This window comes from Riemerella anatipestifer, from assembly GCF_009663465.1.
GTDB classification, from domain to species: Bacteria; Bacteroidota; Bacteroidia; order Flavobacteriales; family Weeksellaceae; genus Riemerella; species Riemerella anatipestifer_C.
Genome location: NZ_QXHU01000001.1, coordinates 1 through 57,671, shown reverse-complemented (window position 1 = coordinate 57,671; position 57,671 = coordinate 1). Strand labels below are relative to the sequence as shown.

Genomic DNA, 57,671 nt, shown 5'->3' with positions numbered 1-57,671 from the left:
CTTTATTTCCCAATAGATACATTACTCCTAATGCAAAAGCAATGTCTGTTGCCATAGGAATTCCCCAACCGTGTGCAGCATCTGTACCATTATTAAAGAAGGTATAAATAAGAGCAGGAAAAATCATTCCTCCAATAGCTGCTATGATTGGGAGCATTGCTTTTTTAGGAGAAGCTAACTCTCCATTGGTAAGCTCTCGTTTAAGCTCCAACCCTACTACAAAGAAAAATATAGCCATAAGCCCATCATTTATCCAATGATGTAATGATAGATCTAAAGAATATTTTCCAAAACTAATAGCGATATGCTGATGCCAAAAATGTTCATATTCTTCACTCCATTCAGAATTAGCGAAAAATATCGCAATTAAAGCCGCAATAAATAATACAATACCCCCAGTGGTAGATTTACTAATAAACTTGTTTACTGGTTTTAAAATGTACTTATCTGCTGGAGTTAAATGAATTTTAGGTTGTTCCATAGAATGTTTTTATCTTTTTTATCAAATTAAACTCTTTTTACACTAGTTACCCCTTCTATTTTTCTAAGATGCTTAATGGTTTCTTCTAGTTGGTCTTTACTTTTAACTTCTAGGCTTATTTGCCCTGTAAAAATCCCATCGGTAGATTCTATGCTAAAGCTCCTCATGTCAATACTCATCGCATTGGTAATGATTTTGGTAATATCATTTATCATTCCCATTCTATCCAAGCCTTCTACCTGTACTTTAACACGATTACTAAAGCTCTCGGCATTTACCCATTTTGCAGTTAAAACACGATAATCATAGTTAGCTCGTAGATTTACAGCGTTGGGGCAGTTATCATTATGCACCTTGATACCATCAGAAATGGTTAAAAAACCAAATATCTTATCTCCAGGCACTACTGTACAACATTTAGCAAAAGTATGGTTGAGTTTTTCTTCGTCTTTACCAAAAACTATTAAATCGAGATTCTGATGAGAATTTTCCTCTCTTATATTTTGAGATTTGGTTGGGATTTTTCGGAATTTTTGAAGAAGTGATGAGAAGATACTTTTTCTTTCTGAATATCTTTTTAAATCGCCAATATCTAGGCTACCATCGTGAAATTTAAGAAATAATTCTTGTGAAGTCTTAAGTGCGAAATATTTTTGTAGATTATTAACTTCCTCCTCACTAAATGCAATTTTTGCACTTTTCAGTTTTCTTTGTAAAATTTCTTTTCCTTCTGCAACACGCTGATTTCTTTCTATATTTAGAGCATTCTTAATCTTTGATTTAGCTTTAGAAGTTACTACAAAATCTAGCCAATCTTGTTTCGGTCTTTGGTTATTGGAAGATAAAATTTCTATTTGATCTCCATTTTTTAACACATAGCTAATAGGAACTAATTTACCATTGATTTTAGCTCCTAAACATTTCATACCCAAATCTGTATGCACAGAAAATGCAAAGTCTAAAGCCGTAGCATTTTTAGGTAAAATAGTAACCTCCCCTTTTGGAGTGAAAACAAAAACTTCTTTAGAATAAAGATTGAGTTTAATATCGTCTAACAATTCAGAAGTACTCATTGTTTCTTGGTTTTCAAGCACTTCTCTTATTTGGGTTACCCATTGCTCAAAATTGGTATCATCACTATTTCGTTTGAAGCCTTCTTTGTATTTATAATGAGCAGCCACCCCTTTTTCGGCAATTTCGTCCATTCTTTCAGAACGAATTTGAACTTCTATCCATTTGTTATCAGGCCCTAATACCGTGAGGTGAAGACTTTCATACCCAGTGGAACGAGGAGCAGAAATCCAATCTCGCATTCTTTGAGGGTTACTCTTGTAAAGGTCCGTAACAATGGAATAGATTTTCCACGCCAAAAATTTCTCGTTTTTAAGGTCGGATTTGTATATGATTCTAATAGCATAATTGTCATAAACCTCCTCAAAGCCTACATTTTGCTTTAGCATTTTTCTATAAATGGAGCTAATAGCTTTGGTTCTTCCTTTTATTTTAAAGTTGAGACCTTCTTTGGATAAATATTCTGAAACCTCATGCTTAAACTCTTCTAAATAGCCTTCTCTTTGTTCTTTAGCTAAATCTAATTTACTTGTAATTTCTGTATAAACTTCAGGATTATTATACTTTAGGGACAAATCTTCTAACTCAGATTTAATATTATAAAGTCCTAGCCTGTGAGCCAATGGAGCATAGATATAAACCGTTTCGGAAGCTATTTTTTTCTGTTTGTCTGGACGCATACTATCTAACGTCCTCATATTGTGCAGACGGTCTGCTATTTTAACCAAAATAACCCTAAAATCTTCGGATAGTGTAAGCAATAGCTTTCGGTAATTTTCGGATTGTATAGAAATATTTTGGTTGTTCATCACCGAAATTTTCGTTAATCCATTAACGATACTTGCTATCTTTTCACCGAATATTTTTTTGATGTCTTCGTAGGTATAATCGCTACCTTCTATAACATCGTGCAATAAAGCACAAGCAATAGAAGTTGCTCCCAAACCTATCTCTTCGGCAACTATCTTAGCTACAGCAATTGGATGGTAAATATATGGCTCACCTGTTTTTCGCCTCTGATCTTTGTGTGCATCTAGTGCTATATCGAAGGCTTTACGAATGAGCTTATTTTGCTCCTCGTTGAGAGTTCTGTAAGTACTGGAAATTAAATCCTTATACCTTGCCAAAATCTCTTTATTTTCTTTTTCTAAATCGTAAACCATATATTTTTACTTTAAATATAAACATTTGTATATATACTTCTAGCCACCAAACAAATCTCCTATAATACCTTCTTCTGGTATATCGTCTGAATCATTTTGTTGCTCTCTTTCTTCTATTTCGAGTTCTTCCTCCTTCTCCTCTCTTTCTGGAATAGTAATATTGATAGCCTTTACTTTTTCCTTAATAAACTGATTACCCATTGCTTTAATCCCTTTAATAGCGATAAATTCATCTATATCAATAGTTTCAGGAGCTTTTTCTTTACCTGTCTTGTCTTTTCCAAAGATGATTTCTGCAGTACAACCGTCTTGAACTCCCACAAATTCAATAAAGGATTTTGGGTGTTCACTAGGCATAAACCCTTGAGGATTAAGTGTATTATCTAATAAAAATCTCTTAATGAAATAGATTTCCTTCTCGCCATCATAGTAGATGCAAGTGATAGGTTGGTCTGGTCTCCATTTTTCAAGCACTAGATACTCATCATCAAAACGATTCATCAAGTCAAAAGTCATTAGCTTAGCTTCACCTTTAGTATTGATGGTAAGTATCTTATCATCTCCTTTGAAACTACCTAATAATGTACCTCTTGCATCAGCATTAAGCCTTCTTACTGTTTCATCAAACCATATCTTCCTAGGTGCTAACGTAGAAACGCCTTCTTCTTTCAAATCTACCTTTTTTACAGCATATTTGGTAACCAGATTTCCTCTAGAATTTCTACCCTTAATCGCTAAATCTGAAAAATCTATCTCTATTTTATTTTTTCGTATTCTAGCATTAGGTTTTAAAAGAACCGTTACTACCTCTGCTTCGCCATTAGGATTGGCAGAAAAATAAAGCACTTCTGAACCTTTAGCTTCTGATGCTAAAGGATATTCGGTATTTCTTGTGATGGAGGTTACGGAAAACCTTTTCATATAATAAGGTCCCGTTTTGCCCTCTCGGTAAATCATATTATAAACAGTGCGTTTATCATTTTTCTTCCAAACGCCTGTGTGTATAATATCTTTGCCCACAAAAGTTTTGGGTTCTACCTTGGTTACCTGCATTACGCCGTCTTTTCTGAAGGTAATAATATCGTCTATATCGGAGCAATCAAACACATACTCGTCTTTTCGGAGTGATGTTCCTATAAAGCCCTCTGCCCTATTAACATAGAATTTTTCGTTAGCTACGGCTACTTTTGTGGCATCAATAGTATCAAAAACTCTAAGTTCTGTTCGGCGTTCTTTATCTTTACCAAACTTCTTTTTAATATTGAGGAAATAATTGATGGCATACTCTACCAAATGAGCTAAGTGATGCTTAACTTCCTCCATTTTACCTTCAAGAGCAGCAATGTTTTCTAATGCTTTATCTCTATCGTATCTAGAAATACGCATAAACGGCAGCTCTGTAAGACGAATAATATCCTCGGTAACCACCTCTCTCATTAAGTTTTTAATGAAAGGTTGAAGGGCTAAGTTAATGGCTTCGTAAACCGCTTCTTTAGAATCTTTACCTTTAATCTCTTGGTAAATTTCGTTTTCAATAAAGATTCTTTCTAGAGAGGCAAAATGCCACTTGTCTTCCAGCTCTCCAAGTTCTATTTCCAATTCTCTTTTTAGAAGAGAAACGGTGTGGTCGGTATTTCTTTTTAAAATCTCCGAAACACTTAAGAACATTGGCTTATCGCCTACAATAACACAAGCGTTGGGTGAAATGGAAATTTCACAATCTGTAAATGCATACAAGGCATCTATCATCTTATCAGGCGAAACATCATTATTAAGATGAATATTGATTTCTACCTGGTCAGAAGTATTATCTTCTATCTTTTTGATTTTAATTTTTCCTTTCTCGTTAGCTTTGATGATACTGTCAATCAAGTCGCTAGTTGTTTTGGAAAACGGAAGCTCAGTAATACATAAAGTGTGCTTATCTTTTTGAACGATTCTAGCTCTAGCCCGTAACCTTCCGCCTCTTTCGCCATCGTTATAGTTGCTAACATCTAGCATACCGCCCGTCATAAAGTCTGGATAAAGCTGGAATTTCTTTCCTTTAAGATACGCAATAGATGCTTCTATCAGTTCATTAAAGTTATGTGGCATTACTTTAGTAGAAAGCCCTACTCCAATACCCTCCACGCCTTGAGCAAGGAGTAATGGGAACTTAACAGGTAAATCTATTGGTTCATTATTTCTGCCGTCATAAGATTTTACCCAATGGGTGGTTTTTGGGTTGAATACAACCTCCAATGCAAATGGCGTTAATCTCGCTTCTATATACCTTGCAGCGGCAGCGGAGTCGCCAGTATAGACATTTCCCCAGTTACCTTGTGTGTCTATAAGAAGTTCTTTTTGACCAATCTGAACCATTGCATCTGTAATGGAAGCATCACCGTGAGGGTGATATTTCATCGTATTTCCCACGATGTTAGCAACTTTATTGTAACGACCGTCTTCTAACTCCTTCATAGAGTGCATAATCCTCCTCTGTACAGGTTTGAAACCATCAAAAATAGAAGGAATGGCACGGTCTAATATTACATAAGATGCGTAATCTAAAAACCAATCTTTATATAATCCTGAAACTTTTTTCAGTGTTTCTCCTTTCTGATATTGTTCTTCCATTACTATTTTATATCTCTATTGTTAGAGTTTTCTTGATTTAATTTTATGGTTCTGTTAAGCGATAGCTTTAAATCTTTTACTTCTCTGTTGCTAAGGTAAGATATGTCATATTTAAGTACCGTTAGGTTACCCTTCTTACTCTTTATTTTTACATATAATTTTCTAAATAAAAATGTATCAATTATGTCATAAGAAACCAATTTATACTTAGGAAACTCATCTCTAGCATCTTTGCCAAGAAAAGCAATGATATTTCTATTTTGAAAATTAAGAGTTTCGCCATCACTATCATATTCAAAAAATTGTCGCCCTTTGATATAAAATACAAAGTACAAAAAAAATGAAAAACCTATAATTCCAACAGCAGTAGATTTGGCGAAAATATATATACCTTTACTGTGTAACACAAAAATACCAACACCAATTACCAAAGCTATATTTGCTAAAGTAAACATAAACTGACTATAAGAAATTTTTTTCTTGCTACTTAATCTCATACCATAATAGTTCTTTAGCCTTCCATTACTTCTTCTACGACTAGATTTTCTAAAATAAACTGCTGTCTATCAGGTGTATTTTTACCCATATAAAATTCTAGAATTTGGTCTATAGTTTGGTCTTTACCTATTACCACAGGCTCAAGTCTAATGTCTTTACCTATAAAGTGTTTAAATTCCTCTGGAGAGATTTCTCCAAGACCTTTAAATCTAGTGATTTCAGGATTTTTACCAAGTTCATTTAGTGCTTTTATACGCTCTTCTTCTGTGTAGCAATAACGCGTTTCTTTCTTATTCCTTACCCTAAACAATGGCGTTTGTAAGATATATAAATGTCCATTTTTAATTAAATCAGGGAAAAACTGAAGAAAGAAAGTAATCATCAATAATCTAATGTGCATTCCGTCCACATCGGCATCAGTGGCAATAATGACTTGATTGTATCTTAAATCTTCTAAACTTTCCTCTATATTAAGTGCGGCTTGTAAAAGGTTGAACTCCTCGTTTTCGTACACTACTTTCTTGGTAAGTCCGTAGCAGTTAAGAGGTTTCCCTTTGAGAGAAAACACGGCTTGAGTTTCCACATCTCTAGACTTAGTGATAGACCCTGATGCAGAATCTCCCTCCGTTATAAAAATCTGAGTTTCTGATTTTCTATCGGCTTTTTGCTCATTGTAGTGTTGCCTACAATCTCTTAGCTTTTTATTGTGTAAGGATACCTTTTTTGCTCTTTCTCTAGCGAGTTTTTGTATTCCAGAAAGCTCTTTTCTTTCCCTTTCAGAAACCAAAATTTTCTTGTGAACCGCTTCGGCAACCTCTGGATTTTTATGTAGAAAATTATCTAGTTTGGTCTTAAGAAAATCTATTACAAAAGTTCTTACAGTTGGACCTTGTGGACCAATATCATTAGAACCTAACTTGGTTTTGGTTTGAGATTCAAAAACAGGCTCTTCTACATTTATAGAAATTGCTGCAATAATGGATTTTCTGATGTCCGAAGCATCAAAGTTTTTATTGAAAAATTCTCGTATTGTTTTTACATAGGCTTCTCTAAAGGCATTAAGGTGCGTTCCACCTTGTGTGGTATTTTGCCCATTAACAAATGAAAAATAAGTTTCTGTTTGGGACTTATCCGAGTGAGTAATGGCAACCTCTATATCATCACCCTTAAGGTGTACAATTGGGTAAAGTGTTTGGCTTTCCATTTCCTCTTCCAGCAAATCCTTCAGTCCATTTTCGGAGAAATAAGTTTCTCCATTAAAAATAATTTTAAGACCTGGGTTTAGATAGGCGTAATTTCTAAGCATACGCTCGATGTACTCTTTTCTGAATTTATAATTCAAAAATATTTCAGCATCCGGGATAAAGGTAATTTCAGTCCCATTTCTATCACTAGAGTCTTCTTCTGGAAAATTCTCCGTAATGTTACCTCTGCAAAATTCAGCCACTTTAGTCTTATTATCTCGTACCGATTTTACCCTGAAATATTCCGATAAAGCATTAACCGCTTTAGTACCTACTCCGTTAAGTCCTACCGATTTTTTAAACGCCTTACTGTCATACTTTCCTCCAGTATTCATTTTAGAAACAGCATCCACCACTTTCCCTAAAGGAATACCCCTTCCATAATCTCGGATTTGGACTTTTCTATCATCTAGCTTGATTTCTATCCTTTTACCAGCTTTCATTCTGAACTCGTCTATGGAGTTATCTAGAATTTCTTTTAATAAAATATAGATACCATCATCAGCCGACGAGCCATCTCCCAATTTCCCAATATACATACCTGGACGAAGCCTAATATGCTCCTGCCAATCGAGGGTTCTGATGTTGTCTTCAGAATAATTAACCTGTTGTAACGCTTCACTCATAAATAAGCCTCTATTTTTAATGTAAAAAACAATAACCTACAAATTTAAGCAAACCTATTTTAAAAGAAAAATTTTCAACAAAAGTATTTTCCACGATTCTTATAAAACTCAAACAATCAAAATATTAAAGGATTTAAAGCCTCAAGGTACATCAATACAAGTTTTGAGAAGGAATTAAAAAAGTAAAAAAATCCTTTAGTAGGCGAAGTTTTTTTTATACTTTTGTGTCAAGGTTAGAACACATCCTGAGGGTATGCTAAAAGAGATAGAAAATCATTTTTCAGAAGTTGAACGGAAGATAATCCATTTAAAAAATGATTATCAAAAACTTAAAGATGATTATTCGGTGCTTTTAGAAAATTACAATGAAACGAAAAGGAAGTTAGATGCAGAAAAAAAAGCTCATCAGGAATTGTTGGAAAAATATAAAGAAATAAAATTAGTTTCTGCAATATCGGGTAATCCCAACCATAATAGATTGATGAAAAACCATATCAATAGACTTATTAAGGAAATAGATGCTTGTATTGCACAACTTCAAAATAAAGGCTTGTAATGGAAGTGCGTAGAATCAATATCAATATAGCCGGTAGAAGATACCCACTTAATGTACCTGCCGACGAAGAAGAAACACTCCGTAAGGTAGGAAAGCAAATAGAAATGATGATTAAGGAGTTTGAAACTAATTTTAATGTTCAAGATAAACAAGATGTTTTGGCAATGTGTGCATTAAAGCTAGGTACTAATGCAGAAGTCGCCAAACAAAATGGAGAGAATAATATAGAAACTGTCCAAAAGAGATTAAGTTATCTTAATCAACTATTGGACGAATAAAAAACAATAATTTAGGATACGGAAATACTTTTCCTCATTATTGTGTGAAATTTTGCCTACAACTGTTCTAACACTAATTAAGGTAAACTCAACGCTAAACTAATACTGGGTAAATGCTTGCTAGATGGCGTGCCGTTTTATCACGGATTACAAATAGTAAGACTTAACCTGAATCGTGTTGATTAGGAGTTTACTCTTTTAATCTTACAAGAATGGTTGTAGGTTTTTTTATGGAAAAAAGTTAAAAATTAAATATATATAAAATGGAAACAGTAGTTTTAATCATCAGTATACTCGGCAGTCTTGTAGTGGGGACTGCTATAGGATTTGCTTTTGCTAAAAGCTCATTAAACTCTAAGGCAAAATTCATCGTGGAAGATGCCAAGAAAAACGCAGAGAATTTAATAGAAAAGGCTAAAGTAAAGGCTGAAAGTATAAAGCAAGAAAAAAACATACAAGCTAAAGAACGCTTTTTAGAGCTCAAAACAGAACATGATGCTCACATACAGCAGAGAGAAAAGAAAATGCAGGAGGTTGAAAAAAGAGTAAGAGATAAAGAGCAAAAACTAAATGACGAACTAAGCAAAGTAGGCAAATTAGAAAAAGATTTAGACAAGAAACTTAATGACCTTTCTAGAAAAGAAGAACAACTAGAAAAGAAGCAAGAAGAACTTAGTATTGCTATTACTAAAAAAGTAGAACTTTTAGAAAAAGTTTCGGGTTACTCTGCTGAAGAGGCTAAAGAAGAGCTAGTAGAAACCATGAAATCTGAAGCTAAGACCAAAGCTCAGTCTTATGTTCAGAACATTATGGAGGAAGCTCAACTTAATGCAAAGAACGAAGCTAAAAAAATAGTAATCCAAACTATCCAAAGAATAGGAACAGAACAAGCTATAGAAAATTCGGTATCTGTATTTAATATAGAATCCGATGATGTTAAAGGGAGAATTATTGGTAGAGAAGGGAGAAATATCCGTGCTTTAGAAGCAGCTACAGGTGTAGAAATTATAGTAGATGATACACCAGAGGCTATCCTTTTATCTTGTTTTGACCCTGTGAGAAGAGAAATTGCAAGACTATCTCTCCACAGATTAGTTACAGATGGCAGAATTCACCCTGCAAGAATTGAAGAAATTGTAGAAAAAACAAGAAAGCAAATAGAAGAAGAAATTATAGAAGTTGGTAAGAGAACTATTATAGATTTAGGAATACACGGTTTACACCCAGAGCTCGTAAAAATAGTGGGTAGAATGAAGTACCGTTCTTCTTATGGTCAGAATTTATTACAACACTCTCGCGAGGTTGCCAATATAGCAGCAACTATGGCGGCAGAGCTAGGTCTTAATGTGAAATTAGCTAAGAGAGCTGGTTTATTACACGATATAGGTAAAGTTCCAGAACAAGAGTCTGAGCTTCCTCACGCTTTATTAGGTATGCAATGGGCTGAAAAGTTTGGAGAAAATCCAGAAGTTGTAAATGCCATAGGTGCACACCACGACGAAATAGAAATGACCTCTCTCCTCTCTCCTATTATCCAAGTGGCAGACGGAATTTCAGGTGCAAGACCTGGAGCGAGAAGACAAGTGCTAGAGTCTTATATCCAAAGATTAAAAGATTTAGAAGCAGCAGCATTAAGTTTTGAAGGAGTGTCTAGTGCTTATGCTATCCAAGCAGGTAGAGAGCTTAGAGTGATGGTAGAAAGTGCTAAAGTAAATGATAGCGTAGCTGCTCAACTTTCTTATGATATTTCAGAGAAAATTCAAAATGAACTGACTTATCCAGGTCAAGTAAAAATCACTGTAATTAGAGAAACTAGAGCCGTTAATATCGCACGATAGACATTAACTGTTTTATATACAAAAATCCAAACTTAATAACTAGGTTTGGATTTTTTCTTTATGAAGAACTGCAAAAAATCACTTCCAAAATAGCATTAGAATTAAGAACAAATTACTACCTTTGAAACATGGATTTAAGAGACCAACTAAAGAACCTTTTTCCTGACCATATAGAGCAAGACTTTGAAATTGAAGAGGAGCCGGAAACTTCTATTCAAAAAGAGCCTCTCATCTGTAAATATGAAAAAAAAGGGAGAAATGGTAAGCCTGTAACTCTGATAGAAGGCTTTGAAGGTAATGATGATGAACTAAAACAAATTTCTAAAAAAATTAAAACAACTTTAGGAATAGGTGGCTCCGAAAAAGACGGCATTATCATTATACAAGGCGACAACAGGGATAAGATAATGGATATTCTTAAAGAAATGGGATACAAAACAAAACGAGTAGGAGGATAAAAATAAAAAATATATAATTATGCTTAATAAGTTAGCTGCATCAGAACTGGTGCTTAATGAAGACGGAAGTGTGTATCACCTTAATTTACTTCCAGAGGATATTGCAGAAAAAATAATTTTGGTAGGAGACCCAGACCGTGTTCCTAAGGTTTCTAAATATTTTGATAAAATAGAAATCAAAAAGAACAAAAGGGAATTCTATACACATACAGGAACGCTTAGAGGGGAAAGAATTACGGTGATGTCATCAGGTATCGGTACTGAGAATATAGACATCGTAATGAATGAGCTAGATGCCTTGGTAAATATTGATTTGAAAAATAAAGAATTCAAGTCAGAGCATACTGCGTTACAGTTGTTCCGTTTAGGAACTTGTGGTAGTGTAAACCCTGATATAGAGGTAGATAATATGCTGGTAACTCAAAATGTGGTGGGACTTGACGGTTTGTTACATTTCTACCAAGACTATCAGTTTGAAAATGAATTTTCTAGAAATTTCTTAGAAAAGTTCCCTTATGAGAAAATAAAATCAATGCTTTATTTTTCAGACTGGGCAGAAGATATTTCAGATTATTACAAAGATGCCAAATACCACGGAAACACCGCTACTTTCCCTGGATTCTATGCTCCACAAGGAAGGCAGCTAAGGCTTAAAGCCGTAGATGAAAACTTCTTAGAAACCCTTAACGATTTAGGAGTTTCTAACTTTGAGATGGAAACTTCCGCAATCTATGGTCTATCAAAGCTACTTGGTCATAAAGCTCTTACCGTGAACTGTGTAATTGCCAACCGCCGTAGAGGTGAGTTTTCTGCTGACCACCACACTTCAGAAAAAAATATGATAGAATGGGTATTGGATAGAATTATTAAATAATTTAGTTAGATACCCGTTGAATTAAAAAAGGAAAAGATTGTCCATGCATTTAATTAAAAATGTATGATTTTTAATTAAATACGTGGACAATCTCATTCAAAATTACAGAATTATTTTATAATTTTCATTTCGTCTAAAAGCCATTTAGCATTAGCGAATTTATCGACAATAAATAGAATATATTTAGTATCCACCATAATATTTCTACTGAATTTAGGATCGTAATTGATGTCGCTCATCGTGCCTTCCCATTGGCGGTCAAAATTAAGTCCTATCAAATTACCATAAGCATCTAACGCTGGGCTTCCAGAGTTACCTCCCGTGGTGTGATTGGTCGCTGTAAAATTAACAGGCACCTCTCCTGTTTCATCTTTGTAAATGCCATAATCTTTGTTTTGATAAAGATTGATAAGACGAGTAGGAACATCAAATTCATAATCTCCTGGGATATATTTCTCCATAATCCCCGAAGTGTGAGTCTTATATCCGTAATATACAGCATCTCTAGGATTAGAGCCTTGCACCGTTCCGTAAGTTACCCTAAGTGTAGAGTTAGCATCTGGGAAGAATTTTCTATCCTTATCCGTCGCCATTTGCTGCGCCATAAAGGTTTTAAGCTGAGCATCTATTTGGGTTTGATATTCATTAAACTTAGACTGAGTTCCCTGTACATAAGTTGTTTGCAGCATAGCCAACACTCCTAAAAGTGGGTCAGCATTAAGCTCTTTTACTAAAGCCTCTTTATTCTGAAATACCTTGTCTAAATCAGACGTTACATAAGCTCTGTTAAGTGATTTTCTTCCTGTAATTACCGAGTTTTTACTCCATTCTTCTATGACTTTAAGATTAGTATCTTCATTTTTAAATTCTTCAAACCCTTTAGGAAGAAATTCCGCAGGTGTCTTGTTGGTATATAAAGCCAATAGTTTTGCCGTTACTTTAGCATCTAATGCACCATCGTAATCTTTATAAAAAGATTTTAAACTCTCAAAAAACTTAGGTTCTATATTCTTACCTTTCTCTACATTAAACAGATAATCTAGATAGCGATTAGCTAGATTAAGTGTTTCTGCATTCCTTAAAAGTTCGTTATAATAGGCTCTATTCAATGCATAGGCAGATTGCTCTGTATAAAGTCTATTAAGCTCATCTATGGTTTTCTTTATTTCAGGGTTCTTTTTGATGAGTTCCGCTTCATACGCTCGTTTTTTATCCACCGCTTTAGACTTTTTAAGTCCTTCCACCTCACCTATCCATTTTTTCCAATAGTTGGCTACCGAGGCATATTTAGAAGCATACTTTATTCTTGTTGCATCATCTACACGCATTTTTTCGTCCAAAGTTTTAAGAGCGACCTCTCTCATAGAAATCATTGCAGGGTCTATCTCTTTCATAATTTTTTCCACAGCGATAGATGGTAGATATTCCTGCGTTCTGCCTGGGAAACCAAATACAAAAGTAAAATCGTTTTCTTTTTTATCCTTAATAGAAATTGGTAAAAAATGCTTTGGTTTGTATGGAACATTATCTTTAGAATACTCTGCAGGTTTGTTATTTTTATCTGCATAAACACGGAACATAGAGAAATCTCCCGTATGTCTAGGCCAAACCCAGTTATCTGTATCGCTACCAAACTTACCAATAGAAGACGGTGGAGCCCCTACCAAACGAACATCTTTAAAAGTTTCTATAACATAAGCATAATATTGGTTACCGTAATACACAGGCTTCACCACAATATGCTGATAAGGCTCTAGTTTAAATGACTTCTTTAAAGCCTCTATATTGTCCTTGATATTTTGCTCAGAAAGGTTTGGGTTTCCTTTTAAAACTTCGTTGGTTACATTTTTAATATCCACGATAAAATCTACAGTTACCCCAGGATTAGGCAACTCTTCTCCTATATTTTTAGCCCAAAAACCATCTTTTAGGTAATCTTTTTCTACACTAGAGTGAGATTGTATCTGCCCATAACCACAGTGATGATTGGTAAGAATGAGCCCTTTAGGAGAAATAACTTCCGCAGTACACCCTCCGTTGAACTGTACTACCGCATCTTTAATACTAGGTTTTTCTGGATTGAAGATATCTTTTGCAGATATTTTCATCCCTAGTTTTTTCATTTCTTTTTCATTGAGTTCTGTAGGCATCCACATTCCTCCATATTGCTGTGCAAACGCCATTACAGCAGGCAGTACTACGGCAGATAGTATCAGAGGTTTCTTTATCATTTTAATCATTATTAAAAAATTTGCCCTAAAAATAAGAAAAATGAAAAAACCAACCTAATTTATAAAATAACTATTCTTACTCAAATATCTTTTATAAAGTCTTCGTATTCATAAAATATAGTTTCAAATGCCGTCATTTTTTCTACAAAAAACTCAAATATTTTTTGCCAACTTCCTTTATTAAAAATACTTACGCCATCACACTCTACCCACACTCGGCTAATTTCTTTACCATTATCTAAATATAATGTTTCTTCAAAAAAAGCCTCCTCACCAAGAGCTTCATCTAAAATAGATTGTAAAGATTGTATTTTCTCAAAGTAAGCATTTCTGAAAAGTTCCTCCTTCATCTCTATATCTAAGCACACCATTGCTTTTTTATTATCAGCAAAAAACTTAAATGAGAAGTCTTTAATTTTGGTATTATATAGAAGCCATTTTCTAGGAAAAGATTTCCCAAAGGCAATCCAGAATTCTTTTTTGAGTTGTGCTGCTTCTTGTTTGCTAAACATATTGTGTTTTTATTTTATTGGCACTAAATTTAGGACAATCTAATTTTGTTATAAATAAAAAACCGCCCTAAAAAAGGCGGTTGGTGAACGCGAAGGGAGTCGAACCCCTAACCTTCAGAGCCGTAATCTGATGCTCTATCCAATTGAGCTACGCGTCCGTTTTGAGTTTGCAAATATAGAAAATTTTTTATTATTTTTGAAAATGAAAACACATTTTTTTATTCTCATAAGCAGTTTAGCTCTTATATCTTGTAAAAAAGAAGCTAATGATTTTTCAAAAGAACAAGTTGTTATTTCAAAAAACACTTATTATCAAGAAGATAATAATAAAGTAATCATCAACACAAAAAACCTTTCCTCCGAAATCCCCGCCGCCAAATTACCATTAAAAAAAGTAGTTTTATTAAGTTCTTCTATGTTAGGCTATATGTTAGAACTAGGTTTAGAGAGCCATATCATTGGTATTTCTAGTAAGGAATATGTCTATTCCGAAAAGGTAAAAGCACTTATCCAATCTAAAAAAATACACGCCGTAGGCAACGAGCAAAAATACAACATAGAAAAAATCATCAGTTTAAAACCCGATGCTATAATTACTAATCATATCCCTAATTTTGAAAACACCTATGACTTGCTCCGAAAAAACAACATAGAAGTCATCTTCCTAAACGAGTATCTAGAAAACGAACCACTAGAAAAAACCGCTTATCTAAAAATTTTCGGAAAGCTATTCGGTATTGAGAAACAGGCTTCTGAACGCTATTTAAACATCAAACAAAACTATGACCATTTAAAACTTCAAGCACAGAAAACACTACATAAACCTCAAGTCCTTTGTAATGAAATCTATGGCAACCAATGGTTCTTACCAGGAAACAAGACCTTTGCTGCCAAATACTTTAACGATGCAGGAGGCAATTATATATTCAACGATTTGGATAAAGACCAATCTGTACCTTTAAGTTTTGAGGAAGTTTATGCTAAATCAAAACAAGCTGAATATTGGGTCAATCTTTCCAATTATCAATACAAAAAGGAATTATTAGCGATAAATCCGTCTTATTCTAAAATGGACATCTTCAAAAAAGGAAAACTTTATAACATCGCCAAAAGACAAAAAGGCAAAGCCAACGATTACTTTGAAAGTGGTGTTGTAAGAGCCGATTTAGTTTTAAAAGACTATATTAAAATCTTCCACCCTGCTTTACTTCCTAAAGACACTCTTACTTATATGAATGCTTTAAAGTAAAGCACAAACATATAACTCTCTAATAAATAAAACAATTCAATTTTTAAAAATTTCCTTATTTTTGTGAAAGTAAAAAAGTAAAGATGAATACCTACAAAAACCCTTTAGAAGAACGCTATTCTAGCGAAGAGATGCTTTTTAATTTCTCTCACGACAACAAATTTCAAAATTGGAGAAAACTATGGATTGCTCTAGCCGAAATAGAAAAGGACTTAGGTCTAGACATTTCCGAAGAGCAAATCAATCAAATGAAAGACAAGGCTAAAGATATAGATTATACCAAAGCCGCCGAATACGAAAAGCGCTTCCGCCACGATGTAATGGCTCACGTGCACACCTACGGAGATGTAGCGCCACTAGCCAAGCCCATTATCCACTTAGGAGCTACTTCGGCTTTTGTGGGCGACAATACGGATTTAATCCAAATGCGAGACGGACTCCTTATCCTTAAAAAAAAGCTAGTTAATGTAATTAAAGGCTTGTCCGACTTCGCCTTAAAGTACAAAGATTTACCAACTTTAGGCTTCACTCACTTCCAACCCGCACAGCTAACTACCGTGGGCAAAAGAGCCACCCTTTGGCTACAGTCTTTAATTCTAGATTTTGAAGAACTAGAATTCTTCTTAGACACACTTCGTTTCAGAGGAGTAAAGGGTACGACAGGAACTGCGGCTAGTTTCCTAGAGCTTTTCAACGGAGATTACGAAAAAGTGAAAACACTTGACAAAGAGCTATCCAAAAGATTCGGGTTTGATAAAGTTTTTGGCGTTTCTGGACAAACCTACGACAGAAAAATAGACGCTAAAGTAGTGGCTTTATTATCCAACATCGCCCAATCGGCTCACAAATTTACTAACGATTTAAGACTGTTACAAAATCTAAAAGAGATTGAAGAACCTTTTGAGAAAGACCAAATTGGTTCATCGGCAATGGCATATAAGAGAAACCCGATGCGTTCGGAGCGAATAGGGGCTTTGGCTAAATATGTAATGTCGCTATCTTCTAGTTCTGCAATGGTGGCTGCAACGCAATGGTTTGAAAGAACCCTAGACGACTCGGCTAACAAAAGACTAAGCATTCCACAAGCCTTCCTTGCGGTAGATGCTATCTTATTGATTTGGAACAACATTATGAACGGACTGGTAGTTTACGAAAACAGAATCAACAAGCATATTATGGAGGAGCTTCCTTTTATGGCTACCGAGTACATTATTATGGAAGAAGTAAAGGCTGGAGGCGACAGACAGGAAATCCACGAAATCATCAGAGTTCACTCTATGGAAGCGAGCAAAAAGGTGAAAATGGAAGGTAAGGATAACGATTTGATAGAAAGAATAATGAACGATAATAGCTTAAAGCTAGACAAATCAAAACTTGCAGAAGTTTTAGACCCTAAAAACTTTATTGGATTTGCGCCTATACAAACCGAAGAATTTATCAAAAATGAAGTTCAGCCAATATTAGATAAATATTCGGATATGGTGGGATTAAAGGCAGAACTGAAAGTTTAAAATAGTATCCGTAGAAGTTTAGTTTACATAAGGTCTAAAAGTGAGGCTTAGTGTAAAGCCTAAATTCTAAATAAATCCTCCCTCACTAAACAAAAAAATACTACCCTATCCCAAGAGTAGTATTTTTTTATTATTGATGCACCAACGCTCTGCAAACCCTGCAACCTCAACATTACTCCCTTTAGGGTCTATTTTTGAACCCACAACCTCTAATTTTAACCCTACAACCTCAACATTACTCCCTCTAGGGTCTATTTTTGAACCTACAACCTCTAATTTTAACCCTGCAACCTCAATATTACTCCCTCTAGGGTCTATTTTTGAACCTACAACCTCTAATTTTAACCCTGCAACCTCAACATTACTCCCTCTAGGGTCTATTTTTGAACCCACAACCTCTAATTTTAACCCTACAACCTCAATATTACTCCCTTTAGGGTCTATTTTTGAACCTACAACCTCTAATTTTAACCCTGCAACCTCAATATTACTCCCTTTAGGGTCTGTTTTTGAACCTATAATCTCTAATTTTAACCCTGCAACCTCAATATTACTCCCTCTAGGGTCTATTTTTGAACCCACAACCTATAGGAACAGCTTGTCTTGTTGCTCAAAACCAACATTGGTACTCACTCTATATCCGCCATACACTTGGGTATCTGGTGGTAAGGCAAGTCATTTGGTTTTAATGCTTTCAGCAGATTGTTTGTAATTGCCTTTTTTAATAAAACAGGTCAATAATACAAGGCTCTGCGATATTCATTACAATGCGATACTCAACAGAGCTGCATTTTTATGTTTTAGATACATTTAGCAATCGGTCGGGGTATTGTCGAAAGCATAGCTTCTTAGCACCTAACTTCAATAAAATACCTCTTCAGAAGAATATCTTATTAGCTGTGTTTTTTTTCTATTTCCGAAGGATTTACCCCAAATTCTGCTTTGAAACTTCTTGAAAAATGAGAGAAATTTATAAAACCTACATCGTCATAAATTTCATTAGGCTTTTTGCCTTGTTTTGATATTAAAAAATAGGCTAAATCTAATCGCTTTTTGATAAGCCATTTGTTAGGGGTTTGGTTGAAAATTTTCTGAAAATCTCTTTTAAATGTTGAAATACTCCTACCCGTAAGTTTTGCAAATTGCGCCAACGGAATATTGTGCATATAATTTTTGTTCATATACGCTTCCAAGTCAATTTTAAAATCTTCTTCAAAATTGAAAAGTAAATTTTGAATTGTGGCATACCGAAGCAAAAGTTCAATAATCTCAAAAGTTTTAATAGTCGCTAAATTATCGGTAAGTGCCTCTTGACATTCAAAATAGGGAAGCATAGAATCGAAAAAACCTTTTAAAAATGGGTCGGGTTGAAATATAAAATTAGGTTTTCCTAAATACTTTCCTTTGGGTAAAATATGATATTCTTTTGAATAATTATACAACATTTCTTTGGATAAAAAAATGCTGATACTCATAAAAGGCTTATTGTCTTGAGGGATTTTTTGTGTTTTTACTAATTGATTTTTTGACACAAAACCAATATCACCTTTGTTATACTGAATGGTTTCTACGCCATCGTTAATGAGCATTGTTCCATTTAAAACACAGACCAAAGCGTGGTCTTGAACAAAAGGTTCAAAGTTTTTTTTCTCTTGTGATATACAAGAAAACATAATATTAACTCGGGTTCTATCTTCAATCATTATTTTGGAATGATGATTTTAATTGTTCGTAATAAATTGTTGCTCTTTCTTTTGAAAAGTAATCTATTACCGCAAAAGCCATTCCGAATAATATTAAAGAAATAGCAATGGCTTTTAAATATATATTTTGTGTAAAATAAAGCAAGGCAATGGCTATAAGAAAACAAGCTAAACTAATAGCGATAGACATTGGGTATAAATATTGAAAATCATTTACACGTTTAATTTCGGTATTTATAAATTCTTTTGGGTTTTGTTCATATCTTTTTACAATTTCTTGTTTTTGTTTTCCGTTGGAATATATCATATTTACGCCTGTTATAGAAAAAAATAGACCTATAACCAACATCGGAATCAGCAATGCTTTTGCGGCTGGCGTATTCCCTAAAAAGTAAAATAGTAAAGCTGTTAAGATTAAGAAAAAACCAAATCCAAGTATAAATTTTCCCTCAAATATTTCTCCGTTATACCAATTGATGGTGTTTTGTATCATATCCATTTTTATTATTTTTTAATAGAAAGGCTGCCTAAAAGACAGCCAATTTAGGGATTTATTTTGATTATTTTGCATTATAACCACCATCAATACTCAATACAGTTCCTGTCATAAAAGGATTCTCATCTGATGCCAAAAAGAAAATTCCTTTTGCAATATCTTCAACTTCCCCTAAGCGTTTCATTGGATGCAATGCTTCAATTCCCGAAATATCATAAGTTCCAGAAGCAATTGCATTTTTCAAAATATCGGTTTTAATCGCTCCTGGTGCCACTGCATTTATACGAATATTTTGGGTAGCGTAATCCAATGCACCTCCTTTGGTTAAACCAACAACAGCGTGTTTAGAAGCGTTATATTGAGCGGTGCTTACTAACCCATTCAAACCAGCTATGGAAGCAAGGTTTACAATAGTTCCTCCACCTGTTTTCAGCATTGCTCTAATGGCGTGCTTCATCCCATAATAAACACCCATTACATTAGTTTCCAACATTTGCTTCAACTCATCCGATTCTGTATCAGCCAACAAAGCATTTCCTAAAGAAACGCCCGAATTATTCACCATAGAGTCTAATTTTCCAAATTTTTCTACCGTTTTGTCAATTACGTTTTTAACTTGTTCTTCTTGTGTTACGTCTAAAGGAAAGAAAGTTACCTCTGCACCTTCTTTTTTAAATGCTTCTAAAACCTCCGTTTCTTTGTTTGCATTTCTACTTGTAATAACAACATTGTATCCATTTTTTGCAAAATGTAAAGCCGTTGCTTTGCCAATACCTGTTGTTCCTCCTGTAATAATTACTGTCTTTGTCATTTTTTTATATTTTAAAATTATTCGACAAAATTAAAACAGCTTTAATGATATTGTTTTTCCGTAAAGTTCAAATTGTTTTTCTGTGAGGTTTGGAACAATATTTCAGCAAAATTACAGATAACGTCCTTATTATCGAATATCACAATAAAATTTTATCTTTGCAAAAAATAATTGAGAATGGCAGAGAGAAAGTTAATTACCGCAGCATTACCTTATGCTAATGGTCCCGTACATATAGGACACCTTGCTGGCGTGTACATACCGGCAGATGTTTACGCTAGATTCCAAAGAAGAACAGGCAAAGAGGTTGCCTTTATATGTGGGTCTGATGAACACGGCATTCCCATTACTATTAGAGCTAAAAAAGAAGGCGTAACACCTCAAGATATTGTAGATAAATACCACTTAATCATAAAAAAATCTTTTGAAGATTTAGGAATTTCTTTTGATGAATATTCCAGAACTACCAGTGCAAAGCACTACGAAACAGCCTCTGAATTTTTCCTTAAAATGTACGAGAACGGAAAGTTTACCGAGGAGGTTTCCGAACAGTTTTATGATGAACAAGCAGGAGAGTTCCTAGCCGATAGATACATCGTGGGGACTTGCCCAAAATGTAGTAATGACAATGCTTACGGCGACCAATGCGAAAAATGTGGCTCTACCCTTTCTCCTACGGAACTTCTCAATCCTAAATCTATGCTTAGTGGGAATAGCCCTGTGCTAAAACCTACTAAAAACTGGTATCTTCCGCTAAACGATTACGAAGGATTTTTGAACCAATGGATTATTGAAGGACACCAGCACGACTGGAAGCCTAATGTGTATGGGCAAGTAAAATCTTGGCTTAACGAAGGCTTAAAACCTCGTGCAATGACCAGAGACCTCAACTGGGGTGTGCCTGTACCATTGCCAAATGCGGAGGGCAAAGTGCTTTATGTTTGGTTTGATGCTCCTATCGGATACATTTCGTTCACAAAAGAATGGGCAGAAAAGAACAATAAAGATTGGAAAGACTATTGGCAGTCAGAAAATTCAGATTTAGTACATTTCATTGGGAAAGATAATATAGTCTTCCATTGTATTATTTTCCCTTCTATGATGAAGGCTCACGGCGACTACATTATGCCAAACAATGTCCCTGCATTTGAGTTTCTTAATCTAGAAAATGATAAAATTTCTACCTCTAGAAACTGGGCAGTGTGGGCTCACGAATATGTGGCAGACTTCCCTGGACAACAAGATGTGCTTCGCTATGCATTATTGTCGTCTGCTCCCGAAACTAAAGATAATAACTTTACTTGGAAGGAATTTCAAACCAAAAACAACTCGGAATTGGTGGGTATTTTAGGAAACTTTATCAACCGAGTAGCCGTGCTTACTCACAAATATTACAACGGGCGAGTGCCTAAAGGCAACACCAACGCAACAGAACTAGAGGAAATAAACAAAGCTGCAACAGAAATAAAAGACTATCTAGAGAAATTTGAGTTTAGAAACGCCCTGTCTGCACTTATGAATTTAGCGCGTTTTGGAAACCAATATCTACAAACCGAAGAGCCTTGGAAAACCATCAAAACTGATGAAGCCAAAACAGCCAACACCCTGTTTATAGGAACTCAAATTGCAGTAGCTTTAGCCCAACTGTCAGAGCCTTTTATGCCGTTCAGTTCGGAGAAATTGCTTAATATGTTTAATACTAAACTTTGCAACTGGTCTGAATTGGAGAACCAAAAAGTGCTTTTAGCAGAAGGACACCAAATTAACGAGCCAAGTTTACTATTCTCTAAAATAGAAGACGAAACCATAGAAGCTCAAATCCAAAAATTAGAGCAAACCAAAATCAATAATAAAAAAACAAACCCTAACGCCAAGCCAATGAAAGACGAGATTACTTTTGACGATTTCACCAAAATAGACTTAAGAACCGCTACCATACTAGAAGCCGAAAAAGTAGAAAAAGCGGATAAACTCCTCAAATTTAAGGTAGATACTGGGGTGGATATAAGAACTGTAGTTTCTGGTATCGCAGAGAGCTTTACACCTGAAGAATGTGTAGGCAAACAAGTGATGATTTTATTAAATCTAGCACCTAGAAAAATAAGAGGTATCGAAAGCCAAGGTATGCTACTGCTTACCACGAAGCCTGATGGCAAACTTTCTTTTGTTACGCCAGATGAGCCCGTAGATAACGGAGTAGAGATAGGATAAAACAACTAAAAGCAGATGGTTAACCATCTGCTTTTAGTATGACAAAAATTACTGATATTTAATTAACTTACCTATTTTTAAACAATGACAACCTTTAAATTATTGATAAACTGAACAATAATTAAAGTCGTTATGACACTACCCACAAAGTGTATAAGTTAAAAAGTTAGAGTTTTATAATCTAAAGTATAAATTGGTTAAGAACAATATCCCAATTATGGATTGGCATCGTCCATTTTTTAGTAGTTTCCTTTAGAGCAAGACATACTATTTCACCACTGCCTCATCAGTTGGTAATGACGTTTTATTTATAGTTTAAGTTTATTTTAAAATTTATAGTTATTTTGCAGTATAACTTAGTTTAAAGAAACTTTGTGCAAAAATTTAATTATTCACACAACCCTTTAAAGCATCTGCACCGAAATAAAATATAGCCAACCAAACTACTCCTTTTACAGTAAAGAAGATTAGCCCTCCCCATCCCACTCGTTTAAGCCATTTTTTAAATTTAGAATCAGAAGTGTTGTTCATTGTGAAGATATTTTTAGCAAAAATAATTATTTATTTTCATTTAATTTCGCTTTACATTTAAGCTATAAACTATAAATATGATGAAATGTTTAATCAAAATCCGTAATTTTGTTGCTAATAAAAATATACTATGAGCAAATTATCTAAACGAGTTGAAAGACTAAGCTATTCCCAAACCTTTGTAATGTCTAATAAAGCCCGTGCTATGAAAGCAGAAGGTATAGATGTTATTAGTATGACTTTGGGCGAGCCAGATTTTGATGTTCCTGAAAAAATAAAATTAGCCGCTAAAAAAGCTATTGACGACAACTATAGCCATTATTCTCCTATAACAGGATTTCTTGAACTTAGACAAGCTATTTGTAATAAGTTAAAAAGAGATAATAATTTGGATTACTCTCCTAGCCAAATTTGTGTTTCTACGGGAGCTAAACAGTCCATTTCTAATGTATTAGCCGCTCTTATAGACGACGAAGACGAAGTTATTTTACCTTCGCCGTATTGGGTGAGCTACGACGAAATGGTAAGAATGATGGGCGGAAATTCTGTTTTTATAGAAACTTCTATAGAAACTGATTTTAAGGTAACTCCTAAGCAAATAGAAGCTGCCATTACTCCAAAGACTAAAGCGATTTTATTTAGTTCGCCTTGTAATCCTTCTGGAAGTTTTTACACTTATGAAGAACTAGAAGCTATCGCTAATACTTTAGCTAAGTATCCAGAGATTGTGATAATTTCCGACGAAATTTATGAGTTTTTAAATTACGAAGGTAAACATACTTCTATTGCCGAATTTCCACAAGTGTTCAATCAGACGGTAGTCATTAATGGTGTTTCTAAGGCTTATGCTATGACGGGCTGGAGAATAGGCTACTCTGCTGCTCCGCAGTGGTTGGCATCTGCTTGCGACAAAATACAAGGACAAGTAACTTCTGGGGCTAATACCATTGCACAAATCGCTTCTATTACCGCATTAGAAATGCAACCTTCGGAATTACAACCTATGATAGATAAGTTTAAAGAAAGAAGAAACCTAGCTCATCAACTTATATCCGAAATACCAGGTTTTAAATGTAATCTGCCTAAAGGGGCATTCTATCTTTTCCCTGATGCTTCTTATTATTTTGGAAAAACTTTGGGAGATACCACCATCAATAACTCTGATGATTTTGCGATGTTCCTTTTAGAAAAAGCTCATGTGGCTACTGTTGGAGGCGTATCATTTGGAGATACCAACTGTATTCGTTTATCTTACGCCACTTCTGATGAACAGATAATAGAAGCGATGAAGCGTATCAAAGAAACTTTAGCAAAATATAATGTTTAACTCATAAATTCTTTTTAATTGATAGATATTAACTATCAATAATAGTATAATTCATTAACTGAATCTTTTTATCTTTGTAAAAGAAAATTTTAAAATAACTAAAAAATATAAAAATATGTCATTAGTAGGAAGACCTTTCCCAAACATTACAGTAGATGCAATATCTGAAATGGGAGATAATCTAAGAATTAACGTTCTAGAAGAAGCAACAAAAAACCAACAAAAAGTATTATTATTTTGGTATCCAAAGGATTTTACTTTTGTTTGTCCAACAGAATTACACGCTTTTCAAGAAGCTTTAGGTGAGTTTGAAAAGAGAAATACTAAAGTAATTGGTGCTTCTTGTGATACTAACGAAGTACACTTCGCTTGGTTAAACACACCTAAAGATAATGGTGGTATCGAGGGGGTTACTTACCCAATCTTAGCAGATACTCACAGACAACTAGCTAATGCTTTAGGAATTGTAGATCAAGACTTTGATTATGATGAAGAAGGTAATGAGATTCTTTCAGGGTCAAATGTAACTTACAGAGCTACTTACTTGATAGATGAAACAGGAAAAATATTCCACGAAGCAGTAAACGATATGCCTTTGGGTAGAAATGTAAAAGAATTTTTACGACTTATAGATGCCTATACTCACGTACAGAAGCACGGTGAAGTTTGCCCTGCTAACTGGGAAGAAGGTAAAGAAGCTATGAGTGCTGATAGAAAATCAACCGCTGAATATTTAGCAAAACACTAATAATAGTAATTTAGTAAAAAAAGAGGTTTGATTTTCTCAGGCCTCTTTTTTAGTACTTTTAACTTTAAAATATAATACAATGTATCAAGAATTAACAGAAGACCAACTTCAACAAATAGTAAACGAAAACGAAAAAGTAATGGTACAATATGGAGCTTCATGGTGTGGTAACTGCCGTATAATGAAGCCTAAATTTAAAAAATTAGCTTCGGAAAACGAAGATGTACCATTCTACTATGTAGATGCTGAAAAATTCCCAGAAAGCCGTAAACTAGCTAAGGTGGATAACCTGCCTACTTTTGCCGCTTTTAAAAATGGAACGTTGGTAAACCAAGTGCAAACCAACCAAGCAGAAAGCCTTAACAATTTGTTCAACGAAATTAAATAAGTTATGAAATTACCAATTATAAGACAATTCTATCAAAATAATACAGCTGAAAATTTAGCAGCAACACTGGAGGTTTTAGAATCTTATACCGAGTTTAGAGGCGTATCCGAAGAAGAAATGAATTTAATCGGCGAAATGATAACTAATATCTGTGGAGCTATGGAAGTACATCATAATGTACAAGAAGGTATGGCCGAAAAAGACGCCCTCAATAGCTTCGCACAAAAAGTAATGGGGTCTATAGATAGATAATATTCTCTTACTACCAATATTAAAAAACTGTCTTAGATATTTCAGAGACAGTTTTTTATTTCAAAAATATTTGCTTTATAGCCATATTTCTAGATGATATATTTTATATATAAAAAGTATGATGGTAATTACTTATATGAATATTGAGCTATAGAAAATTCTTTGTTTTAGAAATAAGTCTTCTTCCTCTATTCCTAATTCTGATACAATAATACATAAAGTAAACTTAGAATATTAATCATTATAAGAACGTTTAGAAACCCCATCAAAAAACCGACTCAAAAACATATTTAAGTCGGTTTTATGTTGAGATTATCCTGACAACTACTACTCTGTTACCTTTATAACTGCATCTGTAATTTGATTCATCTTTTCCGAAGTGTAAGTACTATCATAAGGTTTCATTACCTCAAAAAGATACTGATAGAAAGGGATTATTTTCTGTACATTTTCAGATTCTTGGTATGCCTTTTCTTTCCCCATAGCTTTTAGCTGATTTATAAATGAATTAAACCTAGTATCAATAGGTTTTATAGAACTTACTAAGTAATTATATGCCTTCTGCTCCTGTCCTATTTTCTTATAAGCATCAGACACAGAAGCTACTACCATAGAGTATAACAATGGCTGAATACTCATTTCTCTTTTCGCATACCTTTGATTTTCTGGCGTTAAAGTTAAATAGTAATCATACTCTTTGAAAATAGATTTTTTAAGCTCTTCTGCTAATTCTAAACCTTTCTTCTCTTGCCCCGATACGATATAACCGTAAACAATGGAATTAAGCGAACGAGGGTCATTATATTTAGATACAGGAATCTCCTTATTTACCAAGTCTAATACCTCTTGAGCTTTTTTATTTTCTCCCTTCGCCATTAGAGCCTCCGCAACTCTACTCGCTGAACTTCTATAACTTATTATATTAGAAGTACAAGTTTCATCAAAGTGAACATTAACATCTTTAAAATTGCCCCATCTAAAATTTTTAACTATTCTATAAAGGTCATCAGCATCTACTCTACCTAACTCTCCGTCTTCCTTTTCAGGAGTTTTTATCGGTACAAGACGATAACTGAAACCATCATATTGTAAATAATCTTTCAAAAAGAAAATATTACTAGCATCATAAATACCTCCAACGGAGAAATTGATAGACCTTTTCCAATCAAAGTTAGCTAAGATGTCTAGCATCATTAAATCGTTTTTGAATAGCGTAGATTTTTTATAGTCTATCACAATATAATCTTCCGCTAAAGCCACATCTTGAGATTTAATAATACCTGCTTTAACTGCATTTTGTTTATTAACAGGAAGTACGAATTTAGACACAGGTAAAACATTGTACTGTTCATACTTTTCTTCACCATAAATCATTTTTAGTACCATATCCTTCTCAGGAGACTTATTCTTTAAGAATGCCACAGCTTCTTTCAAAGTCATACTATCTTGCGTCATATACTTTTCAAAGCCTTTTAACACGTTATCAGGAGCACCGCTTTCTTTCAGATTGGCAAATATATTTTTCCAATCTTCAGTGCTTAGAGTATAGATTTGTTCATTTATACCTTCTCTATACTCCTCGTGTTTAAGTGCTGATACTACGGGCATTGCGTTGTAGGTGCGTCTTTTCACTTGGTCTATATTCCAAGGCGTAGCCAAAAGGGTAAAGTTTACCACCTTTACATCATCTCTAAACTGTTCTGTCTCTTGTATTGCCCAAAGTGGATATGTATCATTATCACCATATACGAAAAGAATGCCATCTTTAGGAAGTGATTTTAGTGTAGAATAAGCATAATCATAAGCGGCATATCTTCCACTTCTGTCGTGTGGATTGTAATTTTGGAAGCCCATCATCAGCGGAACTCCTAAAAGTAAAACTCCAACACCTAAAATTGCACTAGATTTTTTAACTTTTTGATTCAATAATTGTAAGATAAAAGCGGTTCCTAAACCTATCCAAATCGTAAAGGCATAGAACGCTCCCACCATAGCATAATCCCTTTCTCTTGGCTCAAAAGGTTTTACACCTGTATAGAAAACAATTCCAATACTAGTAAGGACAAAAAGGGATAACAAAGCATAGAACCTCCCAAAATCTTTAGTATACTGGAAGAACGCTCCCAATAAACCTAAAATAAGTGGTAGGAAAAAGAAATAAACTGTACTTTCATTTTTATACCTTCCAGGCATATCCGACTGATTATCGTACAGATAATTATCTATCATAGGAATCCCTGATATCCAATTTCCGTTGGTATTTTCCATATGACCTTCCAAATCATTTTGGCGACCAACAAAATTCCACATTAAATATCTCACAAAATAATGCCCATTTTGGAATGTAATAAAATAATATAAACTCTGTCCAAATGTAGGCTTTTTAACATTGATTAAATGATACTGTTTTGCTTGTAGATAATCATCAACAGTAATAGTACCATTCTCGTATTTTTTTCTAAGTTCATCAAAATATTTTTGAGCTTCAGGATTATTTGCTATATCTTCATCGGCATAATTAAACTCAAAATCAGGAGCACCATACATAGAAATGTAATTAGACATTACATTCTTATCTTGCACAAACATTCTCGGCATAAAGCCTACATGTGCCTTGTTATAAACATAATTAGTCTTATCTCCTACTTTAATATAGCGTCCTGTGGTTTCGTCTTTTTCGTAAGTTTCGCCTGTTTTTATCGTTTTTAGACTTCCATCTTCATTCTTTTCCATTCCGTTCCAGTCCAAGTGGGCAGTATAATTTTGTCCATACAAAGTAGGCCAATCTCCATATTGCTCACGATTGTAATAATCAAGCATACCAATGGCGTTATCAGGATTATTAAGGTTCATTGGTGGATTAGCATTGGCACGAATAGGTATCATCAACCAACAAGAAAAACCAATAATCATATAAACCATAGATAGTACCGCCATTTGTACCAATCTATTTCCTTTGGAACGAGCATAGTTAATAGCAAAATATCCTAAAGCAATTAGCACTAAAAATGCAAAGATAGTCCCTGAGTGGAAAGGCAATCCTAAACCATTAACGAAGAATATCTCCGACTTACCAAACATCGTCATCACAAAAGGAAAAATCCCTTTAAACACAAGAGCGAGAACAAATAATGTAATTACATTGGCTATCGCAAAAGATTTCCAAGAGAAATCATAATTTCTAGAGTAATAAACCAAACAGATAAATGGCACTACCAACATTACCATCATATGAACTCCCACGGAAAGCCCTATTAGGAAAAAGATAAGGATAATCCATCTCTCGTTATCAGAGGATTGATATTCGTTCTCCCATTTGGTTATAAGCCAAGCGATTAACGCTATAAATAATGATGCCATAGAGTAAACCTCGCCTTCCACAGCAGAAAACCAAAAAGTATCCGAAAAAGTGAAACACAAAGCACCTATCAATCCTGAAAATAGAATAACCCATTTCTCGTTTTCGGTAACTTCCTCAAAATCTTTATGCAATAGTCGTCTAACCAAATGAGTGATTGTCCAAAATAAAAATAAAATGGTAAAGGCACTAAACAAGGCAGACATTGCATTGATAACCAAAGAGTAATAAGCCCCATTACCAAAGGCGAACATCGCAAATACTGCTCCCACCAACTGGAACAATGCCGCTCCTGGAGCGTGCGTAACTTCTAATTTCACGGCAGAGGAAATATACTCGCCACAATCCCAAAAGCTAAAATTAGGTTCTATGGTAGATAGATAGGTTATTAAGGCTATCCCAAAAACTATCCAGCCTAAAATGGTGTTCCATTTTTTAAAACTCCAGTGCTTCATCATATTTTTTAAACTTTGGTGCGAAAATAATGTTTTTCATCTATTTATAAAAGAAAAAGACAAGGATAGTTTGCTTTTATCCTTGTCTTTATATTACCTGGTATTACTTTATAAAATTCATTACTTACTTTGGTAACGGTAAACTAAGTGCTTCTTCCTTTTTAATTCTTCGGTAAACCAATGCTGACATCAAGATGCATATTTCATAAAGAACTACTAGTGGAAATGCCGCTGCCAACATACTGATAATATCTGCGGGTGTAATAAAAGCCGCCACCACCATAATTACCACAATAGCGTGTCTCCTATAAGTCCTTAAAAACATAGGAGTAAGTATGCCTATGGAAGTGAGTATATAAACAATCATCGGGAATAAAAATATCACAGCCATACCCAAAACAACTTGAAGTAAAATGGTAACATAGCTTGATAAATCTATATCTACCCTTACAAAATCCGAAATACTAAAAAAATAACCAAAATTGATAACAAAAGGCATTACCAAAAAGTATCCTGATAATGCTCCCATCACAAATAGCACCCAAGTCCCGTTGATGATGAAAATAGAGTTTTTTCTTTCGGATTCTTTAAGTGCTGGACTGATAAATTTCCAAAGTTCCCAGATAACATAGGGAAATGCGATGATAAGCCCTCCAACTACAGAAACCGCCATCATCATATTAAACTGTTCAAACAATCGCCTTACTTGTATTGGAAACGAATGTGGCATCACAATAACATCTTCGCCCACAAACATTCTAGAGAAATAATTAACCACTCTAAAAGTGAGAAAATCTGGACGAGTAGGACCGAAGATAATATGATCCATAATCCAATTGATATTAAAGCCAATTAAAAATCCACCTACCACAATAGCTATTATAGAACGCACCAAATGCCCTCTAAGCTCTCCTATATGCCCTAAAAAGGACATTTCTTTTTCTTCACTCACTAGTTTTATTTTTTACAAAGTTACAAGATTCCTTCGTCTAACAAAGTATGCAAATCTATAATCCCAAAATAGTTACCTTTATCCGTTACAATCAGTTGCCCTATGTTATACTGTTTAAGTATTTTCATAGCTTCTTTTGCTAACGCTTCTTTATCTATTGTTTTGGGAGTTAAACTCATTATATCTTTAGCCTTAATTCCTTTAATGTCATCATTTCCCATCAGCATTCTCCTTAAATCTCCATCAGTAATAATACCTTTTATAGTTTCTCCTTCCGTAACTACTGTAACTCCGTGTGTAGAAGCACTGATGGAAATTATCACTTCTTTAATGGACGACCCCTCTGAAACTTGAGGCTTTTGTGAAGATAAAAACTGTCCTACCTTAGCCGTAAGATTCTTACCTAAACTTCCACCAGGGTGAAACTTCGCAAAATCGGTATCTTTAAAATGATTGATTTCCATAAGACATACGGCTAAAGCATCTCCTAGAGCCATTTGCACCGTGGTAGAGCTTGTTGGAGCTAATTTATTAGGACACGCCTCTTTCTCTACAAAAGTGTTAAGCACAATATCTGAATGTTCTGCTAGTTTGGATTTTAAATTTCCTGTCATACCTATAAGCCCCACCGAATATTGCTTAAGGTAAGGAGCTAGATTAACTATCTCTGGCGAATTACCAGAATTAGAAATACATAGTACAACATCATTTTTTTGAACCACTCCTAAATCTCCGTGAATAGCCTCTGCCGCGTGTAGAAATTGTGCAGGTGTCCCTGTAGAATTAAGCGTTGCCACAATCTTATTCCCTACATGAGCAGATTTGCCTATTCCTACTACAATAAGTTTTCCGCTTGATTTATTGATAAGTTCCACTGCATCTAAAAAACTATTATCTAGGCTATCTCTTAGCCTTTCCAATTCCGCTATTTCTGTATCAATAGCCTTTTTTGCAATGTCTATAAGAGTGGAAGATTTCATTATTTATTATTTTTTGTTTATTTTCGTACCTTAGAACTAGCTCAGTAGAGAATAAATTTTTATGTTAATCAATTTTTTTAATTCAAAAGCCAAAAGTTTTTCTTATCTTTGGTAAGTTGCAAATTTAGTAAACTAAACTAAAAATGACTAAAAAAACATACAATTTAGCAGAAGAACTCAAAAAGTATTTTGGATTTTCTACCTTTAAAGGACAGCAAGAGGCTATTATCAGTACACTTCTTAGCGGTAAAGATGTATTTGTACTTATGCCTACTGGTGGAGGTAAATCTCTTTGCTATCAGCTCCCTGCACTTATTTCAGAAGGCACAGCTATCGTGGTATCTCCACTTATTGCCTTAATGAAAAACCAAGTAGATGCGGTTAATGGGCTTTCTTCAGAAGAAGGAGTAGCTCATGTACTTAATTCTTCTCTTAATAAAACACAGATAAAACAGGTTTTCAGCGACATCAATAGCGGAAGAACCAAACTCTTGTATGTAGCTCCTGAGTCTTTAATAAAAGAGGATTATCTGGATTTTTTAAAACAGGCTAACATTTCTTTTGTAGCTATAGATGAAGCTCATTGTATCTCTGAATGGGGACACGATTTCCGACCAGAATACCGAAATTTAAAAGGTATTATAGATAAAATAGCTAATGTTCCCGTTATTGCACTCACAGCAACGGCTACACCTAAGGTGCAAGATGATATTCAGAAAACATTGGGTATGTCAGATGCAATAGTTTTCAAAGAAAGTTTTAACCGACCAAATCTATTTTACGAAGTACGCCCAAAGGTAGATGTAGAAAAAGAAATTGTAAAATTCATCAATAAAAATAAAGGAAAATCAGGGATAGTTTACTGCCTTAGCCGTAAAAAAGTAGAAGAATTTGCACAAACTTTACAAGTTAATGGCATCAATGCTCTACCCTATCACGCAGGGTTAGACCAAAAAACAAGAGTGGCTAATCAAGATAAATTCTTAATGGAAGAATGTGATGTCATCGTAGCTACCATCGCTTTTGGTATGGGGATAGACAAACCCGATGTTCGTTTTGTAATACATTATGATTTCCCTAAATCTTTAGAAAGTTATTACCAAGAAACAGGTAGAGCTGGTAGAGACGGTGGCGAAGGACATTGTTTAGCATTCTACGACCCTAAAGATATTGAAAAACTAGAGAAGTTCTTAGCTCAAAAATCGGTTTCGGAGAAAGAAGTTGGCTTACAGTTGCTAAACGAAGTAGTAGGATATGCCGAAACCTCTATGAGTAGAAGACAGTACATACTCTATTACTTCGGTGAGGAGTTTGATCCAATTAACGGAGCTGGTGCTAAAATGGACGACAACTCTGCAAATCCACCTAAACTAAAAGATGTTACAAACGATTTTAAAACCGTACTTAACCTCATTAAAAGTTTAGAAGAAAAGTTCAAAACTAAAGACTTAATCGCTGTTCTTGTAGGCAAGGAAACACCAACCACCAAATCCTATAAGTTAGAGAAATCCGAGTTCTTTGGTATAGGTAAAGAAACTTCGGATAATTATTGGAAATCTATCATTAGACAAGCTACGGTGAGAGGCTATATTATTAAAGATATAGAGACCTATGGAGTGCTTAGGGTGAGCAAGAAAGGACAGAATATTATTTCTGGAAAAGACAAAGAGCCTTTCTTAATTGCCGAAGATAGAGAGTACGATTTGGCTCAAACTAAAGCCGATTCAGACCAAATACAACTCCAAAGTGGTGGTGGACTTGATAAAATTCTATTTAATCAACTTAAGGATTTAAGAAAGAAAATCGCTCAAAAACAAGGCATTCCTCCTTACACTGTGTTTATGGACCCAAGTTTAGAGGATATGACGGTGCAATACCCTATCACTATAGAAGAAATTGCAAAGGTTTATGGTGTAGGTGAGGGTAAAGCTAAAAAGTTTGGGAAAGAATTTGCCGAGTTCATCAAAAAATATGTTGAAGACAACAACATAGAACGCCCTGATGATATGGTGCTAAAAAAAGTAGCAAACAAATCTAGCCACAAAGTGTTCATCATTCAGAATACAGATAAAAAGATAGATTTAGAAGATATTGCTAATGCTAAAAATCTTTCGATGGACGAACTCATTTCCGAAATGGAAAGCATTGTTTATCAAGGCACAAAACTTAACATAGACTATTATATAGAAGATAATTTTGATGAGGAGATGGTAGAAGATTTTATGGAGTTTATGAAAGAGTCTGAAAGTGATAGCATGAAAGTCCTTTTAGCAGAGTTTGGCGAAGAGTTGAGCGATGACGAAGTTCGCCTGCTTAGAATTAAGTTTATTAGCGATGTAGCCAACTAATTTTATGAAGAAAAAGGAGATTATTTTTATTCTTCCCGATATGGAAATGGGTGGTGCAGAACGAATTGTAACCACCATTGCTAATCATCTACCGAGAGAAAAATTTACTCCTAAAATAATGCTTCTTAGAAAAGAAGGCGGTTATTTAGATTTTCTAAAAAAGGATATAGAAGTTATAGATTTAAAAACACCTAGGATACGCCATTCTCTAAAACCTATTTTGAGGGAAATATGGAGGAGAAAGCCAGACATTGTATTCTCCGGGTTTGGTGAAGTAAATGCTTATTTATCAATATTTACACGACTTTTCCCTAAAGTGAAATTTATCGCTAGGGAAACCAATGTAGTCTCTAAACATGTTACAAGAAAGGAAATTAAGTTTTTCTATAAATTTTATAATAACTTCCATACTATTATTGCTCAAAGTGATGATATGGCGGAAGATTTAATTAAAAATTTCAATATAAAACCTAACAAAATTACCAAAATCAACAATCCTGTTGATTTTGAATTTATAGACCAACAGCTTTCTATTTCAGAAAAACCTAACCTTTTCTCAAACGAAATGAAAAATGTGGTTGCCATAGGTAATCTATCTGAAAGAAAGGGGTTTGATAATCTACTCAAAGTCTTTTCTTTTCTTAAAAATGAACCGATAAAACTCCATATTTTAGGCGATGGTAAGGATAAGGAGCTTCTCCACCAAATGAAAGAAGAGTTAGGACTGTCCAATGTGATATTCCACGGAAAACAAAAGAACCCTTATCAATTTCTAAAATATGCCGATTTATTTATCCTCTCTTCAAGATACGAGGGCTTTCCTAATGTATTACTAGAAGCTGGAGCGTGTGGTACTTATGCCCTTGCCAATAACTGCCCTGGAGGAATTAACGAAATTATAAAACACGGCGTAAACGGAGAAGTTGCAAACATAGAAAATCACAAAGAGTTTTCAGAAAAAATAAAATCCATATTATCTCAAGGAAATTTTCCTAAAGAAAATATAAGAAACCACATCTACTCTCTATTTTCCAAAGATGTGATTTTAGAGCAATATGTCAATCTATTAAGTGAATAGATATTTTACATACTTCTGTTTCCTCCACCAATAAAACAAAGCACTCAATATAGCTATTAAAACTAAAGGAGATAGTAAATTAAACCATTGCCATTCGGTTCTCTCTTGTTCTATTCTTCTTGCATCTAAAAGTCGTGCTTCTATGTTTCGGTTTCTAAGGCTCATAAGATTAGAATCGTCCAAAAGCCAATCTAAAGCATTTCTCAAAAATTGTTCGTTACCGTATTTTTGGTTGGTCAGCAAATCTACGCCTAGAGGCAAAGGCTCACCTTTAAGAGTTTGATTTCTACCTACATCTCCATCTGCGATTACAAGCATTTTATTTTCGGGGCTTTGACTTTTAAAATTAGGAAAACTACTTCGCTCACTTCTATTAGCATAAGCAGACCTAAATTTACCTTCTAAACTTACTGCAAAAATCTTGGGAGTGCTTGGGCGTTCCATTGCTCCTAGAGAGTCTGCATTCACAATTTCGGAGAGAGCCACATAGTTAGGAACTGCCTTGCTAGAAGTTCTTTCGCTAGACTCAAACAAAACCTGTTTTTTGATACCTTCCCTAGAGAGCGTATCTATCGCAGTAGGAAATTCAAACTTTACAGGGTTGATATTTTTAGTAATGACATGAGGTGTTTCTGATATACCTAACGGAAAATAAGGCCAAAGGAAGTTTTTATATTGAGGGTTTCCTGCAATTTCTCCTGCACCTAGCCTTATAAATGCTGTTTTCTTAAAGTCTTTCACTAAAGCTGGCGTAATTCTTACTCCATAATTAAAGAAAAAATCGGTAAGATTAAGATCTACAGGATATGCCATAATCTTTTTTGCTTGGAAAAGTGTATCCATTTCAGCGTTTACCGCATCTAGCATCCATAGCATCTTCCCACCATTCATAATATATTGGTCTAACACTACTTTTTCTTCATCGGAGAAAGGTTTTCTAGGTTTGGCAACCACAAGAGCGTCCATCTTTTTAAGTTTAGGCATATCGGCAACAGAAAGCCATGTTTCCTTTTCAGGAATGATAGCTCCTATGTTATAGTTTTCTAATGCCATATCCACAAATCCTTGGAATGCATCAGGCTTTAACTCACTATGATTAACGATAATACCGATGTTTTTTCTATGTTCAGTAGTCAGAGCTTTTATATTAGAAATAAGGTTGTACTCTAAATTTTCTATAGATTTATTAAGCTGAGTGCTCGCATCTAGCCCTATTTGATCTATAATCAACGGAACGGAAGTCCCATAATCTGCATAACGCATTACTGCATAGGGAAACAGCACAATTTCTGATACCTTCCCATCTTTCATATCTGGAAGAACAGAAGGCTGCATTCCCATTGCCATTAGCGTGTCTTTTGACATTTTAGTCTTAATAGGGTCTATGAATTTATAGTCAATTTTAGGATTGATTTTCCTAAACTCCTCTAGCATAAATTTGGTTTCGCTTTGGAGTTGCTTAAACGATGCAGGGAAATCTCCGTCCAAATAAACATCTATCACCAAAGGTTTCTTAACCGATTCTAAAGTCTTTATGGTAGCCTCGTTAAGTGTATAGCGTTTTTCTTCCGTTAGGTCAAACCTTGCTTGAAATGTACCTAAAATACCCAATAGAGCTACCACTCCTACTATTATAACGGTAATATTATTTTGAAGCCATTTTTTCATACTTAAATCTTCTTCTTTTTATCAATAAAAAATACTGAAAAATACAAACTAATCACTACTATCAATAGAAAATAAAATACATCTTTGGTATCTATCAATCCTCTTGTAAATGCCATAAAATGATGGTAAAAGCCTAAACTTTGAAGCCAATAATCTGCCGCTCCCAACAGTTTATAACTTGCTAATTGTTCAATCCCAAAATACAATATAAAATTAACAAACACACCTAACAGATACGCCATAATTTGATTAGACGACAAGGTAGATGCTAAAACGCCCACACTAGAAAATGCCGCAATTAAAACCGATAATCCTATGTAACCTCCTAGCGTCATTCCTAAATCTAAATTACCTTCCGCCATACCAAGAGTATAGACCGTATACATATAAAACAACGATGGCAACAAGCATAAAATTCCCACTAAAAAAACAGCTAAAAACTTTCCTCCTACAATTTCAAAAGTTTTTAAAGGTTGAGAAAACAGCCAATAGAGCGTACCATTTTGTTGCTCCTCTGCAAAGGATTTCATACTCAATGCTGGAATAATAAACATTAACAACCAAGGCGATAAAACAAAGTAACTTTGTAAAGAGGCAGTTCCTATTTCTAAAATATTAAAACTGTTATCAAAGAAAAACAGAAACAAAGCTCCAATAAGACTATACACAGCGATAATCAGCCACGCTGACCAGCCTCCAAAATAGGCTTTAAAATCTTTTTTAAATAATGCTATCATCTTTATAGAAACGATTATTTTTTATTTTTATTAACTAGCTTCACCGTGAGCATAATTACAACCACAAGAACCAAGAAGCCCACTATCAACTGCCACCAATAATCTATCACAAAAGCCTTTAAAATTACCGTAAATACCACTAAAAATAGTAGAAAAGTAGCAATTTCATTCGCTTGTCTTAATTTAAGATTAGAGGTGGAAAGTTCCGAAAAATTAAGATTTTTCACTACTAAAACTTTCTTCCAACACCAATAATGATACACAGCCAAACCAATTAAAAAAGACAGCTTTAGATGAAACCAAGGCATTTTCATCAGATAAGGATTCATTATGATAAGAATTATTCCAAAAAGTAACATTAAAACTCCAGCAGGAACGGTAATAATATTCCACAATCGTCTCATCATAAACAAATATTGCTCTCTAAGAACGGTTTGTTTTGGAGTATCAAAATCATCAGTATCCTTATAGTACACAAATAATCTTACCAAATAAAAAATCCCAGCAAAATAGCTTACCATAAATACAATGTGTAATGCCTTTATGATTAAATATGCCATAACTTATGATTTATTTTTGTTAAATTCTACATACACTTTTTCGCCCACACTTACACCTAATAGAGTTTTTGCTCCGTTATTTTTAGTTCCTTTATAAATACTGATTTCTAGCAAATCCGCATCATTAAACAAGACTAAAGGCTTCCCGTGATACTGTCTCTCATTTTCCCAATCTTTTACAACATCTGTATACTGATTATAAATTTTTGACAGAGCATAGCTCCTAAATTTCACAACAAACTCATTATAAGCTGCCACTTTCTTCTCAAAAAATGCTTTACTGATGTTAGACACGGCATTACCAAAATTATCCACATACATAATTTGTCCCACAATGAGATTATCTGTTTCTATCGCCTTCGGGAAAGATATTTTTTTAGGTTCGTTATAAACCCGCCCTATCACTTCTGGCAAACCGCCATTATGGAGATGAACCGCTGCAGGAACTAAAACATCAGTAGCTGTGAAATTAACTTCGTCATCAAACCTGTTATTTAAAGTAATTTCATAGATTTCCTCTGGATTGATATTGAAAAAAATTAAACTAAGAATGCCATTATCTGCCGCCACAAAATAATGTCCGTCTACTTTGTAAACCACCGCCTTCCTATCTTTATGATAAAAACTATCTACTGCGATAAGATGTACTGTCCCCTTAGGGAAATAAGCATAAGCATTCCTAACGATATAAGCCGCCTGAAGGAGATTATAAGGTTCTACATCGTGGCTAAGGTCTATAAGCCTTGCATCAGATTTTAGGGACAAAATACTTCCCTTAATAGCACCAACCCTATGGTCTACAAGTCCGTAATCAGATGTAAGTGTTATCACTGGCATAGTGCAAAGATAAGGATTTTAAGGCAGTAGTGTACCTTATTTTTAATTCTGAAATGCGATTTTTAACTTGTGGTACATTATGAACACTAACTAAAAAATGGTCCTTATTCATTCCTAAGCGATAAAATATCATTCCTGTATGGTCGTTATCCATTTTCAATGACAAAATACCATTTCTATACATCAAATAACCTATTTTAAAATGAACAATGAGAATTTTCATATAAAAACTCTAGGCTAACCACAAAAGATTAGCCTAGAGAAATTAGATATATTTTAACCTATTAGCGGTCAGCCTTAGAAGTATCATTTCCTATATTCCAAGTAAGCCCGAAACGCAAGGTATTATCTAAAGCTGTATTAACTTTAGAAGTATTGATAAGGTAAGAAACATCTAACCCGAAAGATTGATAATTGAAACCAATACCCACCGTAGCAAATTGTCTTCCCCCTTGAAGTTCACTTTCTCTAAAATAACCTGTTCTTACCGCAAAAGCGTTGTCATAAGAATATTCTAATGCTCCACTTAGCATTAAACTTTGTGGATTGCTAAAGGATTTACCTATCCCTTCCATTACACCCACATTAGGGATTTGAGGGGTGCTACTACCTGCTGGAATTTCTGAACCAGGTACCAATAGTTTAGAAGCCTCTACACTAAGTCCTACTTTATTAACATCGTCTAAAAAGACATCATAACCTCCACCGATTCTAAAAGTAGTCGGTAAATAAGAACGTGAAGTATCGTCTCCTGTATAATCTAACTTAGGACCTAAATTTTGTATTGCAAAACCTGCTCTAGCTTGCCCTTCATAATCACCAAAGCTCTGATGCTTAGGGGATTGGTAAAAACCTGAAACATCTACTGCAAAACTATTAGCTGGTTTAATAGTATTATCTGAATTAAAACTACCAAAGTCTGAACGAATATAACGCCCCGTAACTGCCATAGAGTAAGTATCAGACAGTTTTAAACCATAAGACAAATCAATTGCAAATTCGTTTGGAGTTACAGTTCCCTCTCTTTTTACTTGACTTCCTACTAACTTAGTTAAATCTACCTGCCCCATATTAAAGTAGTAGATACTAGCACCTAATGTAGAACGTTCCTCTTCTCCCAAAAAAGTATGATACCCAGCGTAGAGAAGAAACACATCATTGGTTAACTTACTCATATAAGGCGTGTAACTTACACCTACAGACGAAGAAGTTTTACTAAAAGGATATTTTGCTGCATTCCAAAATTGTGAAAATGCATCCGAAGAAGTTGCCACCCCTTGATCTCCCATACCTCCAGCTCTTGCATCTGGAGAAATTCTAAGAAGGGGCGCTCCCGTAAGTACTTGCCCTTTCTGCTGTGCTAATGTTAAGGTACTAACTGTTACCCCTAACCCTAAAAGTAGTCTTTTTGTAACTTTCATATTTTATTTATTTTAAAATTATCATTTTTTCTATTTGAGTAGAAGAACCTTTACAAGTCTCCTGATTGGTACTTTTTACAAAAACTTTGTAAATATAAGTACCTTTTCCCACATTTGCACCATAATCATCTGTTCCGTCCCATTCTATTTGTTGTCTTCCTGTCCTAAATCCTTCTCTAAAAGGCTCCGAACTTACCGTCTGGCGCAGAGTTTTGACAAGTTTTCCCGTGATGGTATAAATTTGGACTTCTACTTCTAAAACATCAGAACAGTTATGTTCAAACTGAATGTAAGTTTTATTAGTGAATGGATTAGGCCAATTTAATAACCTTTTTACCACCAAATTTTCTTCCGCCTGAGGTTTCACTACAAAGTTTAACGATGTAGTTGAAGAATTATTGTTAATATCCCAAACTTTAAATACTAATTGGTGCTCTCCTGCTTTTAAATTTCTAAATGGATAGCTCACACTTCCTTTTTGATAATCTTTGAGATTAGGATTTATACAGCCATTTTCCTCTCCAGGAATATAGAAATCATTGAGAACAATGGTATTGATGACTTCCCCATCTAGAGTTACTGTAATATCGTGTCCTATACCAGCTCCTGTGGCGTTAATACCTGTATCATCTGTAACACAAGCTAAAAATACAGGATTTTCATTTGTGATACCTCCATTAACGAAATTGGTATTATTCATAAAAAGTTTAATCTTAGGAGGTTCATTATCCTTAATACCATCAGGATTGATACCACCAATTTTAACCGTTTTGGATTGGTAAACATCTACCTTCTTATTATCAGCATATAAGAGTAGCCTTCCGTCTCCTAAACTAAAGTCAATATCTTTAGGCATATAAAATTCTATCTCAAAAATCCCATTTTTAACCGTGCCTGAAGCTTTAACAATAGGATTTCCTTCCACTTTATAATTGAGTATCGGAGTTAGGCCTCCATCATTATTTCGTGTTTTTTTATCTTGTATTTTATCAAAAATGTTAGCTACTATTCTACCATTAAAAGCCTCATCTAAATTCCCAGAAATAGTATTAACCTGACCTTTAATTTTCACAAAATCCAAAGCTCTTACACTTTCTTGAGTTGGTTTTTCTATTTGGTCTATCACAATCCTAGGTGCTGGTCGGCTAAGTCTCATTGCTGGGTCTCCCAACATATTAACTTTTAGATGATCTGGATGAACTCCAAAATTATTCTTTGCCATTAGAAAAGCATCTCCCAAAGTGTAGAAGCGTTCTGTATTTTCTTTTTTAAAAATAGACTCTAAAAATACATTGGTGAATTTTCTCCCATAAGACACTCCTAGCTCTCTACTAGATGTAATCATTGTAGCTGGACCTCCTGATTTTAATTTAAATAAAATCTCTCCTAAAGATGGTGTATTTGGGTCGTCCCAAAGGGTAAATTCGCAAGTAATAGTAGAAACTAGCGGAAAGCGACTGTAAGTACTACTGAAGTTATTAAACTGATTAACATCATTAAGTGTAAGTACCCTCTCTTGAGCCCAACCATTGATACCACCATGCCCAAAATAGAACAAAAATAAACTATTCCCCATAGCTGTGTTAATCCCCTGTGTAACTTGAGGAAACCTTTGCCCCCCTGCAGTAGCTTCTGAAGAGAATGAATCTAAGTAAAGTTTTCTAATATGATACTCCTTTTTATCTGAAGTACTGGTTTCAAACAAATTAACTAAAGCCGAATTAATTTCATCATGGAAAGGTACTCCACCATCTCTATCATCATCTACAACAAAGTCCATATTCATTCGCCATTCTCCGAAAGGTGTAGATTGGTTTGGTAGAGCATTGTAATATGCCAAAGTTTTATCTATTCCTATTTTAGCTTCCGTTGTATTTTTAGCTAAGATTCTCCCAATAGGCAAATCAGGTAAAACATTACTCAAAGAAGTGCTCCGTTGTGGCGAAGTCATTACGAAATAATCATCAGTAACATAGGTGTTATTAAAATCTAAGCTACTTTCGCTTTCATAAGTGGGTACAATATTAGAATTACTTCCTGTACGGTTTTTATAGTCGTAAGAGCCATCTCCCAATAATAGGACATATTTTAACCTGCCATTATTTTTAAGATGAGAAATAAAGTTCCTTATTGCAGTAATATCTTGACCACCTGAACTGTACTCGTTATATATTTTGCTAGGTTCTACAATCGCTGTTTTAAATCCATTTTTATAAGTGTGATAATCAGCCAATCTTTTGGCTTCTGCTGCAAAATCAGAGTTTGTAATAATAAGGTAATCTACATCTGTAAGTCCGTGTAAATTTTGATTTTCTATCCTACCAACAAAACTAGGCGTATAAGCCGCATCTAGCTTAAAGGCGACAAACTCATTGTTAAAAGCATTATTATTAGCAAGATAAGCTAAAGTAAAGAGATTATTCGTAGAGTTAAGATTCTTTTTATTCTTAATATTAGTTACATCAGACACGTCCCAAACTCTATCAATAGCATCGGCATTACTAATTTGAAACCCATAGTTTCGCATAGAAGTTTCCATCAATCCAAAATCTCTAAAATTCATTTGAAATCCATTGAATTTCAATGGTTGCTTATATTCTATTTCTGCATAGTCTAGATAAAATACAGCATTCGGATTTGTACTTATATTGGGAGTATAGTTAAGTGCTACTTTATTAGTATCTAATGCTATAGATGAGAGAAATAAAACAGAATTATATCCACCTTGTCCAGAAATACTTTGCTCAAAAGTATTACTTCCTATATTTAAGGTTATTTTAGTATTCTGAGCATCTTTAGCAATTAACCTTGTTCTAAATTTAACTCTAGAATCCGATGGAATATCGGTTAAGTTAAAACTAACTTCCTTTGTGCTATTAAATACATCATCTACCCATAATCGTCCTATTCCTCTAAGGTTATTCTTATCCTCATTGATAAACTGATAGGCATCATATTCTGTAATGAGGTCGGTAGTGGGGGTAGTATCTTGAGCTTGACTAATCCTCTTTCCAGCTCCTATGTCAAAATTGATAAAATAATAAGCGTTGTCTTCGTAGATATTTTTGTAGTGAGATGGTCTATCTAGTCTCGTATCCGATTTACGATTATTCCTATTGTAAAAAGCATAGCCATCTGCACCTTGAGCATAAAAAAGAGCATAATCTCCTTCGTCCCATCGCCCATCTTCTTCGCCTACCACTTCTATTGCATTCTCTTGTAGCGTTTTATAATACTCATCTAGATTATATTCAGGCAACATAAGTCCACCATTACCATATATTCTGAAATTTTTAGGATTGATAGAAGAAGGATTGATGCCATTATCCCTCAAAAACTGGCTCGTAATTCTAAATACCCCCGATTTATCTACCTTTATTTTATAAAAAGTTCCTGAAGCTAACGGGCTAGTTACAGGTGTAGACAAAATCTTATTTGAATTACTATTAACGTGTAAACTCTTACTCTCTTTTTCTAAAGTGTATGAAACCAATTTCTTTAGTTCATTACCTTCCTTTTTTATAGCTTTAATTCTTAAATTCAGAAGAAAACCTTCTCCAAAAGAATTTTTTTGTACATTCACTTCCATTTCTTCCTCTGATGTGATTAAAGAAGCGTCTAAATCAAACTTTTGGTTATCTTGGAGTTTTTCCCATACTAGGTTTGTAACAATATAATTTTCATATTGAACTAGCTTTGTGGTATTTTGAAGGTATATTTGATTATTATCAAACACTAATTCTTTATTAGTAAAACTAGGTAGTTTAACCGATTTATTCGTGCCATAACTTAGTTCTGTACTACCTTGCCATTGTATTTGAGTGGTTTGAGCTCCAAAAAAATTACATATAAAAACTATTGCTAGTGGTATATTCTTATTAATTGATAATTTCATAATGTAACACTCCTAATATATTTTAGAATAAATCTATTTCCCTTGCAAAGTAAAAATAAAAAATCATAACAATAAAATCTAATTCTCTTCGTTTTGTAAAAAAGTTAAAATCTATTTTGTAAAGTAGAATAAATTAGCTTTCTTTGTAGGCTGAAAATCTTTTCGAAGATGAGATACTAATGATTCTCACCATTGATTGTTTAAATTTAATAAAAGAAAAATTATTATATCAAATGAAAAAACTAAAACTATTTTCATTATGTGTGTTAAGTTCATCTTTTTTAGTTCTAGTTAGCTGCGGTGGAGGTAATACTAAAAAAGGTGGAGGATCTAGTAAAACGACAAGTCTTACGGGCTGGAAGCCTAACGATCAAAAAGGTTGGTTCTTTTCTAAAAGAGAAAAGAAACAAAAAGGGCAGCCAGGTATGGTATTCGTACAAGGAGGTACTTTTACCATGGGGCTAGTGAAAGACGATGTAATGCACGATTGGAATAACACCCCTAGAAGAATGCAAGTAAGTTCTTTCTTCATTGGTGAGACTGAAGTTACCAATTACGATTACCGTAACTATGTGACTTGGTTGAAATTTGTTTTCCCTTCTTCTGACCCTAACTTTAAAGATATTTACAGTGGAGCTCTTCCTGATACTTTGGTTTGGAATAATGAATTATCTAGAAATGACTATTCCGAAACTTATTTTCGTTCACCAGGATTTGACAACTATCCTGTAGTTGGGGTTTCTTGGTTACAGGCGAATAGATATTGTGAATGGTTAACGGACAGAGTAGGTGAAAGAATACTAATGGATCAAGGAGTGATTTCCAAAGATTTATATACTAACGAAAGTAATAATCAGGGACAATCTTCTTTTACATTAGATAAATATAAAGCGAACGACCCTGAAATGCAGAGCTATATCAACGAGCAAAGGCTTAAACAAAGGTCTGGGATTAAGACAACCAATTCTAGAATTTTAGCAGCTAACAGAGATGCAACTTCGGGAATAGTTACCAAGTACCGCCTCCCTACAGAAGTGGAGTGGGAATTTGCAGCTTTAGGTTTACAAAAGAATAGAGAATATAATCTATACACAGGTAAAACACCTGAAATGGATAAACTAAGAGGCAACAAAGGTAGAAATAGGGGTATGTTCCTTGAGAACTTCAAGTATGGGCGAGGAGATTACTCAGGCCCTGCTGGTTGGAATAATGATGGAGCACCTACAACAGCTGATGTAAGACAGTACCCTTCTAACGATTTAGGTATCTATGGTATGTATGGTAACGTGGCTGAATGGACAGCTGATGTGTATAGACCAATAATAGATGATGAAGCAAGCGATTTTAACTACTACAGAGGTAATATTTATAAGCAAGTAGTCAAGAATAGTGATGGTACTTTCTCTAAGGTTGATGGTAATAATATCAAATATGATACTTTGGCGGATGGTAGAAGAGTCTATAGAGGATTGCCTGGTCAGTATGAAAGAGAAGTCACCAATGATAAAAGAAACTTCCGTGATGGGGATTTCATATCTTCTCTAGGTGTAGGAAACGGAAGAGAGCTTGACAGTGCCTCATCTAAAGAATTTAATATGTATAACTCTACTAAGAAAAGATTCTTTGTAGATGCTAAGGGGAAAGTTATCCTAGAGAAAGATAAAAAGTTTAGAACGTCTAATGTTTCTAACAGCTCTAGAGTAGTTAAAGGTGGTTCATGGAAGGATACCGCATATTGGCTAGACCCAGGGCAAAGAAGATATAGAGATGAAGCAAGAGCTTACGGCTGGGTAGGCTTCCGAGTAGCACAAGATGCTAAAGATAATATGAATAAAAGAAGTAAAAGATAAACAATTTCTTAAACTCTAAAAAAACCTTTCTTTATTGGAAAGGTTTTTTTATTTTTGGGCTATGAATATAGAACAATTTTATCCAATATATTTAAAAAGCAATAAAGTTTCCATTGATAGTAGAACTATTGCTGAAGGTGATTTATTTTTTGCTTTTTCTGGCGAGAATTTCAATGCAGCAACATTAGCAGAAGACGCTATTAACAAAGGAGCTTTAGCTGTAATAGTAGAACAAAAGGAGTACGAAAATATGAGTAAAAATATTTTTTATGTTCCTTCTACTTTAAAATTTTTACAAGAATTATCTACCTTTCATAGAAATACGCTTAACATTCCTATTATTGCTCTTACAGGAAGTAACGGAAAAACCACTTCTAAAGAACTCATAGCTGCGGTATTATCCAAGAAATACAATGTGCAATTTACTAAGGGCAATCTTAATAACCATATAGGTGTTCCTCTTACTTTACTTTCTATAAAACCAGAGCACGAAATCGCAGTGGTAGAAATGGGGGCTAATCATCAAAAAGAAATCGAACGTTTATGCCAAATAGCTCAGCCTGACTATGGTTATGTTACCAATTTTGGCAAAGCACATCTTGAAGGCTTTGGAGGCGTAGAAGGTGTTATCAAAGGAAAGTCAGAGTTGTATGATTATCTTAAAAAAGAAAGAAAGAAAATCTTGGTTAATGCCAACGACACCCTACAAATAGAAAAAACAAAAGACTACTCTAAAACCATTTGTTTTGGAACACCTCAATCTGATTATGATTTCCAGTTATTCTATGATAATCAAAGAGTAGGGCTTATTTTTGAAAGCGAAAAAATGATTTCGCAACTTACAGGAGCTTATAACTTTACCAACATATCAGCAGCTGTAACTCTAGGACTACATTTTGGTATTGACAAAAATCTCATTAAAGAAGCCATACAAGATTATACTCCTAACAATATGCGTTCTCAAATTATGCAAAAAGGAGATAAAACCTTGGTGCTAGACACTTACAATGCTAACCCTAGCAGTATGGTAGTTTCTTTAGAGAATTTTGCTTTGTTTAATGATAGTAAAACCGTAATCATTGGGGATATGTTAGAACTAGGCGATTCTTCTGAAGAAGAACATAAAGCTATTCTTCAAAAAGCGCAATCTCTCAATTTTGATAAAATCATTACCGTTGGGAAACATTTCTCTAGTGTGAATACACGAGGCACAGCATTTCTTAACACTCAACAGCTATCCGAATATCTTAAAAATCAACCTCTAACTACTAAAAACATTCTACTAAAAGGCTCAAGAGGTATTGCTTTAGAGAAAATATTAGACGATATTATTTAATCTAAAATAAAGATTGATTAGTAACTGTATATTCTTAAATGTTTGAGGATAAATACGCTCTTGGATTTCCTTATGGGACTTCCATTCTACTTTGTTAATGCCTTCTTCTATCTGTGGAGAAGGCACCTCGGAGCCGTTGTATTTCATCGTAAACCAATAGGTTTTCTTGAGTATTCTTTTCTTTTTTTCGGTATAAATGTGATAAGTTTCCTGTAAGAAATCTAGTAACTCTAAGTCTGTAATCCCTGTTTCTTCTTCCACCTCTCTTACAGCCGCTTCTTTTATACCTTCGCCTTTCTCTAGTTTACCTTTAGGCAAGTCCCACTTTCCCAGTCTATGTATAAATAAAATTTTGTCTTCTGTATTCGTTACCAAACCTCCTGCTGCTTCTACAATATGAAATGAAGATTTAAAACACTTCCACAACTCATCTACATTAGAGGCATAAATACACACCTCTCTTGCAGAAGTTTTTTCTAGTAGTTCTATCCCTTCTTTTATATTTTTCTCACCAACAAATATGATGTTATGCACCTTACTTTCGGGTTGATTACTGATGATTAATCTTTTTTCATTGATAAAAACTTTATACATTTGCGGAAGTTTAATAATTTAACAAAAATAAGAAATGAATTTAGAAGGAAGAAAAATTATCGTAAATAAATCAGTAAAACAGCTATCCGAAATGCTGAAACGCCCAGAAGATTATAAAGAACTGATGCCAGAGGGACTACAAAAGTTTGAAACCGTAGCTGATGGTTTTAAGTTCGGGCTTAAAGGTATGCCAGAAATCGCCCTTAAAATAGACGAAGTAAAGGAAGGCGAAAAAGTAGTATTAAAATCAGCTAGCTCTAGCTTAGATTTTGGTCTTACAGGAATGATGAACGCTATTAACGAAAACCAAACAGAAGTTCAGCTTTTATTTGAAGGAAAATTTAATCCTTTTATTAAAATGATGGTGGAGAAACCACTTCAAAACTTTATCAATAACTTAACGGATAAGATAGAGCAGCTATAATTATCAATACCAAAAGACTATAAAAGGGGAAGCTAGGCTTCCCTTTTTTGGTAGTATCTACTTAATGTGTAAATTTAAAATTTTTCAGAAGTAATAGAGTGGAGTGGCTCAAAAAAAGATATTGCAATGGACACGAAAACAAGAAAAAGTGCTACGCTTCTTTATCTGATGATTATTCTGAGTCATCAATAAAAACATTTATTTAGCTATATGATAAATCATCTTCCTTTTTTGTATCACTTCCTTTTCATCTATCGCCTTGTAAGGCTATCCTCGTATTATTTTCACTTTTCCTTTCAAATTCATCTTTTCCCAATCGGTTTGCTTTTCCTGTCTGTGACAAAGCCAGCAGGGACAGTGTGAATAAAAATAGGCTTTTCATTGGATTTTAGTTTTGATGGTATTCGATTTCCCGTTCGATGAGGGTTTGTATCGTAGGCTCATCGTTTCCATATTCTGACTTTTTAACCCAGTTCCCTTGCTTATCGTACTCGTACTGATAAATTCTACACTGTTTATCTCCGCCTGAACCGTCAATTTTACACTCTTCTGTCAGATTACCATGGTCATCATACTGATAGGTCATTCTATAATATAAACGATCTTCTGAGTAATGAAAGTTCTTTTCTATTAAATGCCCTTTATGGTCATACTTAAAAGTTTCCTTATAACTTAGACTGCCGTTCCCGGCATAGCCTTTTTCTTCTATTTTGTTTCCTTTTTCGTCGTATTGATAAGTCCAACTATGTGCTATACCGTATGCATAATATTCCTTTACCTCTATTTCATTGCCTTTGCTGTCGTATTGATAAGTGCACCTTTTGTATAACTTATTGTGTGAGTCATACTCTTTCTCTTCCATTAGTTTTCCTTTTTCATCATATTGATAAATGTACTTACTAACAAAATCCCCCCATGCGTTATAATGATTCTCCTCTATCCGATGGACTTTATCGTCGTATTCACAAATGGTTTTCCAATCTAAATTTCCCCCTTCATCATAACTATTCTTCTCTATCAGGCGGCCCTTATCGTCATATTTATAAGTAGCCTTGTTGCTTTTTTCCGAGTTGTATATTATCATCTCTGTTTGACGGCCTTCCTCATCGTATTGGTAAGTCCTCTTCATGTTTAAACTGCCGTCCGAATTATACTCATTATCTTCCGTTAAGTGGCCTTTATGGTCATACTGATAAGTGTACCGGCGAGACAAACCACCGTCCAAGTTATAGTCATTTTGTTCTATTCGGCGGCCTTGTTCATCAAACAGATGCTCTTCTATACCACCGAACGGATTCTTTTCTATCGCCTCATTCTGTTTTTTAGCGTTGTAAGCCATTTCTTTTACCCGTTTTACTGTTGCGTTCAGCCCTAATTCCTGTACATCGGTTTTCTTTTGTTGTTCCTGTCCGTTGCAAAGCGACAAAGCCAGCAGGGACAGCGTGAATAAAAATAGACTTTTCATTGGATTTTAATTTTGATAATATTGGATTTCCCGTTCAGTGATTTGTATAGGTTTATTGTCTTCATACTCTGTCTTTTTAATCCAGTTCCCTTGCTTATCGTATTGGTATTGATAAGCCTGTTTACTTTCTAAACGTCCGTATGAATTATAGGTTTTCACCTCTATTTCGTTTCCTTTCTCATCATATCTATAAACTTTCTTATTGTATAGGCTACCGTCCGGCACATAAGTATTCACTTCTATCCGGTTGCCTTGGGCATCGTATTGGTAGTTTTTTTGGCCATATAAATCCCCTAAGTGAAAGATAATGGCTTCTATTAGATTATTTTGCGTATCGTATTTAAACCTTTCTTCCCATACCCAAATACCATCTATATATTTATTTACTTCTGTTTTGTTACTTTGTTCATCATATTTATACGTAAAGAAATAATCATCAGGAGTAGCACACGCCTCTATTCGTTTTCTCACAGAATCGTACTTATAAGTCCATTTTAAAGAGCTATTATCTAATCTATACCAAATTTCTTCCACTTTATGACCTTGTTCGTGAAAACGATATTCTAAATGGTCTTTTAGATTTCCCTTTTGCAGGGTTCCGTTTTCTTCCACGACATCGTAAGTGATTTCGCTTAGATATTTTACCTTTTCTTTTAAATTAAATTCTTTCCAATTGGTTCTATTTTGCTGTTCCTGTCCGTTGCAAAGCGAAAAAACCAGCAGGGACAGCGTGAATAAAAATAGGCTTTTCATCTTCTATCCGATTTAAAACTTCCGACGATAAAGATACCAAAAAACAAACTCCGGAACCTTATTTTCCCCTTCCGAAGCTCTTTTTAATCCTCCAGCGGAGAGTTTTAAGGCTTAGGGATAGCCTTTTAAAGGTTCCAAAGACCTTTTTGAAGCTCCGGAAGACCTTTTTGATACGGTTTTTGACCTTCGGGGTAGTATTTTAGACCTTTGAGGAGCTATTTTGAACCTCCGAGGTTATATTTTGGACCTCGGAGGTCATATTTTTTTTCAAAAAGGGCTTCCGACACACCTCTGAGGTCATATTTTGGGTTGTTTTCAGGATATTTTCCTGTTTTAAGATGATAATGCAGGATATTCGTATAAAAAAAACACCTTAACGCTTGTGTAAAGGTTCGTTAAGGTGCTTTTTTGGGGTAAGATTGGGATTATTCACCCTCTTTAGGGGGCTCTACTGTCGTGTTTCTGTTCCGGCGTTTGAAGAATTGTTTTAATTCCTTATGCTTATCCTCGAAGCCCACCGCTTTAGACCCCACACGGAACGAGGTGTAAGCGTAATCCGCCAAAGCGTCCTGATAGTTATCGTAATCGTGAAGCGTCTTGGCATTGTTGGCACGGGTAGAAAGGCTGTTGAGCCGGTTGATGATGCCTTCCAAAAAGTTCCGGCTCTTAAAATCTTTGGCAAACTCGTCCCAATCCACATCCTGCGAACGCAAGGCTGGTTCGGACAGGGCGTATTCATTCACTTTCCCCACAAAGAGTTTGTTTTGCTCATTCACCCGCCCATAGCGGTTTCTCTCCTCCGGTGTTAGGTTCACTTGAAGACTTGCCATCGCCGTTTCCAAAGCCGTTAGCGCCTGTTTTATGGCTTCCATTTGTGGCTCTGTCAGATGCGTGTTGTTTAAATCCGTAATGCTCATACCATTAAAATTTAAGGGGTTAGCCCTCCGAAGATACAAAAAAAATCTGTTTAAAGCTTTTTTAAACAGATTTTTTTAACAAAGCGTCATTACACACCTCTCAAAGACAAAACCACAGTTTCGCCTTGTGCAACGGCAGTTAGAGTTTTTTCATCCACAGTTCATCATTGATTTTTTCCACCTTAATGCATTGGTTTTTGGAAAGGTTTTTGGTGGCCTTATCCCATTTTTTACCGGAAAGTCCGGATTGGTCTTTCACGGTTGCCAAAGGCACTTCATCGTGATATTGGCTAAGAATGGAAAGTATTTTCTGCTCGTCCTCGGTCAGCTCTACTTTAGGCTGAGTCTTTTCTGGTCTCATTTGAGGGAAGAATAAAACCTCCTGAATAGAAGCATTATTCGTCAAGAACATCACCAACCTGTCCATACCGATACCCAAACCAGCCGTAGGCGGCATACCGTATTCTAAGGCTCTTAGGAAATCTTGGTCGATAAACATCGCCTCGTCATCGCCCTTTTCTGAAAGTTTAAGCTGCTCCTCAAAGCGTTCTCTTTGGTCGATAGGGTCGTTAAGCTCAGAGTAAGCATTCGCAATTTCTTTTCCGCAAACCATCAACTCAAATCTTTCGGTTAAGCCCTCTTTGCTTCGGTGTTTTTTGGTTAGCGGCGACATTTCGATAGGGTAATCGGTAATGAAAGTCGGCTGAATGAAATTACCTTCACACTTCTCTCCGAAAATTTCATCAATGAGCTTACCTTTCCCCATCGTATCATCTACCTCTATACCGATAGACTTAGCAAAGGTTCTAAGTTCCTCTTCGGTTTTTCCTGTAATATCAAACCCTGTAAATTTCTGAATGGCTTCCGTCATAGAAATTCTTGGGTAAGGAGCTTTCCAATTGATGGTATGTTCGCCAAATTGAGATTCTGGCTTCCCATTCACCGCAGTAGCACAATGCTCCAACAGTCTTTCGGTAAAATCCATCATCCAGTTGTAATCCTTGTACGCCACATAAATCTCCATGGCTGTAAACTCAGGGTTGTGAGTTCGGTCCATACCTTCATTACGGAAGTTTTTAGAGAATTCATACACGCCATCAAAGCCTCCAACAATCAGTCTTTTCAAATAAAGCTCATTGGCAATCCTCATATAGAGTGGAATGTCCAAAGCATTATGATGTGTAATGAATGGTCTTGCTGAAGCTCCCCCCGGAATCGCTTGTAAAATAGGCGTTTCTACCTCAAAGTACCCCGCCTCATTAAAGAACCCCCGCATTGCGTTGAACAATTTGGTTCTCTTTACAAAAATTTCCTTAACCTGCGGATTTACCGTAAGGTCTACATAACGCTGACGGTAACGCAATTCAGGGTCGTTAAAGGCATCGTGTACCACGCCGTTTTCGTCGATTTTAGCTTGAGGCAAAGGACGAAGCGTTTTGGTTAAAAGGGTAAAGTTTTTAACCATCACCGTCATTTCGCCCACTTGAGTTTTGAACAATTCGCCTTCCACGCCTATAATATCGCCAATATCAAGCAAATGTTTATAGACTTCGTTATAAAGCGTTTTGTCTTCGTCAGGACAAATTTCATCTCTATTAAAATACACTTGGATTCTGCCTTCACTATCCTGTAATTCGGCAAAAGAGGCTTTCCCTTGGATTCTTCTGGACATGAGGCGTCCCGCGATTTTAACCTTGCTTCCTTCTTGAAAATTTTCTTTTATAGATTGTGTAGTATGTGTAATAGCATATTCGTCTGCCGGAAAGGCATTTATGCCCATTTGAGAAAGTTTTTCTAACTTTTCTCTACGGATAATTTCTTGTTCTGATAAATGCATCATTTTATTCTAAATTACGAGGCTACAAAGTTAATAATTTAATATAGAGACACCAAAAACCAAAGATTGATATCATAAAAAAACTCAAGGCTTTAATTATGATATACCTTGAGTTTTCAGTTTAAATATAGTAGTGGAAAGCTACTTATTATTTTTTATCTACTGTTAATTTTTTATAGTGTCCCCATTAAAACAACTCTTTTCTTATAATATTTTGAGTTCTTTCTGGTCCTACAGATACCAAATAAACATTGATACCTAAATATTTCTCTATAAATTCTATGTATTTCTGAGCATTTACTGGCAACTCATCATAAGAACGAGCTTTGGTAATATCTTCCGTCCAACCTTCTAGGGTTTCATATATAGGCTCATAATCATAAAGTTTGGTAGTAGAGGAAGTAAAATAGTCTATAATTTTTCCGTCTTCTGTTTTGTATTTAGTTGCTACTTTTATTTCTCCAATATTAGTGAGTACATCTAGTTTTGTAATAACTAAATTATTGATACCGTTAATCATACAAGCGTGCTTTAATGAAACCAAATCTAGCCAACCTGTTCTTCTAGGTCTTCCTGTGGTTGCACCAAACTCGTGACCAATCTGTCTAATTTTTTCACCTAAATCATTATCTAACTCGGTAGGGAAAGGACCATTACCTACTCTTGTGGTATAAGCCTTAGCCACACCTATCAAATTTTTGAGAGCCGTAGGTGGCACTCCTGCCCCAGTACACACCCCTCCCGTGGACGGAGATGATGAAGTAACATAAGGATAAGTACCGAAATCTATATCCAACATTAGGGCTTGAGCTCCTTCAAACAAGATGTTTTTCCCTTCTTTAATAGCCTCGTTAATTTCTAGTTCTGTGTCTACAATTCTGTCTTTTAGCTGTTCTCCGATGGTTAAAAATTCATTATAAATGGTATCAAAATCTAAAGTTGGTTTATTAAAATATTTTTCAAATAATGAATTTTTAACTTTAAGATTTACTTTGATTTTTTCTGCTAAAACTTCTGGATTTAGCAGGTCAATCATTCTTATTCCTACTCTTGCAATCTTATCTTCGTAGCACGGTCCTATACCTTTTTTGGTAGTTCCGATTTGTTTCTCTCCTACCAATTCTTCTTCCCTGTAAGTGTCTAAAAGAATATGATAAGGCATAATAACATGAGCTCTCCTACTGATAAAGATGTGGTCTGTACTAAGTCCTTTAGCTTCTATTTGTTTTATTTCGGAAATAAATGCTTTAGGATCTACCACTACACCATTAGCTATAACACATTTACCTTTACATTGTAATACTCCAGAGGGCAAAAGATGAAGAACAAACTTGTCTTCGCCCACATATACAGTATGCCCAGCATTGTTCCCACCTTGGAAACGCACCACATAATCTGATTTCGCAGAGAGTACATCTGTAATTTTACCTTTGCCTTCGTCTCCGTATTGGAGTCCTACTACCACATAAGTTGACATATTTTTACTTTTTTATTAGAATGTTACAAAAATAATTTAAAAAAATGGGATATCAAAAGGCTTTTTAGTTTTGTTTTGATAGGTAAAATCTGTATTATTGTAACTTAATTTATCACAGTCAATGAAAAAAATACTTCTAATAGCAGGAATGATGTTTGGGACCTTGGTTTATTCACAAGAAGTTCCTAAAGTTTTAAAAACTAAATTTAATACTACAGCTTTGTCCCAAAAAATACAAACAATCAACGGGACACAAATCACAATAAAAGATTTGTTATCTAAACACAAAGGGAAAATACTAGTACTAGATATGTGGGCAAGTTGGTGTAGAGATTGCATTAACGCCTTACCTGCCGCTAGAACACTAGAAAATAATAATCCAAATGTAGATTTTGTTTTTCTATCTCTGGATAGAAGCGAAGAGGCTTGGAAAAAAGGATTAGACAAACACGAGCTAGCTAATAAAGAAAATTATTGGTTCTTTTCTGGTTGGAAAAATGATTTTAATAACTATATAGATTTGAATTGGATTCCTCGTTATATTGTTATAAATCAGAAGTCTGATATTGCTAAATATTATGCTATTACGCCTAATGACCCAGATATTCAGAAAACAATAGATGAGCTTTCAAAATAAAATATTTCTTTAAAAGTTTGTTATATTAAAATAAAATTAGTACATTCGGACTTGTTAACAAAAAAATAACAATTATGGAGGTAGTAACTAGAGTTTCCGTATTTGAAGGAGACACCACACAGGAAGTGCAACTAATTAAATCAAAACTGGAGGAGGCTGGTATTTCAGCAGAAGTAGAGAATAGTTATCTTTCATTTTTGTCTACGCCTACAGCTACAACTATGAAGGTTAAAGTAGAATTGAAAGATGAAAAAAAAGCTCTAGAGATTATAGATGAGTATCTAAAAACTCAAGAATAAAAAACAAGATTTTGTTTTTGTGATGAAATATGTATATCTTCGCAGAAACAATTTTTAGGGGAATTGGCGCAGTTGGCTAGCGCGTTTGACTGGCAGTCAAAAGGTCACGGGTTCGAATCCCGTATTCTCCACTTCTAAATTTTTATAAAAAATCTACTCTATTAGAGTAGATTTTTTTGTATAAACAAAAAAAAATCCCACTATAAAATTTATAGTGGGATTTTGATATTTTAGGCTTTTGCCATTGATTCATAAAGATTTTTATTCAGAAATCAATTCCAAGTAACTTTACAATAATCACTGCAAAAACCATTTATGTCTTTATCTCTTAGCTTATCCATTGTATTGAGATAAGTTAGTTTTCCATAATAATTGCTCCTCTACTGCAAAATAACTCATTTTATTTAATCTTGAATACAGCGCACAGTATAGGCTTCAGCTTGTTGTTGAGTGAATTGAGGATATATTGATGTATCATAGTGCATCATATCCCATGCCTCTCCAGGTGAACAGCAAGCTTCACTACTCCAATAGTATCCTGCGTCAGTAACACCTACACTACCGCTACCATAAAGATTTGTTCCTCCTGCTGGGATTTTTAAAGGATCGGAAGAAAAACTCCCTCTATTTTGTTTATAACTCGAAAAATCAGATGTTTTTGGCACATGATACCCGATAGGGCAAGGATTATTAGCCCCGTCTACTCCCCATAAATTCAAATTGTTTGTTGAATTATAAACTGATGATGCAACCCATGACAAGCTATTTGAAATAGATTTATTATGCCCTGCAATCCAGTTGGGGTCATACACAACGGTATCTGTAGAAGGATATTTCATAGTTCCACCACTGCCATTTCTACTTACTAATTCGTGCCCATCTGGTTTTCTTTGCCACTGAAATAAAGAACCATAAGCCTTGTAATCATTAAAACTTGTGGCTTGTTGCAAAGGGTTAAAGTCAGGAGAACCTACACGAGCATACTCCGCCCCAAGATTGTTGTTGAGCCAAGTCTTACCATCGGGACCTGTAACGGGGACATAGATAAACTCGTGTTCTTTAACATTTGCCCCGTAACCCACACACTCCAAAGTGGTCTTACCAAAACAACGGTCAGGAATCCCACCGATGGCTTTTACCCCAAACGGTGTACTGGAGATATTCCCATTAAAGGTGATGGTGTAAGCCGATGCCCCCAAAATCAGATTGTACTGCTGACCGTCAGGACCATAAGTTTTCGCTTTGAAAGGGCTGCCCGACACATTTCGCAACTTCGCCGTAATCGTTCCACTTGCCCCTGCCAAAGTCCCTGCAGGATAGTACAACTTGAAGTTCTGGGTGCCTCCCGCATCGTTCTGAAGCGGCAAAATCTGCTCGTAAGCCAAATAACTGCCGTTGGTCGGGTTGGCATTGGTGTAAGGGATTTTCACCTCAAACTCGTAACCGTCTGGAATACCAGTGGCTGGCGAATGGTACTTTTGACCATTGTAGTTTAAAGCCACAATCAACTGGTCTTTTACCGGTCCCAAAGTCGCCGTAGCTGCACTGATGTTAAAATTAGTAGTTAGGGTCGCAAACGGTGCCGAACTAAAGGTCGCCGTGGCAGTACCGGGAGCTGTTGGTGTCCCCGTTACTGGATATGTCAGCGTAAGCGACTGGTTAGCGGGGAGGGTTACGCTGCTGTTGCTACTCCCATTGATGCCCAAACCGTTGGAAATGCTGAGGGCATTGCTCAAATCCAAGTTATTGAGGGCATAATTGTTATTGTTCTGAAGCGTTACCTTTACTGTACGGCTGCCGTTGCTGCCTACGCCTACCACATAAGTCCCATTAACGGTTAAATTGCTGGAAGTCGCATTGGCAAACTGCTCAAACACCTGATTGGCGGTTTGCGTACCACTCACTGGACTGGCAGTAAAGCTCGCCTTTAATGTCCCTATCGAAGGCGAAGACCCCGCCAACTGGTACTGCAAGGTTTTTGTCGTATTTCCCGCAATGCTTACCGAAGAATGCTGGTTAGGGACGACACTAATGCCCGAAAGCTGGCTTAGGCTGATGGCATTAGACAGGTTGAGACCACTTGCCGTTGCCCCACCCGTATTCTCAATTTCAACGGTGAT

General features: G+C 35.0%; 48 protein-coding genes and 2 tRNA genes (1 of these 50 running past the window's edge). 20 read left to right on the top strand and 30 right to left on the bottom strand.

The annotated features are described in order from the left end of the window. The 5 genes in view from nhaA to D1003_RS00220 are tightly spaced (at most 39 nt apart) and all read right to left on the bottom strand, a layout consistent with a single transcriptional unit that may run on beyond the window. Positions 1-481, bottom strand: the 5' end (the start) of a protein-coding gene (nhaA, locus tag D1003_RS00240; protein ID WP_153935254.1) for a Na+/H+ antiporter NhaA. It extends 854 nt beyond the left edge of the window; 481 of the gene's 1,335 nt are visible here — the first part of the coding sequence; it begins with the start codon at positions 479-481; the stop codon falls past the left edge of the window. A gap of 26 nt (positions 482-507) precedes the next feature. Continuing rightward, on the bottom strand, positions 508-2,715 hold the full coding sequence (locus D1003_RS00235; RefSeq protein WP_153935253.1) for a bifunctional (p)ppGpp synthetase/guanosine-3',5'-bis(diphosphate) 3'-pyrophosphohydrolase: 2,208 nt from the start codon (positions 2,713-2,715) through the stop codon (positions 508-510). Positions 2,716-2,754: 39 nt separating this feature from the next. After that, complete coding sequence (locus tag D1003_RS00230; RefSeq protein WP_153935252.1) at positions 2,755-5,331, bottom strand: DNA gyrase/topoisomerase IV subunit A; 2,577 nt, start codon at positions 5,329-5,331, stop codon at positions 2,755-2,757. Positions 5,332-5,333: 2 nt separating this feature from the next. Beyond that, the gene (locus D1003_RS00225) at positions 5,334-5,828 is read right to left on the bottom strand and encodes a hypothetical protein (RefSeq protein WP_153935251.1); all 495 of its coding nucleotides are present in this window, start codon (positions 5,826-5,828) and stop codon (positions 5,334-5,336) included. Between the two features lie 14 nt (positions 5,829-5,842). After that, positions 5,843-7,699: a DNA topoisomerase IV subunit B gene (locus D1003_RS00220; RefSeq protein WP_153935250.1), complete on the bottom strand. Its 1,857-nt coding sequence runs from the start codon at positions 7,697-7,699 to the stop codon at positions 5,843-5,845. Between the two features lie 253 nt (positions 7,700-7,952). Here D1003_RS00220 and D1003_RS00215 point away from each other — a divergent pair, with 253 nt between their 5' ends. The 5 genes from D1003_RS00215 (at position 7,953) to D1003_RS00195 (ending at position 11,703) form a co-directional block, all read left to right on the top strand. Further along, positions 7,953-8,255 carry a hypothetical protein gene (locus D1003_RS00215; RefSeq protein WP_153935249.1) on the top strand — a complete coding sequence of 101 codons (303 nt, stop codon included), beginning with the start codon at positions 7,953-7,955 and terminating at the stop codon, positions 8,253-8,255. Continuing rightward, positions 8,255-8,533, top strand: coding sequence for a cell division protein ZapA (locus D1003_RS00210; RefSeq protein ID WP_004919039.1), 279 nt, complete (start codon positions 8,255-8,257; stop codon positions 8,531-8,533). The genes D1003_RS00215 and D1003_RS00210 overlap by 1 nt, the downstream gene beginning before the upstream one ends. A gap of 263 nt (positions 8,534-8,796) precedes the next feature. Continuing rightward, positions 8,797-10,371: a ribonuclease Y gene (gene rny, locus D1003_RS00205; protein ID WP_153935248.1), complete on the top strand. Its 1,575-nt coding sequence runs from the start codon at positions 8,797-8,799 to the stop codon at positions 10,369-10,371. A gap of 128 nt (positions 10,372-10,499) precedes the next feature. Next, positions 10,500-10,829, top strand: a complete 330-nt coding sequence (locus D1003_RS00200; protein ID WP_153935247.1) for a translation initiation factor — start codon at positions 10,500-10,502, stop codon at positions 10,827-10,829. A 19-nt stretch (positions 10,830-10,848) separates the two neighbouring features. Continuing rightward, positions 10,849-11,703, top strand: a complete 855-nt coding sequence (locus D1003_RS00195; protein WP_004919047.1) for a nucleoside phosphorylase — start codon at positions 10,849-10,851, stop codon at positions 11,701-11,703. Between the two features lie 110 nt (positions 11,704-11,813). Here D1003_RS00195 and D1003_RS00190 read toward each other — a convergent pair whose 3' ends face one another. The 3 genes from D1003_RS00190 to D1003_RS00180 form a co-directional block, all read right to left on the bottom strand. After that, positions 11,814-13,934 carry a S46 family peptidase gene (locus D1003_RS00190; protein WP_409347761.1) on the bottom strand — a complete coding sequence of 707 codons (2,121 nt, stop codon included), beginning with the start codon at positions 13,932-13,934 and terminating at the stop codon, positions 11,814-11,816. Positions 13,935-14,014: 80 nt separating this feature from the next. Further along, positions 14,015-14,446, bottom strand: a complete 432-nt coding sequence (locus tag D1003_RS00185; protein ID WP_014938570.1) for a DUF4268 domain-containing protein — start codon at positions 14,444-14,446, stop codon at positions 14,015-14,017. An 81-nt stretch (positions 14,447-14,527) separates the two neighbouring features. Then, positions 14,528-14,604, bottom strand: a tRNA-Arg gene (locus tag D1003_RS00180). Positions 14,605-14,648: 44 nt separating this feature from the next. Between D1003_RS00180 and D1003_RS00175 the strand changes: the two genes are divergently transcribed. Together D1003_RS00175 and purB are read left to right on the top strand one after the other, a co-directional pair. Continuing rightward, entirely contained in the window at positions 14,649-15,695 is a 1,047-nt protein-coding gene (locus tag D1003_RS00175; RefSeq protein WP_185148318.1) for an ABC transporter substrate-binding protein, read from the top strand. A gap of 83 nt (positions 15,696-15,778) precedes the next feature. Next, positions 15,779-17,206 (top strand): adenylosuccinate lyase, encoded by a 1,428-nt coding sequence (gene purB, locus D1003_RS00170; protein WP_004919857.1) that lies wholly within the window; start codon positions 15,779-15,781, stop codon positions 17,204-17,206. A gap of 105 nt (positions 17,207-17,311) precedes the next feature. On the opposite strand, the gene D1003_RS11130 is transcribed toward purB, so the two are convergent. The 4 genes from D1003_RS11130 to D1003_RS00150 all read right to left on the bottom strand — a co-directional run bounded on the left by D1003_RS11130 (position 17,312) and on the right by D1003_RS00150 (position 20,216). Further along, the gene (locus tag D1003_RS11130; protein ID WP_260393256.1) at positions 17,312-17,788 is read right to left on the bottom strand and encodes a hypothetical protein; all 477 of its coding nucleotides are present in this window, start codon (positions 17,786-17,788) and stop codon (positions 17,312-17,314) included. A gap of 311 nt (positions 17,789-18,099) precedes the next feature. Next, a complete protein-coding gene (locus D1003_RS00160) occupies positions 18,100-18,909 on the bottom strand; it encodes an AraC family transcriptional regulator (RefSeq protein ID WP_153935244.1) in 810 nt (269 codons plus the stop codon). Beyond that, positions 18,902-19,408: a manganese efflux pump gene (locus D1003_RS00155; RefSeq protein WP_153935243.1), complete on the bottom strand. Its 507-nt coding sequence runs from the start codon at positions 19,406-19,408 to the stop codon at positions 18,902-18,904. The genes D1003_RS00160 and D1003_RS00155 overlap by 8 nt, the downstream gene beginning before the upstream one ends. Before the next feature lie 61 nt (positions 19,409-19,469). Continuing rightward, positions 19,470-20,216, bottom strand: coding sequence for an SDR family NAD(P)-dependent oxidoreductase (locus D1003_RS00150; RefSeq protein ID WP_153935242.1), 747 nt, complete (start codon positions 20,214-20,216; stop codon positions 19,470-19,472). A 177-nt stretch (positions 20,217-20,393) separates the two neighbouring features. Between D1003_RS00150 and metG the strand changes: the two genes are divergently transcribed. Next, positions 20,394-22,427 carry a methionine--tRNA ligase gene (gene metG / locus D1003_RS00145; RefSeq protein ID WP_153935241.1) on the top strand — a complete coding sequence of 678 codons (2,034 nt, stop codon included), beginning with the start codon at positions 20,394-20,396 and terminating at the stop codon, positions 22,425-22,427. A 384-nt stretch (positions 22,428-22,811) separates the two neighbouring features. Here the strand turns inward: metG and D1003_RS10995 are convergent, their stop codons facing one another. After that, on the bottom strand, positions 22,812-22,958 hold the full coding sequence (locus D1003_RS10995; protein WP_185148317.1) for a hypothetical protein: 147 nt from the start codon (positions 22,956-22,958) through the stop codon (positions 22,812-22,814). A 130-nt stretch (positions 22,959-23,088) separates the two neighbouring features. Here D1003_RS10995 and D1003_RS00140 point away from each other — a divergent pair, with 130 nt between their 5' ends. From D1003_RS00140 to D1003_RS00125, 4 genes are all read left to right on the top strand, one after another. After that, positions 23,089-24,285, top strand: coding sequence for a pyridoxal phosphate-dependent aminotransferase (locus tag D1003_RS00140; protein ID WP_153935240.1), 1,197 nt, complete (start codon positions 23,089-23,091; stop codon positions 24,283-24,285). 115 nt (positions 24,286-24,400) lie between these two features. Then, positions 24,401-25,033, top strand: a complete 633-nt coding sequence (locus D1003_RS00135) for a peroxiredoxin (protein ID WP_153935239.1) — start codon at positions 24,401-24,403, stop codon at positions 25,031-25,033. Positions 25,034-25,112: 79 nt separating this feature from the next. Beyond that, positions 25,113-25,421, top strand: coding sequence for a co-chaperone YbbN (locus D1003_RS00130; RefSeq protein WP_079208281.1), 309 nt, complete (start codon positions 25,113-25,115; stop codon positions 25,419-25,421). Positions 25,422-25,424: 3 nt separating this feature from the next. After that, positions 25,425-25,673: a DUF6952 family protein gene (locus D1003_RS00125; protein ID WP_014938865.1), complete on the top strand. Its 249-nt coding sequence runs from the start codon at positions 25,425-25,427 to the stop codon at positions 25,671-25,673. Positions 25,674-26,000: 327 nt separating this feature from the next. Here the strand turns inward: D1003_RS00125 and D1003_RS00120 are convergent, their stop codons facing one another. The 3 genes from D1003_RS00120 to D1003_RS00110 all read right to left on the bottom strand — a co-directional run bounded on the left by D1003_RS00120 (position 26,001) and on the right by D1003_RS00110 (position 31,418). After that, positions 26,001-29,486: a DUF2723 domain-containing protein gene (locus D1003_RS00120; protein WP_185148324.1), complete on the bottom strand. Its 3,486-nt coding sequence runs from the start codon at positions 29,484-29,486 to the stop codon at positions 26,001-26,003. A gap of 124 nt (positions 29,487-29,610) precedes the next feature. After that, positions 29,611-30,438 (bottom strand): twin-arginine translocase subunit TatC, encoded by an 828-nt coding sequence (locus D1003_RS00115; protein ID WP_051796855.1) that lies wholly within the window; start codon positions 30,436-30,438, stop codon positions 29,611-29,613. A gap of 20 nt (positions 30,439-30,458) precedes the next feature. Beyond that, positions 30,459-31,418: an SIS domain-containing protein gene (locus D1003_RS00110; protein ID WP_153935237.1), complete on the bottom strand. Its 960-nt coding sequence runs from the start codon at positions 31,416-31,418 to the stop codon at positions 30,459-30,461. Between the two features lie 143 nt (positions 31,419-31,561). Between D1003_RS00110 and recQ the strand changes: the two genes are divergently transcribed. Beyond that, entirely contained in the window at positions 31,562-33,766 is a 2,205-nt protein-coding gene (gene recQ / locus D1003_RS00105; protein ID WP_153935236.1) for a DNA helicase RecQ, read from the top strand. 4 nt (positions 33,767-33,770) lie between these two features. Next, on the top strand, positions 33,771-34,844 hold the full coding sequence (locus D1003_RS00100; RefSeq protein ID WP_153935235.1) for a glycosyltransferase: 1,074 nt from the start codon (positions 33,771-33,773) through the stop codon (positions 34,842-34,844). On the opposite strand, the gene gldG is transcribed toward D1003_RS00100, so the two are convergent. The 7 genes from gldG to porU all read right to left on the bottom strand — a co-directional run bounded on the left by gldG (position 34,833) and on the right by porU (position 43,962). Beyond that, the gene (gene gldG / locus D1003_RS00095; protein WP_153935234.1) at positions 34,833-36,512 is read right to left on the bottom strand and encodes a gliding motility-associated ABC transporter substrate-binding protein GldG; all 1,680 of its coding nucleotides are present in this window, start codon (positions 36,510-36,512) and stop codon (positions 34,833-34,835) included. The two genes, D1003_RS00100 and gldG, sit on opposite strands and share 12 nt — an antisense overlap. A gap of 2 nt (positions 36,513-36,514) precedes the next feature. Then, positions 36,515-37,249, bottom strand: a complete 735-nt coding sequence (locus D1003_RS00090; RefSeq protein ID WP_038693220.1) for an ABC transporter permease subunit — start codon at positions 37,247-37,249, stop codon at positions 36,515-36,517. 14 nt (positions 37,250-37,263) lie between these two features. Then, positions 37,264-37,809, bottom strand: coding sequence for a CopD family protein (locus D1003_RS00085; protein WP_153935233.1), 546 nt, complete (start codon positions 37,807-37,809; stop codon positions 37,264-37,266). A 3-nt stretch (positions 37,810-37,812) separates the two neighbouring features. Then, on the bottom strand, positions 37,813-38,646 hold the full coding sequence (locus D1003_RS00080; protein WP_153935232.1) for an S-adenosyl-l-methionine hydroxide adenosyltransferase family protein: 834 nt from the start codon (positions 38,644-38,646) through the stop codon (positions 37,813-37,815). Further along, positions 38,621-38,869: a hypothetical protein gene (locus D1003_RS00075; protein ID WP_038693226.1), complete on the bottom strand. Its 249-nt coding sequence runs from the start codon at positions 38,867-38,869 to the stop codon at positions 38,621-38,623. The genes D1003_RS00080 and D1003_RS00075 overlap by 26 nt, the downstream gene beginning before the upstream one ends. A gap of 61 nt (positions 38,870-38,930) precedes the next feature. Further along, positions 38,931-40,067: a type IX secretion system outer membrane channel protein PorV gene (porV, locus tag D1003_RS00070; protein WP_038693227.1), complete on the bottom strand. Its 1,137-nt coding sequence runs from the start codon at positions 40,065-40,067 to the stop codon at positions 38,931-38,933. 7 nt (positions 40,068-40,074) lie between these two features. After that, positions 40,075-43,962, bottom strand: a complete 3,888-nt coding sequence (porU, locus tag D1003_RS00065) for a type IX secretion system sortase PorU (protein ID WP_153935231.1) — start codon at positions 43,960-43,962, stop codon at positions 40,075-40,077. A gap of 233 nt (positions 43,963-44,195) precedes the next feature. Between porU and gldJ the strand changes: the two genes are divergently transcribed. Further along, positions 44,196-45,812, top strand: coding sequence for a gliding motility lipoprotein GldJ (gldJ, locus tag D1003_RS00060; RefSeq protein ID WP_153935230.1), 1,617 nt, complete (start codon positions 44,196-44,198; stop codon positions 45,810-45,812). 61 nt (positions 45,813-45,873) lie between these two features. Then, a complete protein-coding gene (gene murF, locus D1003_RS00055) occupies positions 45,874-47,148 on the top strand; it encodes a UDP-N-acetylmuramoyl-tripeptide--D-alanyl-D-alanine ligase (RefSeq protein ID WP_153935229.1) in 1,275 nt (424 codons plus the stop codon). On the opposite strand, the gene D1003_RS00050 is transcribed toward murF, so the two are convergent. Then, positions 47,131-47,742: an NUDIX hydrolase gene (locus tag D1003_RS00050; RefSeq protein WP_153935228.1), complete on the bottom strand. Its 612-nt coding sequence runs from the start codon at positions 47,740-47,742 to the stop codon at positions 47,131-47,133. The two genes, murF and D1003_RS00050, sit on opposite strands and share 18 nt — an antisense overlap. 34 nt (positions 47,743-47,776) lie before the next feature. Here D1003_RS00050 and D1003_RS00045 point away from each other — a divergent pair, with 34 nt between their 5' ends. After that, the gene (locus D1003_RS00045; protein WP_153935227.1) at positions 47,777-48,166 is read left to right on the top strand and encodes an SRPBCC family protein; all 390 of its coding nucleotides are present in this window, start codon (positions 47,777-47,779) and stop codon (positions 48,164-48,166) included. Positions 48,167-48,554: 388 nt separating this feature from the next. On the opposite strand, the gene D1003_RS00040 is transcribed toward D1003_RS00045, so the two are convergent. From D1003_RS00040 to D1003_RS00020, 5 genes are all read right to left on the bottom strand, one after another. Next, positions 48,555-49,505 carry an RHS repeat domain-containing protein gene (locus D1003_RS00040; protein ID WP_153935226.1) on the bottom strand — a complete coding sequence of 317 codons (951 nt, stop codon included), beginning with the start codon at positions 49,503-49,505 and terminating at the stop codon, positions 48,555-48,557. Between the two features lie 132 nt (positions 49,506-49,637). After that, a complete protein-coding gene (locus D1003_RS00035) occupies positions 49,638-50,384 on the bottom strand; it encodes a hypothetical protein (RefSeq protein WP_153935225.1) in 747 nt (248 codons plus the stop codon). A 425-nt stretch (positions 50,385-50,809) separates the two neighbouring features. After that, entirely contained in the window at positions 50,810-51,301 is a 492-nt protein-coding gene (locus tag D1003_RS00030) for a hypothetical protein (RefSeq protein WP_153935224.1), read from the bottom strand. Positions 51,302-51,440: 139 nt separating this feature from the next. Beyond that, positions 51,441-53,138 (bottom strand): lysine--tRNA ligase, encoded by a 1,698-nt coding sequence (gene lysS, locus D1003_RS00025; protein WP_153935560.1) that lies wholly within the window; start codon positions 53,136-53,138, stop codon positions 51,441-51,443. A gap of 187 nt (positions 53,139-53,325) precedes the next feature. After that, on the bottom strand, positions 53,326-54,615 hold the full coding sequence (locus tag D1003_RS00020; protein WP_153935223.1) for an adenylosuccinate synthase: 1,290 nt from the start codon (positions 54,613-54,615) through the stop codon (positions 53,326-53,328). Positions 54,616-54,736: 121 nt separating this feature from the next. On the opposite strand from D1003_RS00020, the gene D1003_RS00015 reads away from it, so the two are divergent. The 3 genes from D1003_RS00015 (at position 54,737) to D1003_RS00005 (ending at position 55,682) form a co-directional block, all read left to right on the top strand. Beyond that, positions 54,737-55,252, top strand: coding sequence for a thioredoxin family protein (locus D1003_RS00015; RefSeq protein WP_153935222.1), 516 nt, complete (start codon positions 54,737-54,739; stop codon positions 55,250-55,252). 74 nt (positions 55,253-55,326) lie between these two features. Next, a complete protein-coding gene (locus D1003_RS00010) occupies positions 55,327-55,551 on the top strand; it encodes a DUF2007 domain-containing protein (protein ID WP_052911041.1) in 225 nt (74 codons plus the stop codon). Positions 55,552-55,608: 57 nt separating this feature from the next. Continuing rightward, a tRNA-Ala gene (locus tag D1003_RS00005) sits at positions 55,609-55,682 on the top strand. Between the two features lie 273 nt (positions 55,683-55,955). On the opposite strand, the gene D1003_RS10990 is transcribed toward D1003_RS00005, so the two are convergent. Then, the coding region (locus D1003_RS10990; RefSeq protein ID WP_185148316.1) for a hypothetical protein at positions 55,956-57,671 on the bottom strand (1,716 nt) is incomplete at its 5' end.

Coding starts and splice junctions, on each gene's coding strand:
- D1003_RS00235 (WP_153935253.1), bottom strand. CDS start 2,715: ATGGTTTACGATTTAGAAAAAGAAAATAAAGAGATTTTGGCAAGGTAT.
- D1003_RS00230 (WP_153935252.1), bottom strand. CDS start 5,331: ATGGAAGAACAATATCAGAAAGGAGAAACACTGAAAAAAGTTTCAGGA.
- D1003_RS00225 (WP_153935251.1), bottom strand. CDS start 5,828: ATGAGATTAAGTAGCAAGAAAAAAATTTCTTATAGTCAGTTTATGTTT.
- D1003_RS00220 (WP_153935250.1), bottom strand. CDS start 7,699: ATGAGTGAAGCGTTACAACAGGTTAATTATTCTGAAGACAACATCAGA.
- D1003_RS00215 (WP_153935249.1), top strand. CDS start 7,953: ATGCTAAAAGAGATAGAAAATCATTTTTCAGAAGTTGAACGGAAGATA.
- D1003_RS00210 (WP_004919039.1), top strand. CDS start 8,255: ATGGAAGTGCGTAGAATCAATATCAATATAGCCGGTAGAAGATACCCA.
- rny (WP_153935248.1), top strand. CDS start 8,797: ATGGAAACAGTAGTTTTAATCATCAGTATACTCGGCAGTCTTGTAGTG.
- D1003_RS00200 (WP_153935247.1), top strand. CDS start 10,500: ATGGATTTAAGAGACCAACTAAAGAACCTTTTTCCTGACCATATAGAG.
- D1003_RS00195 (WP_004919047.1), top strand. CDS start 10,849: ATGCTTAATAAGTTAGCTGCATCAGAACTGGTGCTTAATGAAGACGGA.
- D1003_RS00190 (WP_409347761.1), bottom strand. CDS start 13,934: ATGATAAAGAAACCTCTGATACTATCTGCCGTAGTACTGCCTGCTGTA.
- D1003_RS00185 (WP_014938570.1), bottom strand. CDS start 14,446: ATGTTTAGCAAACAAGAAGCAGCACAACTCAAAAAAGAATTCTGGATT.
- D1003_RS00175 (WP_185148318.1), top strand. CDS start 14,649: ATGAAAACACATTTTTTTATTCTCATAAGCAGTTTAGCTCTTATATCT.
- purB (WP_004919857.1), top strand. CDS start 15,779: ATGAATACCTACAAAAACCCTTTAGAAGAACGCTATTCTAGCGAAGAG.
- D1003_RS00160 (WP_153935244.1), bottom strand. CDS start 18,909: ATGATTGAAGATAGAACCCGAGTTAATATTATGTTTTCTTGTATATCA.
- D1003_RS00155 (WP_153935243.1), bottom strand. CDS start 19,408: ATGGATATGATACAAAACACCATCAATTGGTATAACGGAGAAATATTT.
- D1003_RS00150 (WP_153935242.1), bottom strand. CDS start 20,216: ATGACAAAGACAGTAATTATTACAGGAGGAACAACAGGTATTGGCAAA.
- metG (WP_153935241.1), top strand. CDS start 20,394: ATGGCAGAGAGAAAGTTAATTACCGCAGCATTACCTTATGCTAATGGT.
- D1003_RS10995 (WP_185148317.1), bottom strand. CDS start 22,958: ATGAACAACACTTCTGATTCTAAATTTAAAAAATGGCTTAAACGAGTG.
- D1003_RS00140 (WP_153935240.1), top strand. CDS start 23,089: ATGAGCAAATTATCTAAACGAGTTGAAAGACTAAGCTATTCCCAAACC.
- D1003_RS00135 (WP_153935239.1), top strand. CDS start 24,401: ATGTCATTAGTAGGAAGACCTTTCCCAAACATTACAGTAGATGCAATA.
- D1003_RS00130 (WP_079208281.1), top strand. CDS start 25,113: ATGTATCAAGAATTAACAGAAGACCAACTTCAACAAATAGTAAACGAA.
- D1003_RS00125 (WP_014938865.1), top strand. CDS start 25,425: ATGAAATTACCAATTATAAGACAATTCTATCAAAATAATACAGCTGAA.
- D1003_RS00120 (WP_185148324.1), bottom strand. CDS start 29,486: ATGAAGCACTGGAGTTTTAAAAAATGGAACACCATTTTAGGCTGGATA.
- D1003_RS00110 (WP_153935237.1), bottom strand. CDS start 31,418: ATGAAATCTTCCACTCTTATAGACATTGCAAAAAAGGCTATTGATACA.
- recQ (WP_153935236.1), top strand. CDS start 31,562: ATGACTAAAAAAACATACAATTTAGCAGAAGAACTCAAAAAGTATTTT.
- D1003_RS00100 (WP_153935235.1), top strand. CDS start 33,771: ATGAAGAAAAAGGAGATTATTTTTATTCTTCCCGATATGGAAATGGGT.
- gldG (WP_153935234.1), bottom strand. CDS start 36,512: ATGAAAAAATGGCTTCAAAATAATATTACCGTTATAATAGTAGGAGTG.
- D1003_RS00090 (WP_038693220.1), bottom strand. CDS start 37,249: ATGATAGCATTATTTAAAAAAGATTTTAAAGCCTATTTTGGAGGCTGG.
- D1003_RS00085 (WP_153935233.1), bottom strand. CDS start 37,809: ATGGCATATTTAATCATAAAGGCATTACACATTGTATTTATGGTAAGC.
- D1003_RS00080 (WP_153935232.1), bottom strand. CDS start 38,646: ATGCCAGTGATAACACTTACATCTGATTACGGACTTGTAGACCATAGG.
- D1003_RS00075 (WP_038693226.1), bottom strand. CDS start 38,869: ATGAAAATTCTCATTGTTCATTTTAAAATAGGTTATTTGATGTATAGA.
- porV (WP_038693227.1), bottom strand. CDS start 40,067: ATGAAAGTTACAAAAAGACTACTTTTAGGGTTAGGGGTAACAGTTAGT.
- porU (WP_153935231.1), bottom strand. CDS start 43,962: ATGAAATTATCAATTAATAAGAATATACCACTAGCAATAGTTTTTATA.
- gldJ (WP_153935230.1), top strand. CDS start 44,196: ATGAAAAAACTAAAACTATTTTCATTATGTGTGTTAAGTTCATCTTTT.
- murF (WP_153935229.1), top strand. CDS start 45,874: ATGAATATAGAACAATTTTATCCAATATATTTAAAAAGCAATAAAGTT.
- D1003_RS00050 (WP_153935228.1), bottom strand. CDS start 47,742: ATGTATAAAGTTTTTATCAATGAAAAAAGATTAATCATCAGTAATCAA.
- D1003_RS00045 (WP_153935227.1), top strand. CDS start 47,777: ATGAATTTAGAAGGAAGAAAAATTATCGTAAATAAATCAGTAAAACAG.
- D1003_RS00040 (WP_153935226.1), bottom strand. CDS start 49,505: ATGGCTTACAACGCTAAAAAACAGAATGAGGCGATAGAAAAGAATCCG.
- D1003_RS00035 (WP_153935225.1), bottom strand. CDS start 50,384: ATGAAAAGCCTATTTTTATTCACGCTGTCCCTGCTGGTTTTTTCGCTT.
- D1003_RS00030 (WP_153935224.1), bottom strand. CDS start 51,301: ATGAGCATTACGGATTTAAACAACACGCATCTGACAGAGCCACAAATG.
- lysS (WP_153935560.1), bottom strand. CDS start 53,138: ATGCATTTATCAGAACAAGAAATTATCCGTAGAGAAAAGTTAGAAAAA.
- D1003_RS00020 (WP_153935223.1), bottom strand. CDS start 54,615: ATGTCAACTTATGTGGTAGTAGGACTCCAATACGGAGACGAAGGCAAA.
- D1003_RS00015 (WP_153935222.1), top strand. CDS start 54,737: ATGAAAAAAATACTTCTAATAGCAGGAATGATGTTTGGGACCTTGGTT.
- D1003_RS00010 (WP_052911041.1), top strand. CDS start 55,327: ATGGAGGTAGTAACTAGAGTTTCCGTATTTGAAGGAGACACCACACAG.